The organism is Photobacterium sp. 53610, from assembly GCF_036409375.1.
Classification (GTDB): domain Bacteria; phylum Pseudomonadota; class Gammaproteobacteria; order Enterobacterales; family Vibrionaceae; genus Photobacterium.
In genome coordinates, this window is sequence record NZ_JAXOFS010000001.1 from 631,473 (window position 1) to 689,143 (window position 57,671).

Sequence of the window (57,671 nt, forward strand, 5' to 3'; positions counted from 1 at the left end):
TACCGCCTGCTGAAACTGTTACTCGGGGACGGCTGCCAGCTGGTGGCTGTAGGCGATGTGGATCAGTGTATTTACACCTGGCGGGGCAGTGCGCCTCAGTTTATGCTCAACTTTGAGCGAGACTTCGCACCTGCGACTGTCTATACCCTGTCTCAGACCTTTCGTTTCGGGCACAGTCTGGCCTTGGCTGCCAGTCATTTGATTGCGCATAACCAGGCCCGTTTTTCTGATTTTCTGACGGTTCCTTCGGAGGCCGTGTCAGATACGCAGGTCAGCCTGACTGGTTCGCCACGTCAGGTCGGAGAAATTGTGACCGCAATACAGACACACCTTGAGCAAGGCGGCAAGCCGGGCGATGTAGCGATTCTGGTCCGGCGCTGGTCCCAGACGTTGCTGTTTGAACTGGCGTTTCTCAGTAAACAAATTCCATACCAGATGCCAGTGCCGTCTGTCCTGGCCAACAGCAGGGAAGTCCGGTTGCTGATGGAAGTCATGCAGCTTGCTGTGGGACGTTTTGAACAGATGGCTGATCAGGATCGCTCGACGCTGATGTTCAGTCTGATGTCGTTTCCGCATTGTTATGTGCCGAATAAGGAACTGAAACCGCTGTGTGACCAGCTGGCGAAAATGAACAGCAAGGCCTGGACCGGGTTTGCAGAACGTCATGGTCAAGCGAACCCGAATCTCAAACTGGACAATCTGATTGAGCGGCTGGATTTACTGGGGCGTCTGCAACGCAAAGGTAGCCAGAAGGCGTTTGACGTTTTTGAGCAGTATCGCCGGGAAAGCGGGCTGGACAGCTGGATATGGAAAACAGAAGCAACAGCCAGTGAAATCGAAGAAGCGATTGACCGGCTGGATGCGGTTTCAACCGTACTGGAAACGATGGACCAACGGTGTGAAAAAGCGCTGCAATATTTCGAATTTTATTCGGCTCAGTCCAGACAGGTCAGTACGGAGCGAAGCGCACAGCCAGCGCAATCCGAAAGTATCCAGGTGACCACAATTTTCCGGGCAAAAGGATGTGAGTATGACCGGGTCTATCTGCCGTTTTGGGATAAAGATGCGTTCCCTTACCGTAACCCTGCGGCGACAGACATGAAAACAGATCAGGAAGAAGAGCGACGTCTCGCTTATGTGGCACTGACCCGTGCGAAAGATTTTGCCGCTGTGTATTACACAGATACAGAAAAAAAAGGGAAGCGCAATGCCAGCGCTTTTGTCCGGGAAGCGGCGATCGAACTGGCCGGAAGCATCGGTCCGTTGTTGTACCAAGCCGGTGAGTTGCCTGCAGCCGGGACGCCAGTGACAGAAAAATATTATGCGAGAGTGGGGCGGACAGAAGATGCGCCTGCTCCGAAACAGCCAGAGCAAGCCAGGAGTGATACCAGCCGGGTCGCGGTGAACCCGGGTATCGCCGGATACAGTTATCGCTGGGCGATTGAACAGCCGTTACCGGAGAATGCTGAAAAAGTGATTCGTTCACTGGTCAGAACGAAAAATGCCCGATATCTGGACACTGAAATCACCCGTTTGCTGCGAGAACTGGAAAAAGCACAGTCCGGTAAGCAATCTGTGCTTGAAAAACGCCTCATTGCTGTGGCGCATGCGCGTCGTCAGGCGCTTCGCTGAGCTGTAACACCTGCAGTTTTCGTTGTAACTGATGCAGCATGACGGATGCATCAGGCTCAGTTGCGTTCAGCCCGGAAACTAAAGTCATGAAGTAACAATCCATCATCACGGCAGCCATATCCGGGTTGTGGTTCTCTTCCTGAGCAAAAAGCTGATGACGAAAGGCATCCAGCTGCTGCTCAAATTCTTCCTGCTGCCAGATTAATTCTCTGAATAACTCCCGGCTGAAGTCGGCTTCACTGCAGTAAAAAGCGTACAGATGGCTTGCGTAGTGGATGAGCTTGCCTTGCGGGTGGGTATCGGGTTCTTCAGCTTTCGCATTTTTCAAAACCATATCGATTTGTTGCATCAGTCCTGCTTTGAGCAGCGAGAGCTTGGATGGAAAATGGCTGAATACAGTCCCGGCGGCAACGCCAGCCTGTTCCGCAATAAGACGAGTGGTCGTGTCCTGATACCCGGTTTGACGAAACAGCTGCCAGGCTGCCTGTAAAATTTTAAGGCGGGTTTGTTCTCTTTTATTCATCTGTGGCTGTGCCCGGTTAAGATCCTGCTTTTGCCACCATAATAACGCATCGGGAAAAAAGTATCAGTGATACCCTTGAAAATTGAGCGCGCTCAAATTAGCATAAATGAGCGCGCTCAATTTTATTTCAGAGGTACAGATGATGATGAACACAATCTTTTTCTTCAGAGCTATTTTGTTAACGGTACTTCGCTATACCGTATATCTGCCTTTTCTGGCGTTCTATTGTTTTGTTGTGGGGCCTGTCGTGGGGGGAGTCTTATTAGTCGGCGGTGTTGCGTTTGTATCTTTGATCCTTGGCCCGAGCACGGCAGTGACTGAGCTCAGAAAGGCTTATGGTGAATCGGAATCCCGTCCAGCCGCGGTACATCACTAACGAAGAGATGCGCAGCACCTCAGTTTAAAAGTCAGCCATGCGGAAGCATGGCTTTTTTACGGCCCCTGACATTTATGAACCATTCCTTAACGGTCGCTTTTTTATAGGGTTAAAGCGAAAGGAAGGGCTTGTTATGTGGATTCGGTGGTTGCTGATTTTGCAACTCTGCAGTTTTCTCTGTGCTTGTGCGTCATCCAAAATCCATTGGCGTGATATTTCACGCGAAGCAGTTTCAACAAATGAAGATCAGTTGTCGTTATGTTCTCAGCTCTATCAGGATGAGGAACAGATCCAACAGTGCAAGGTCGAAATGTCGGCTTTACTTCGTGCCAGACAGTTATGTCATGCCGACTCAAACCCTGCCTACTGTGTCCGGATGGCTGAATATACATGGCGGCATTATAAAGATCATGTGCTGACGGAAGTGCCTGATATCCGGCATGCGACTAGTTATCCGGTCATGTGCGGTTATCAGGAAAAGTTGGTTGTGCCTTGCGCAAAGGATAACTAATTCAATTAATTTCATCATAAAGTTTAATATCACCGTTCAGTGGGTCGTTACATCTAACTGATACATTCATCTGCCAGTGCAGATAGATGTTGAACGGTATAAGAATGGGCATAAAAGCCCAGTTAGTTGTGATGCTTGGCTGCCTTGTGCAGCCTTTTTTTGTTGCCCGGCCAGCATTGCCCAAACCCTGCACACCTGATATGTTTCTCGCTGCATATCATTTTCATCTGTCGTCAGATGAGATCCACAACTTCATGACTGCGCTTTCAGGGAGGAAGTATGCCGCTATCAGACTTGCTGCATGAGCTCGAAATTTTGGGTGAACAGAATGATGCGAGTGAAACGAACCGAGCCAAAAAACTGCTGAATATCACCCGTGACACAGGTGAGTTTCTGGCTGTCATGGTGAAGGCTTCCAAAGCGGAGCTGGTGCTGGAAATCGGCACTTCAAACGGATATTCCACGCTTTGGCTGGCATCAGCGCTTCCGGCATCCGGCAAAGTTGTGACGGTTGAAAAGCTTGCTGATAAAGCTCAGATGGCAGCCGAGAACTTTGCCCGCGCAGAACTGCAGGATCGCATTGTGCAGGTTCAGGCTGACGCCGGCGAATTTCTTCGTGGCAGCCAGCAGATGTTCGATCTGATTTTTCTGGATGCTGATCGTTCATCATATCTGGCGTATGCAGATGACCTTTTAAGCCGATTGTCTTCAGGCGGGGTACTGGTGTGTGACAATGCCATGTCACACCGGCATGAACTGGAAGACTTTATGGCCTATTTAAGTACCAAAGACACGTTGACGTCTTGCCTGTTACCGGTCGGAAAGGGTGAATTTGTCGTCCACAAAGCCTGATGCTGCTGTTGAATCAAGGAATGAAACATGAAGTCAAAAGATATCGCCACAGCGTTGCTGGTTGTTCTGATTTGGGGCGTGAATTTTTCTGCGATTAAAATCGGTCTGGAAACACTGCCACCCATTTTATTTTCTGCATTACGGTTTGCTGTGGTTGCGTTACCGGCTGTCTTTTTTGTGCCTTTTCCAAAGACATCGGTGTTCAACGTACTTGGCGTCGGGCTGTTTCTCGGTGTATTGAAATTCGGGCTGTTATTTATCGCAATGAAAGCGGATGCATCGGCAGGTTTATCTTCCCTGATTTTGCAGGCGCAGGTATTTTTTACGATTGGCCTGAGCGTGTTGCTCTACAAAGAAGCGATCGGCAAGCATCATGCCATAGGAATCTTGATTGCGAGCACAGGCTTCAGCTTATTTCTGATGGAAAGTGGCGGAAATATCACTGCCCTGGGTCTTGTGATGATCCTTGCGGCTGCCTTCTGCTGGGCAATTGCGAACAGCATTATGAAACGTATGAAAGGGGTGAACCTGTTACATTTTATGGTCTGGGTGAGTCTGGTTCCGCCGGCTCCGTTGCTCGTCATTTCTTACTTCACAGAAACATCTGACCCAATTTCGTTATTACTCGCAGCAAAAACAGAGACCTGGCTGGCAATATCCTATGTCAGTTATATTTCGACCCTCCTGGCGTTTGCTTTATGGGGACACTTACTGAAGAGTTATCCTGCTGCCACAGTCACTCCTTTTGCCTTGCTGATCCCTGTGGTCGGGATGATTACAGCGGCTTTGCTGCTTGGTGAGCGAATGGCAGAATCAGAAATTTTAGGTGCGGGGTTCATTTTTCTCGGTTTGGCTGTGTGTGTCTTGGGAGGCCGGTGGTTCAGGGCTAAGGCTGAAGTAATTCCTGGTGAATCTTAGTGGGGTAAAAGACGGTCAGAAGGGGATGTCGTGGCCTGGAAAATAAAGAGAGTCCGATGAATCTGATATTTGAACGTCAGTATATGTTGCCTGCCTGGATATTCATCTGGATTATTGCATTGATTGTGTTCGCCGATCTGTTTTTTCTTCGTGCGCCACCCAGTACGGTGATGGTTTATTCCGCAATATTGAAGGATTCAGGAAAAGGCATACCTGCGAGTTAGGCATCGTTCAGAATAAGGTCCTGGTAAGAAGAAATGTCGATGCGGGAAATTGTAAAACTGTCCAAAAACAGGATGCCATTCTTTTAGAGCGATCATTGCTTCTTGAACGATGGGTCGATATGCGTGACATGAATAATAAGAAATTGTCTGGTTTTATTCTGGAAAACAGGCTGCTGACAGATATCTTATTTTGTCTGATGGCATTCATATTACCTTTCATGATGAAGATGAAATGGTTTAAGTCTTACCTTCAGACGATGAATGTATGCTTCCTCATTGAAGGGTTTGCGGCGTTTTATTTTCTAATTATCTTTATCAGTTAAAGGAGTTTCAAATGGAAACCATGATTACTCGCGCTGTTTCACTGAGGCGGGAAGGGGAACATCTGGCATCCAGAGCATTACTTTTTACCTTAGTTGAGAACCAATCACCGTACGCTCCACAGGCACATTTGCATATCGCCTGGTCCTATGACAATGAGGGAAAAGAAAAAGAAGCGGTCCTGCATTATGAACTTGCACTGGCAGGAGAATTGAGTGGTTCGGATCGATTCGAAGCATTGTTTGGATTAGCCTGTACTCATCGTTGTTTGGGAAATTATGACGATGCACTGGATTATTTTAAGCAAGTTATTGCAGAGTATCCTGATGCGGATGAAATAAAACCATTCTATGCGATGTGTTTGTATCATTTAGGCAGACATAAAGAAGCGATGGAAATTGTACTGAGGTTACTTGTCGAAAAAACAAACAGTCCTTCCATTAAGAAATATGAGCAGACAATTCTGAGGTATGCGTCTGATCTGAATAGGAAATGGTAAGTTATTATTGAATGATATTCCTATTTGCATCATATGAATGGACAGAGAATAATTGCCAAAACTGATGAGAATCATGTATCCTTTTGCTTCCTGATGAAAGAGACATATAAACTGACGGATAAATCAGTTCAGTCAGCAGGAATTGGATGCAGTATATTTCATACAGATTGTGGTGTGCATTCAGAAGCTTTCAAGACGTATTTGTACTGTCATAAACCAATGCTAGGATGCTGCAATTCGTTTATGGCTGTCAGGAAAGCAAACAGGCTTTCATTGTGTTTTGGTGTGGTACAACTTATCGATACAACGGGTTGATGTCTGTCTGACAATGACCGGTTTCGTTAACTCTTCGTGCATTTTACGCCAATCTGAACAGAAGCCCTGTGTTTCATTCGTGATCGTGACGAAATTTTGACGTATTTTTGCGTTTATTTTTCGCCATATCGTGATCGATTGAATACGCTTAAGTTAATGGCTTGGTGACACCACGTCGCCAACCGCCGGAATTATAATAAGAAACTGAACTATGGTTCCTTGAGTGCGGGGCTGCAAAGCCCCGAATTTTTTTGGTTTCACCTCTCAGAACATCTTCTTTCTTCACGCCTTCCGAGCGAAAGTGGAAACACTTAGATAACCCTGTGATTGCCCCTGCCTGAAAAGCTGTTATGTTGTTTCAACAGAGACTGACATGACCCGGGAGGAATGGAATCATGATGTTCATCAAATTTAATGTCTTTGGTCATCTGATGTCGGTTCAGCGCAAGGATGGGGAATGGTTGCTCTTCATGGAATCCGAGACTTCTCTGAGAGCCCGGGTTTATGATGTGGTCATTCCTTCAGATTTGCAGGAGTCAGAGCTGGCAGGTTATCTGGCTGATATTTATCATGAACAGGTCTCAGCTCAATATCCGGATGTTCAAAAATACTGAGCGTCACACAGTTCCAGCTGATGCTCAGCGTCACAGCGCAAACTAAATTGTATTTACCGAAATAGACACGCTTTTCTTCAGGCAATCAAAAGGAATCAGAATGCTTTTCCGAGAAATGACCTCTTCAGACTTCCAGCAATTCTGGCCCACGTTTCAGACCATCATTCAGGAACAGGAAACTTACGCGTTTGAGCCGCAAATGAATGCATCTCAGGCTTATGCATTGTGGTGTGAACAACCGCTGAGAACTTTTGTCTGCGAACAGGATGGTATGCTGCTGGGCTCTTACTACCTGAAAGCGAACGCGATGGGGCCGGGTGATCATGTCTGTAATTGCGGTTATATGGTGACTTCAGAGGCGCGTGGTCGGGGTGTGGCAAAAGCCATGTGTGAACATTCTCAGCAAATAGCGGTTTCGCTTGGATTCCGGGCCATGCAGTTTAATTCCGTGGTGTCGACAAATGAAGCCGCGGTCGCTTTATGGCAGAAACTGGGATATCAGATTGTCGGGACGATTCCTGGTGCCTACCGGCACCGGACTTTGGGATATGTCGATACGTTTGTCATGTATAAATCACTGTAATCAAAAGATGAAATGGAGAGAAAAATGTCAGGGATGACGGATTTACAAGCCTTACTTCGTTCAATGTCGCCACAATTGCGCCCGGAAGCCTATGTGTTTTGCAGTGTGAAAGGGGGTGTGGCTGAATATCTGGCGCTTTCGCCGATTGCAACGTTCAGAGAGCAGGAAGGACTGACGCTGGTTGTCACAGAGTCAGCCGCCGAGGCTATCGGGGCAGTCTCTGATACGACGTTTCGCTGTATTACTTTAACGGTACATTCCAGCCTGGAAGCCGTCGGACTGACAGCTGCTGTGTCCACCGCTTTGGCTGAGCACGGAATCAGTGCGAATGTGATTGCAGCGTATTACCACGATCATATATTTGTCCCTGCCGACAAAGCAGACAAGGCCGTGGCGGTCCTCACGGCTCTGGCTAATCAATGTTGATCGCAGGATAAGCATTTGATTTTGTGCCTCGACACTTGCTGCTGAGGCACAGGAAGCTATGTTTTATCGGCTGGTCAGCGTGAAGTCGAACTTCGTATTATCCATTCGTTTTACTGTCAGATTCGATGGGAAGGTTTCTGCTGGTGTGATGATCTCAACAATGCCATTGTGCGGATTGTACTGGAAATACATCGAACCATTGGCAATATATTCTCCGGTTGTCATGTCCCGAATATAAATGGCGCAAGTGACGATATCGCTATTCTCAGTGACTGGCAATAAACTATATTCCTGATCACCAGACCAGATTTGTGCATCACCGATATCATGCGCATTAAATGTCATCAGGAACTGACGAGGCTCACCCCCGGTCACATCAATCAACCGCATACTGATTGCAAAATGAGTATCTACTTCAGTCACCTGGAACTTTGAAAGTCCGCCCATTTCTTTAAGGCTTGGGTAATTGCCATAGGTGTAGCTGTTGAAAAAGCCTGAACCATCAGAGTGCTGGTAGCAGTTGACTTTCACCGGGTTAATGACTTTTAAAGATAAATATTTATCATTGAAGTTGTCACCATCGTGAAACGTCACATCATCTCCGAGCGAATAGTATTCAGGGGTACCCCCAAAGTTTTCTTCGCGATAAAAAGCCAAATCCGTTGTTTTGTTCATTTGTCCACCATTTATTGTCATTGTTATAAATAAAAGCCAACCCCAAATGTCAGCAAAAATAAAAATAGACGGGCAATTTTATTATGCAAATCACGAGTAATGATTTCAGATTCAGGTTTTGCCAGCCGGTGTTCGCTGTATGTGTCACCCGGACAAGGTGAACGTTGTCTGTATCTTCATCTGAATTTTTGATCTGTGTTCAGTTTTCAGGCATTGCAAAGTAGACAGATTCCTCTTATTTTTTAGTTGATCACTTGATTAATGAATTGAAGGCTTATGTCCAGAGGAAGACCAAAGGATCCGGAAAAGCAGGCACAGATGATGGCGGCACTGCTTGATGCTGCCGAACGTTTGCTGAACAGAAAATCATATAAATCCATCACCATACGCGAACTGGCGGCTGAAGCCGGGACGCAATCTGCAATGATCAGTTATTACTTCGGCAACAAAGAAGGGCTGTTTCTTGCGTTACTGGATCGTACCGGCGATATGCGTCAACGCAGGCTTCAGCAGGTGGCTGGCTTACTCGGCACGGAGCCGGAACGGGTACTGCCTGTGCTGGTGTCGACGATATCAGACATCATGACGGAAGAGCCATGGCTCATCAATCTGGTGAAAGATGAAGTGCTGGCCAGTGAGGGGCGGCTGAGAGAGCATTTTGTAAAAACATTCCCTGTCCGTATCGGCCATGCGTTGCTGACCATGTTTTCGGTCTTGCAGCAAAAAGGCATTTTACGGGCAGAGATTAATCCTCGTTTTGCCACTGCTTCCATGATCAGCCTGATGGCGTTCCCCATGATTGCAGAACCTTTGATTCAAGGTGTTCTGGGTGTGGATCGTCAGGTGTTACGTTCAGATGCATGGAAACAGCATTTAACCCTGTTATTGACCCAGGGGCTTGGCTACTTCCCGGCGCAAGGAGACTCCGATGAAATCCGCTAAAATTCGTCAGTTACTGAAAACGAAAGCTGTTGCGCCGCTGTTTATCGGTTGTGCCGTGATTGTCATGGTGACGCTCGTGATTACCCGGCCCCCGGTGAAGCATCAGGCGGTCGAGGTTTCGCCAACCGCAGTGTCTTACATTGAAGCGACGCCGTCACTTGTGCGTCCTCGTCTGACCGGACACGGTTTTATCGAACCTTCTGTGAAAGTCAAAGCGATTGCTGAAGTCTCGGGTAGGGTCAGCAGGGTTTCACCTTTGCTGAAGCAGGGCAGTCTGGTGAATCAGGGCGAAGTCCTGGTTGAACTGGATCAGGCCGATTACCTGCTGGCGTTGAGCCAGGCAGAAGCTGAGTTTGCCATTGCGAAGGCCAACCTGGCTGAGCTGGCACAGACAGACAAGACTCTGAAACGCCGTCAGACACTGATTCTGGATACGATGAAAGTTGCCAGACGGGAACTGGACAGAAAGCAAACGCTGAACCAGCGTGGTGCTCAGTCGGCTTCTCAGGTCGATGGTGAGCGTCAGAAGCTAATTCAGCTGCAGCAGGAACAGGCGTTGCTGGAAAATGAGCTGGCTGTCCTGCCAGCTAATCGCGAGGTCTTGATCGCCAGACAGACGGTTGCGGAAACTCAGGTGGCGCAGGCACAGCGAAACCTGGCACGAACCCGGATTGTCATGCCGTTCACCGGCCGGGTGACAGCGGTACAGGCGGAGCAGGCGCAGTTCATGCAGACCGGACAAGTTTTATTTGAAGCCAGCGGTATTGACCGAATGGAAGTTACGGCACAGTTTCCTGTTGCGAAGCTGAAACCTTTTTTTCAAACCCTTTTTAGCGACAGAACACAATCGGTGAATGTGACGGATGCCCGTGTGTTCGGCACTTTGATTGCCCAGATGGGAATCGAGGCCGAGATTCGGGTACCCGGCTTTTCTGAATCGTCCTGGACCGGCCACATTGTCAGTCTGGGAGAATCTCTGGACCCACAGTCGCATACGCTGGGCATTCGGCTGGCAATTGATCAGCCTTATCAGGATCTGACGCCGGGCAGTAAGCCACCTTTGCTGGATGGGATGCCGGTTGTCGCCAGCCTGGTCGGGACAGAAATCCGCGCACTGATCATTCCGCGTCATGCGTTGCATGAGGGATATTTGCTGATTGCAGATCAAGACTCAAAGCTGCGCCGGTTACCGGCCTCGCCAGATTTGACCATGCAGGATCTGGCATTATTCAGCCCGGATGCGATTCCGGCTGGTACGCCAGTAATCACCAGTGATCTCTTGCCCGCGATGGCGGGAATGCCTCTGGTCCTGCAGCAGGACGTGGCGTTGCAGCAACGTCTGTCTTCATCCTCAACTGAGCTGGTGAAAACGGATGGGGAGGGCAGACCATGATCCGGTTTTTTGCTGGTCACCCGACGGCAGCCAACTTGCTGATGGCGCTGTTTATTCTGGCGGGCCTGTATTATTTACCAACCCTGCAGAGGGAAACTTTCCCGAAGATTGATACCGATACGGTTCGTGTGACGGTGCCTTATCCCGGTGCTGGTCCGCGAGAGGTGGAAAATGGCATCTGCCGTCCGCTGGAAGAGGCCACCGAAGCCATTGTTGCCATGGACGAAGTGCAGTGTGAATCCCGGAACAGTCTGGCGATGATGACACTGACGATGGCGGAAGGTGAAGATTTCAAAGCATTTCAGGATGATATTCGTTCGGCTGTGGATGGTATCGACAGTTTTCCGGACGAAGCAGACACACCTGTGATTGAAGAAATGGGCCGGACGAGTCCGGTCGTCACCGTGGCTGTGACAGCCGATCAGCTGACGCGGCCAGAACTCAAAGCATTGGCTGAGCAGCTGAAAGAGAAAATGCTGAGACAACCAGGGATTCCACTGGTTCGGATTGAAGGCTTTTCCACCCGGCAGTTGCGTGTGTCACTGGATCCTGAGCAACTGAGGTTTTACGGACTGTCACTGGAATCAATCAGCGCGAGCATTGCATCTCAGAATATCAATCTGCCGCTGGGGGATCTGGAGACCCGTCATCAGACGTATGATCTCAGTGTGGACGACCAGCGTGTGACGGTGGATGGTTTATCACGTTTGCAGATCCTCAGTGGGCAAACCGGCAGTCAGGTCCAGCTGGGAGACATCGCGACAATCGAAGAAACTTTCAGTCATCCGGAAGACTTTGCGCTGTTTAACGGGAATCCGGCCGCGTTGCTGAATGTCTCGAAAAATACCAGTGATGACAGTCTGGATGTGCTGGCTGCGGTTGAAGCATTTCTTGCCACTGAACGCCAGCAATTGCCGGACAGCGTGCAGCTGACGCTGACTAAGGACAACACTTCCATTGTGGTTGATCGTCTGACAATGCTGATCGATAACGCCTGGCAGGGGCTTGTGCTGGTGTTCTTCAGCCTGCTGCTGTTTTTCAACCTGCGGTATACCCTCTGGGTCGTCGCCGGGCTGCCGGTCAGCTTTCTGGCAAGCTTTTTCTTTTTGTCGGCGCTGGGGATCACGCTCAATATGATGAGCATCGTTGCACTGCTGCTGGCACTGGGCATTCTGATGGATGATGCCATTGTGATTGCCGAGAGTATTGCTGCGCAGTCCCGGCAGGGGAAATCGCCACTGGCTGCGGTCACCGAAGGCGTTTCCATGGTTGCCCGGGGCGTGCTGTCGTCTTTTTTAACCACGGTTCTGATTTTCGGAGCGCTGCTGTCGATTGAGGGTGATATCGGGCAGATCCTGCGGGTGGTCCCGTCTGTGTTACTGATTGTGATTACGGTCAGTCTGATTGAAGCATTTCTGATTTTGCCCAGTCATTTACATCATACGTTGACGCATGAAAAGCAGCAGACACACAACTGGTTCAGGCAAGCGGTCGATCGGGGTTTCAGCCGTTTGCAGCTTGCTACGGGTGAAGCTGTTCACAAGGCGATGCAGTATCGTTATGCAGTGATTGGCGGCAGTATTGCGTTATTCATTTTGTCCGTTGCAATGCTCGCCAGTGGTGACCTCAAGTTTCAGGCGCTGCCGGAGATGGATGGCGATGTGCTGGAAGCAAGGCTGATCCTGCCTGCCGGTTCGCGGCTGGAAGAGACGGAATCTGCCGTCGACACCGTGCTTGGTGCGTTGACTCAGGCCAGCGAGTCGTTGAATCAGCAGGAAGCTGCGCCTCTGGTACAGGCAGTGACCGTGAGTTTCAACAAGAATGTGGATGCTTTCGAAACCGGAGCTCATCTGGCAACCATCAGTGTCGATCTGCTTACCGCTGAGCGGCGCAAGACGGATGTCGATACCCTGACTGCCGAATGGATGGCAGCGTTACCGCCAATGCCTGAGGTGACGAAAGTCATTTTCACCGAACCTGCGATTGGTCCGGCAGGCCGGGCCATCGAACTGCGCCTGCAGGGACGCGATGCCGCTGTTTTATCGGAGGCTTCATTTGCTCTGCAGCAATGGCTTCAGGGGTATGACGGGGTTTATAACGTTTTTGATGATTTAAGGGCCGGACGTCCGGAGCTGCGTCTGACACTTAAACCGGAAGCCCTGGCGGCCGGGGTGAAGGCTGCGCAGGTCGCAAGACAGTTAAGGCAGGCCTTTCATGGTGAGGAAGTGGACCAGGTTTATCAGGGACTGGATGAGGTTGAAATCAATGTTCAACTGGATACCCGGCAATCGGCCAGTCTGGAAACGCTGGAATATTTCCCCATCATTCACCCGGTCACAGGCACACGGATACCGCTTGCAAGTATCGCAGACATCCATTTTGAACGGGATTATTCACGCATCAACCGAATTAATGGTCAGCAGACTGCCACAGTTTTCGGTGCCGTCCATACACAGCACACCAACGCACAAGCCGTTGTCACCGATACATTCGCAAGATTTCTGCCTGAATTGCAGGCCCGGTTTCCCGGGTTAACGATGACGGCGGAAGGTGAAATGAAAAACAGCAGGGTGACCCAGATATCATTACGTTCTGGTTTTCTGGCCGGATTGGTCGGGATATTTGTTTTGCTGAGCATACAGTTCAGAAGCTATGCCGAGCCTTTGATTGTCATGCTGGCGATTCCATTGTCACTGATTGGTGTGATCGGCGGACACATGCTGATGGGTTACCCGCTGACCATGCCAAGCATGGTGGGCTATGTGTCGCTGGCCGGGATTGTGGTGAACAATGCCATATTGCTTGTTGAATTCGTAAAAGCGAATGCCGGTGAGGGACTGACACTGCACGACGCCGCAAGAAAGGCCAGTGAGGAACGGCTCAGGGCAATGTTGCTGACCTCGACAACCACCATCGCAGGTATGCTGCCGTTGCTCTTTGAGACCAGCCTGCAGGCGCAGGTCATGATCCCGCTGGTGATCAGTATTACCTTTGGATTGCTGGCATCCAGTGTCCTGGTATTGTTTGTCGTTCCTTGTCTGTACGGCGTGCTGGAAGATATTCGGGAACATCAGGCAGCTCGTCGTCTTTCTTCCGGCATGATGGCGGCGTCATCTCACACAAACTGACCCAATTGCACCAGAAGTGGTACAGATAGCGGTATAACTCATTGATAAACTGTGTCTTCAGACACAGTTTTTTCCTTGGACTCAAGCAATGCGCATAGTTGAGTATATATTGTCTGGCTTCTGTATGATCCGGAGTCAGCTGTGCGCACGTTTATTTCCTTTTCTTTGTTTTGTTTGATGTCTGCTTCTGTTATGGCATCGCCCGAAAACCTGATTTTACCAAAATGTCAGCAGGAAGAAGTCGTCAAAACGCCGATTACATTTTTTCTGTCGAAAGAAGTGAAAGATGATTATTCCCCGTATGTGCGGGAGGGCATGATTCAAAGCTGGATCAACAGGGCCAACCTGATTCTGAAGAATTCTTGTGTGCCGATGCATCGCACCTTGCATCAGATTGTTGAGGTGGATGAATTGAATTTACAGGAATTTGAGAGCATCAATGTGGTTCATTCGATGCTGGAATATTATGACCCGGAATCCATCAAGGAAATGACCCGAAAACCGAATCATTATTATGGCGTTATATTCAGCAGTAAACGTTCTGAAGCCTTGCCGCCGGAGCATTGCGGGATGACAAATAACCGCGTCTTTCCGCAGTTTTTTACCCTGGATATGGCCTGCGATAAAGACACGCTGGAGCATGAACTGGGGCATCTGGCCTGGGCTCAGCATGATATAGATACATTTTCAGCGCAGACGGAAATGACTCTGGATGAGGTCATTGAAACGACCCCGTCGCATTTAAAGCAATTCTTCAAATTTTATGCTTTTGGTTATCAATGCGCTGGTAAGGGGACCATCATGTCATACGCTGACGAGGTGCTGCCTGTTTATTCCAGTCCGGAAATTTCTTATCGCGGGATTCCCTGCGGAAACAAAAAGTTTGCCAATAATGCGTTACGTTTGAGAGAGTATGCAAAACATTTGCGTGCACGATTGGCGGTCAATTCAGAAAGAGTCATATCGCAGCACTCTGAAGAAAAACCGCCCGTCACACAATAATGCATCCGGGAATTATCAATCAGGGAGAGAGGGGTATGGCAACAATTCGTCTTGCTTGTGAATGCGGGGAAGTTCAGGGGACTGCACTGGTGCCTGCGCCATCGTCTGGTAATCGTGTGGTGTGCTATTGCAAGGATTGTCAGGCATTTGCTGAGCAGTTGAAACCGGAAAGAATCTTAACCGCACATCGCGGCACCGCGATTTTTCAACTCAGCCCTTCCAGCGTCCAATGGACAAAAGGGGCGGAACAGATTCGCTGTCTGCGTTTGACGCCGGACGGACTTTATCGCTGGTATGCAGGCTGTTGTCAGACCCCGCTTGCAAATACCCTGAAACCCGGTTTTCCATTCGTGGGACTGATTGAAACCGCGATTGTCCCTGAAGACAGAACTGAAGCGCATCTCGGACCGGTTCGCGCACATGCTTATCCGCAACATGCTGATCCTGTTTTGCCGGAAGAAATTCTGCGGACAAACCGGGTCTGGCCAATGATGATCCGGGTGATGCTGAAAATTCTGGGCTGGAAACTGACGGGGAAAGGCAAACCGAATCCTTTTTTCAACCTGGATGGTCAGCCGAAGGTCCCGCCGGAAATCGTGAATAAATGAGTCAGATGTTGAAACAGGAAGCCGAACTGGCAGACAGACTGTCGCAGTGGCTGCGACAGGATGATCTGCGTATGTCGGTGTTAGCCGTTGTAGAATCGCTGAACTTACCGCAAGCATATGTCGGGGCCGGGTTTGTCCGAAATCTGGTGTGGGATCATTTACATGGTTACAACCCGCCGACACCGCTCAATGATGTCGATGTGGTTTATTTCGACCCGTCTGAGCAGACACAGGAAAAAGCCTGGCAAACAGAAGCACAGCTGAACCGTGAATATCCGTTTGTGGTTTGGCAGGTTCGCAATCAGGCACTGATGCACACACGAAATGGCGATCAGCCGTATACCAGCACGATGGATGCCATCAGTTATTGGGTTGAATGTGAGACGGCTGTCGCGGCCCGCAGTGTGGCAGGAGAACTGGATATTATTGCCTGCTTTGGCCTGACATCTTTGTTTGCCGGCTGCCTGACGCACAATCCACGTCGTCCGTTCACGGCTTTTCAGACAAGAGTGGCAGAAAAACAGTGGCTCGAACACTGGCCCGGACTGAAAGTCGTGGTGCCGCATCAGCCCGAAGCGCCAACGGTGTGAGCGCTGAAGGCTGACTTCAGGGCCAAATGTTCATCCCGTGTGTCCTTGCTTTCTGGTATCGCGTCTCTGAATCAATCCATCGACTGGGTGAAGTTTTGAAAAATTTTCCGGCTTATATCGAATTTTTTACCAAGATGGCCAGTGCCATTTTTACGCTGTTACTGGGCAAACTTTTATACGATCAGACGAATAGTTTGTGGGCATTTGCCACAGCTTATGGCGGCGAATTTTTAATTGTCACGCTCATCCAGCTTTATGCCGGATCTTTTGCGGACCGATATGCACCGGCCCGGATACTGATTGCCATTAATGCACTGAGTGTGTCTGTGTTTCTTTTTCTGGCGATGAGCTATGACGTGCTCTATTCGGTCAGTTTATTGATTGCTGCCGCGATGGTGTATGTGTTCCGGCCATTTTACCGGACGTCTCTGTTTGTTCTGGTCAGAGAAATTGCTGCAAAAGATGAATTGAAAGTGGTAAATGGGCGCATGACATCAGCGTCTCAGCTTGGTCAGATCATTGGTTTATCACTAACCGGGTTATTTTTATCCTGGTACTCTGAAATTGCCGTTTTTTATCTGATGACACTGATCTATGGGTTCTGCTTCGTGCTGAGCCTTTCCATCTATCGCCGCCGCCGTTTCAACACCACAGCGGAAGCACAGGAAAAGCCTCAGCAGCTAAACTGGCATGATTTTGTTGATTTCATCAAAAGCGACCGGGCTTTCAGTGTTCGTCTGGCCAGCAGTTTCTCCATTGCTGCTTCATTGGGAGGTTTTTATCTACTGCTGGCGCCGCTGGTGGCTGCAAAATTTTCTGATGATACCGTCTGGTTGTCGTGGCTGAGCGTCAGCTATGCATCGGGTGCGATTCTGTCCGGGATACTGATGAAGCAATTCCATCGGAGTTTCCAGTCTCTTTCTTCCGATTTTCTCCTGATGCTGAATCAGGGTATCTCTGCTGTTGCATTCCTGTGCTACGGGCTGTTTGAACAATTGCTGTGGCTGCCGGTAATGCTGTTTTGTTTTGGCGCTTCGACTACGTTTGCAGCGGTGAGTCTCGCTTCGTTTTTGCAATCAAGGACACTCAGCGGTATTGCTGGCCGAACAGCCGCGACCCAGAATATCCTGATTGCGGCGGGCAATACATTCGTTGCATTTTATTGTTCATACCTGTTTGACTGGTCGTTTAACGCTGCAGCATTAGGACTGGCATTGCTCATCCTGGTATTGATGTGCTTCTTCTTTGGTGTGTTCAGGTTATATCCGGAATCAGAAACAGAAGCGACCCGAACTCTGGTCACGGAATAAAGCTGAAGTCTGCCCGAAAAGGCTATCCGAGCCGTTGATGAGGGGGGATTGCTTCTTTCAGCAGACCTGTTGAACCTGAAAATAAGATCGTCAATTTAGTGCTGGTAACCTTTTGTTCGTTCAAGTTAATCTGTTCCCGGACACAATTCAGGCAGTGATGCCGCAATGACGATAAAAGAGAGCAAGGGACAATGCTATGAAGATCGCCATCCTCACGTTTGACGGGTTTAATGAGCTTGATTCACTGATAGCCTATTCCATTCTTCACCGGGTGAAAGGGGAGCACTGGCAGGTACAGATCACCAGCCCCACACCGACAGTCACTTCCATGAATGGACTGAAAATTTCCGCACAACAGCCGCTTGCGTATGCCAATCAGGCGGATGCGGTGATTCTGGGCAGCGGCAGTTGTACCCGTCAGCTGGTTACCGATGAAAATTTATTAAATGCACTTTCGCTGAACCCGGACAGACAGCTGCTGGCTGCCCAGTGTTCGGGCGTATTGTGGTTACCGGCATTAGGCATTCAGAACCATCAGCCGGTTTGTACGGATCTGACCACGCAGCCCTGGGCAATGGATGCCGGACTGAAGGTACTGGAGCAGCCATTTCATGCCAGCCAGTCGGTTGCCACTGCTGGCGGATGCATGGCATCTCAGTATCTTTCAATGTGGCTGATTGCAAAATCTGCGGGTATCTCGTTTGCCAGAAATGCGATCCATTATGTTGCCCCAGTGGGAGAGAAAGAAGCGACGGTCAATCACTGCCTGTCTGTTATTGAACCTTATTTAGAGTAAATCATGGAAATCTATCAGGTATTTGGCAAGAGTGCGGATCGGGGCGGGAACATCATGGCTGTGTCGGATGTGGCCGAAAATCCGATGGACTCAGGTATTCCTGTGGTTGTTGTGATATCTGACAGCCACTGTGCCGATGTGCGTTTTCGCTTTTTTTATCCGGACTCGAAAGAAGCCCCAATTTGCGGACATGCATTGCTGGGAGCCGCCAGTCATCTGAAGTTATCCGTATTCTCGGTGGAAACCGGGACGGGGATCAGCCAGGTGCGAAAACAGGGTGATCAGGTGAGCGTCAGCATGGCGCCTTCTGTAGCCGTTCCGCCGAATTTTTCGGATGTGGCGGAGGCAGGCTGGTTCGGGTTATCACCCGCTCAGATGCTGGCACAAGGCATATTCAGTGCCGGAAAACCGAAATGGTGTATTGAGTTGGATAGTCTGGAAAGCCTCAATGCCGTTCATTTTGAGCTTGAAGCATTAGCTGCATGGAATCAGGGTAAAAACTTCAGCGGATATATTCTCTATACCCGCACTGAAGAAGGCATTTATGCCCGAGCGTCGAACCCGCTGTATAACATCCCGGAAGATCCCGCGTGCGCAGTCTGCTGTGCAGCTTTACCCTTCACGGATTTTCCTCAGGGGGTTCATATGGGATATCCGGCATATGACAATCTGATCCATCTGCACACAGAAGACGAAACGTTGTGGGTGGGCGGATATGTGTATCGCCGCAAAGGCGAATGAGAGTTGAAAAAGAGAACAGGGACGGTCACATGGAAGTCGCACCATTCATATCATCGGATTCAGTGAGTTCGCGGGAGAGGGTCAGTCTGAGGGAGATGACGATGGATGATTATCAGGCCGTGATGAATATCTGGTCTGAATCTGAAGGGTTATCTTTGCGGGATGCGGATTCACCGGAAAGCATTGGAGCTTATCTGGCGCGGAATCCGGGGACCAGTTTTGTGGCAGAACACCAGGGCAAGGTCGTGGGGACCGTACTGGCGGGAACCGACGGGCGCAGGGGATATCTGCAGCACCTGGCCGTTTCTGAGTCGCATCGTTCACAAGGGATTGGTCAGATGCTGATTGAAAAAGCCGTGGAAGGGCTGGCGGCGGCTGGTATTGCAAAAACGCATCTTTTTGTCTTTTGCGAGAATGAGGCGGCGCAGCGTTTTTATGAACGTCTGGGCTGGTTCGCTCGTGATGAAGTCCGGATGTATTCTTTTAATGCTTCAGACAATCAGAATGTCTGAACTTTTTATCCAGAGAACGGAAGGCTGAAGGTATGAAACAAGCCATAGTTCACGTTGCATTGTTGGTGAAAGACTACGATGAAGCGATTGATTTTTATGTGAATAAGCTGAAATTCGAATTGATTGAAGACAGCTATCAGCCAGAGCAGGACAAGCGCTGGGTGGTGGTTTCTCCGCCGGGTTCTGACGGTGTTGCACTGTTGCTGGCCAGAGCTTCCAAACCCGAGCAGATGGATTTTATCGGTAATCAGTCCGGCGGGCGCGTCTTTCTGTTTCTGAACACGGATGATTTCTGGCGTGACTATGAACGTATGGCCGCTGAGGGCATCCGTTTTGTACGTCCGCCAAGCGAGCAGGAATACGGCACGGTTGCGGTGTTTGAGGATTTGTACGGTAACCAGTGGGATTTGTTGCAACTTAATCCTGATCATGCGATGGCAACACGAGGCAGAACGAAACCATGATGCAAGATATTCATGACTGCGTGTCCTTTATGCTGATTCGCGATGAAGAGATACTGCTGGAAAAACGTAAACTCACCAAAGCGGTCGACCCGGGTTTAATGGCGATACCGGGCGGACATGTCGAAGCCGGTGAAACGCTGGAAGAGGCCTTACACCGCGAAGTTGAAGAAGAACTTACCGTTACGCCCGTTCGTTATTTTCCGTTGTGTACGCTGTACCATCCAACGCTGGAATTGCAGCGGTTGCACTATTACGTGGTAACTGATTGGACCGGCGAGATTTCGGCCCAAGAAGCTGAAGCAGTGATCTGGACGTCTTTACAGGAAACCGCACCGGCAACCATTGCTGCGGATAACATCGCGCTGGCGGAATATCGCCGGGTCGTTTTGCCGATGCTGGCCAATGCCGGATAGAGTTCGGAGAGAGACCTGATAGAGAAAAGAAACCAAGTCAGCACAGGGTTTGAAACCGGATTTTCAATTGAGGGGGAGTATGCGGATGGCAATCAGGCAGATGACAGCTGATGATGTCGGACAGGTTGAAGCGTTGGTCAAAGTATCGTTTATGGCTTGTGTTGCGACCAGCTTGCGCCCGGCAGGGATTCAGACTTTTTTCAAAGTTGCATCGAAGGAAGCATTGTTGCTGCGTCTTCAGGAAGACAATCTCATGCTGGTGTATGAAGAACAGGATGTGATTACAGGCATGGCTGAACTGAAACAGGGCGCCCATTTGTCCATGCTTTTTGTTTTACCGGAGTGGCAGGGCAAGGGGATTGCCCGGTGTCTGTTGCAGTCACTGTTGCCATATTGTCGGCATCCGGAGCTGACGGTGCGTTCCTCACTGAATGCGGTCTCTTTTTATGAATCTCAGGGCTTTCAGAAAAATGGCGGGCCTGCTGAACTTGCAGGCCTGCGCTATCAGCCTTTGTCGTTTGCCGTGCCGGAGACTACAGCGCCTGAAGGTCGCTCTTCTTCAGCGCTTTCGCAAAAGTCACAATAGGTGAATCTGGGCGTTCATCCTTTCGGATCAGGGCCTGCCAATGGATGTAAAGGCCCTGTTTTGTCACTTTGGCGGTGCTTAAACCGCCGCCCTTCAGATAAGGTTTGACAACCCAGGTCGGCATAATGGTGATGCCTGTGCCCGTTCTGACAAATTCAACAACCGCCTCTGTCACCCCAGCACGAATCACTTTAGGGGGCAGCAGCTGGTTTGGGCTGAACAATTGCTCATACTCCCGGCCGGGTCCGGGGGTCGTATGGTAGGTAATGTAAGTATTTGAGGCGATATCCTGCGGTGTGAGCCAGGTTTTGCCGGCATCCGGGTGATGGTCGGGCATGACAGCTACCATTTCGTCCCGGAACAATTTGAAAGTGCGGAATCCGGTTTGGGTAATCGTGCCGGAAACAATCGCGAGATCAATCGTGCCATTGCGTAACGCGGTAAACGGGTCAAGGGAAACATCCGGAATGATTTCGACGGCATAGCTTGGATATGTTTCGCCAAACTGTTTGATAAAAGGGGGCAGCCAGTGATATCCCCCGAACACTTCATTGCCGACCCGAATGACATGTTCAATACCGACCGATAGCTTATCGATATCATTTTCAGCCCTTTCCAGCTCACTGAGCACGACGGATGCGGATAACAGCAGCCGCTGGCCCGCGCTAGTCGGAATCAGTTTTTTATGTTGCCGGTAAAACAGCTCGGTATTGAGCAATCTTTCTGCTTCCCGGATCCGGTGGCTGAGCGCCGACTGAGTGAGCCCGATTTCGCTGGCGGCTTCTGACACACTGCCTGCTTTTGCCACAGCCATAACCATTTGTAAGTGACGGGTACTGATTTTTGTCGCCATATCGTATGAAAAAAATGAATGGATTTTGATTATTTTATGAAATTTACAGGCAAAAAAGCGTTTCGTAAACTTGTTAATGAAAGGTTAAGTGACCTCTGATAATAAGGACATATGCTATGAGTGAAGTGGATAAGGCACAGGACGCGCCAAAGCTGAAAGTGGATCTGGCCAATGAGAAAGTGCATTGGGATCAGGACATGAGCTATGGCCAGTATCTTGCCCTGGAGCCGTTGTTATCCTGCCAGCACCCGGTCACGGAACAACATGATGAAATGCTGTTTGTCATCATCCATCAGGTTTCTGAATTATGGATGAAACTGTGTTTGCATGAAGCCTATGCGGCGGTTGAGAATATCCGTCAGGATAAACTTCGTCCGGCGTTCAAGATGATGAGTCGCCTCACACGAATTCAGTCTCAGATGCTGAATGCCTGGGAAGTACTGGCGACGATGACGCCGGCAGATTATGCCAGTTTCCGCGATGAGCTGGGGCAGAGCTCCGGGTTCCAGTCGTATCAGTACCGCGAACTGGAATTCTTGCTGGGGAACAAGAACGAAGCCATGATTCAGGCCCATCGCGCTCATCCGAAATATTATGATCATCTGAAAACTGTGCTGCATGCGCCAAGTATTTACGACGTTACCCTGCAGTTGTTGAAAGATCGCGGTTTTGACGTACCGGATTCCCATCTTAATCGTGACTTCGCACAGCCCTATCAGTCCAGTGAGGCCGTTGAGCGTATCTGGGCTCAGATTTATAACCACAGTAACGAATACTGGGATCTGTACGAGCTGGCAGAAAAGCTGGTGGACATGGAATTCAATTTTCAGAAATGGCGCTTCAGTCACATGAAAACCGTGGAGCGCATCATTGGCTATCGTCGCGGAACGGGCGGTACGTCCGGGGTGAAATACCTGACCAAAGCGCTGGATTTGCAATTCTTCCCAGAGTTGTGGTCGGTCCGTACGTCGATTGAAGGGCCGAAACATGATTAAGATTTGGGATATTTCGCAAACGTTGCGGAAAGGCTTACCAGTCTGGCCCGGAGATACCGAGTTTTCTTCGCATTTTCACTGGGAAATGAGTGCCGAGTGTCCGGTGAATGTCGGTCAGTTTACCCTGTCGACCCATTCGGGCACGCATGCGGATGCGCCGGTTCATTATGATGCCAAAGGGAAAACCATGGCAGCGGTCAGCCTGGAATATTACATCGGCCCCTGCGTGGTGGTGGATGCAACTCAGGCGGTTGGGTGGGTGAAACCGCAGGACATCATCAGCCAGTTGCCGGATCAGCTTGAGCGGGTCATTCTGAAAACCTACTCGCAATTTCCGCACAACCAATGGGTTACTGATTTTACGGCGGTGGCTGCGGAAACCATCGATTTACTGGCAGAACGGGGTGCGTGCCTGATTGGGATTGATAGCCCGTCACTGGATCCGCAGACGTCTAAATTCATGCGTGCGCACCATGCCGTCAGGCGCCATGGGATGGCGATTCTGGAGGGGCTGGTTTTAGATGATGTACCCCCGGGCGATTACGAGCTGATTGCACCGCCACTGAAGCTGGATGCGCTGGATGCGTCTCCGGTTCGGGCACTGCTGCGCAGTGTGGTGTAAGGCATCATTTCAAGGAGTAAAGTCACATGCAAACACTGGACAGAGCCTATTTTGAATCGCTGGATCAGGTTGATCCGCTGGCTGAATATCGCGGGCAGTTTGAGCTGCCGGCAGGCCATATTTACCTCAACGGGAACTCGCTGGGCGTCTTGCCGAAAGCCGCAAAAGAAAAAGCCCGGGAAGTGGTGGAAGAACAGTGGGGTCAAGGCTTAATCCGCAGCTGGAACATCCATGACTGGATTCATATTCCGCGCCGTGTCGGTGACAAGATCGCCGGTCTGATTGGGGCTGAACCGGGCGAAGTGATCGTGGCCGATTCGACATCGGTGAATCTGTTCAAACTGGCTGCCGCAGCGGTCAAACTGAATGCCGGTCGCAGCAAAATTTTGTCTGAGCCCGGTAACTTCCCGACAGATTTATATATTCTGCAGGGCCTGGAAAGTTTCATGGATGGCAAGGTACGCCTGGTCACAGAGTCGCGCGACCGCATCATGGACGCGATTGATGAAGAGACCGCCGTGGTGGTGCTGACTCATGTGCACTACAAAAGCGGTGCGATGTTCGATATGGCGGCAATCACGGCCAAGGCCCATGAAAAAGGCGCATTGATCATCTGGGATCTCAGCCACAGCACCGGCGCGGTGCCGGTGGCATTGAATCAGGTGGGTGCCGATTTTGCAGTGGGTTGCGGTTACAAGTATCTGAACGGCGGCCCGGGTGCGCCGGGTTTCCTGTTTGCCGCGAAACGTCATCTGGCACATCTGGAGCAACCGCTGAGCGGCTGGTTTGGTCACACGAATCCATTTGCCATGCGCGACGAATATGAGCCTGCACCAGGGATTGAAAGAACCTTGTGTGGTACCACCTCTGTGGTCTGCGCGAGTTTGCTGGAAGTGGGCGTCGACATCATGGCCTCTGCTGACATGAACCTGATCCGCGAAAAATCGCTGCGGATGGGGCAGTTGTTTATGGAGCTGATTGAATTGCGGTGCGGTCAGTTTGGTTTCGGGATTGTTTCTTCCAAAGATCCGGCAGTGCGCGGGAGTCAGGTCTCTCTGACCCATGAACAGGGGTTTGCCATCATGCAGGCGTTGATTGCCCGCAATATCATCGGTGATTTCCGGGCGCCAAATATTTTGCGTTTCGGATTTACGCCGCTTTATGTTCGCTATGTCGATTTGTGGGATTGTGTCGATGTGCTGGTGGACATCATGACTCATGGCCTGTGGGATAAGGCAGAATTTAAAAAACTGACCGCAGTGACCTGAGACGTCTTTTCATAACGCGATGATAAGAACGCTGATGAATCATCGGCCTGTAAATTGTTACGAGACTGGTAGTTGTGAACAGCCGGGTGCCGAGAGGCCCCGGCTTGTTTGTTGATGCCTGAAGAGTATCCTGAATGAGCGCAAGAATGGTCAGGCATACCGCGGGGAAGATTTGTATGATGGTGGCTCGGATGACCGGAGAAAATCATGACTGATTATCATCAAACGTTGAGCCGGGTGCTGGACGAGATCGACAGAAACCTGGAGCAGTCGCTGACACTGGCGCAGTTAAGCGAGGTTACCTGTTTATCGCCTTTTCATTTTCACCGTTTATTTTCATCAATGCTGGGCATGCCATTGAATGGGTATATCCGGCAGCTCCGCCTCAAACGTGCGGCTTATCAACTGGTATATCGGCCAGAACATCGCATCACGGACATCGCATTTGCGGCAGGTTATCAAAATGCGGAATCTTTCTCCCGGGCATTCCGGCAGGTATTTGGTCAGAGCCCCACGATATTTCAGGCAAATCCTGACTGGGAATACTGGCAGACATTGCAACAACCACTTTCGAATGTCAGGAAAAAGAACATGACCGATAAATTACCAGAAACAGAAATTGTCGAATTCCCCGAAATTCAGCTTGCTGTCTTTGAACACAAAGGTGACCCTGTCACTATTGGGTCAAGCATCCAGCGTTTTATTGCCTGGCGAAAGTCAGTTGGCCTGCGGCCCGATATCAGCCGGACGTTCAACCTGCTTTACGATGATCCGGAAGCAACACCGGCAGATGAATACCGGTTTGATCTAGCCGCTGAGGTCAAGCACTCAATGGCGGATGACGCTGCCGGAATCGTCAGTAAAACGATCCCGACCGGGCGGTATGCCAGAGTCAGACACATTGGCTCAGATGAGTGCCTGGCACCTGTCGTGCAGGCGTTGTATGGCCGGTGGTTTCCCGAAAGCGGAGAATCTTTGGCAGATTTTCCGTTGATCTTTGAACGTGTCCGCTTTTTTCCGGATGTTGCGGAGCATGAAGCGGTGACAGATATTTATCTGCCCCTGAAATAAAAATTGCTTGATAACACACCAGTTGTTGATCAATACTTGATTCATCAAGTATTGATTATATCGAGGTGTTTATGTCTGCAATGAGTCCGCAGGGTCAGCTATTTATGGAACTGACTTTAATCCAAACCAAACTGATGAAAAATATTGACCGGAAGCTCAGTGCTCACGGGATCAGTGTGTCTGAATTTTTTGTACTGCATCAGCTCAGTGAAACTGCAGGTCAGTCAATGAGCCGGGTAGTACTGGCGGAAGCGGTGGGTTTAACGGCATCTGGTGTGACACGGCTGCTGAATCCAATGGAGAAAAACCATTTGGTGGAGAAAGAGAAAAACAGCCGGGATGCCAGAGTCAGCTTGGTGAAACTCACACCAACCGGACAAGAGATTTACCGGGATGCTCTGGTCAGTTTTAACCATGGTGCTGAAGCGATGGCTGAAGGGATGACTACAAGCCAGCTGAACCAGATGACGGGCCTGCTCAGTAAATTGAAATGAATCCGCTGCCGGTGCTGAATGCTTTTCTGACGGATGAAATTCTATTGCCTATAGTTGAGTTTGTAACAGGCAGTTCAGCGCCGGAGGCGGAAAAAGTGAAAAAAGTGAAAGTCGGCTGGGTCGTTTTCAGTGTCATAGCCACTGGCGTGCTGGTGTATACGCAGGCGAAATCGGCTCAGCCTTCATTTGATTGCAGTGCTGTTCGAGCCGGCAGTATTGAAGCGATGATTTGTCAGGATGAAAGGTTGTCTGCGCTGGATAAACAATTGGCGGATGTGTATCAGCAAGCAACAGCAAAAGCGACGAATGAGCATCCCCCGGTGTTGAAAGCGGAGCAAAGAGGCTGGATCAAAGGCCGGAATGAATGCTGGAAAGCTGATGCTCAACATCGATGTGTCGAGCAGGAATACCAGCGCCGGATTGCAGAGCTGCAGGCGAAATACGCGCTGATTAAAGCAACACAGACCGTGTTTTATCGGTGCGAGGATCAGCCGGGCAGTGAAGTCATTGCAACTTACTATCCGACAGACCCGGCATCCTTGATTGCCGAACGCGGCGACCGCGTGTCACTGATGTTTCTGCAGGAAAGCGGCAGTGGGACAAAATATGTCGGACGCAATGAAAGCTTGTGGGAGCATCAGGGAGAGGTGAAGGTCACCTGGGGTTACGGCACCCATGCCCTGACATGTAAAGCCTATCAATAGCAGTGGGCTTGGAAATACAGATCTGCTGTGACTTATTTTCTCTGGCGGCCGATTCTCTCTGGCTGTTCTGTCCGGGTGTACTGTCTGATCTCTATTTACAGCGCGATATAGACCAGAATGGCGCCAAACAAAGCAGTGAACACACCGCCTGCTCGTCCTTGAATTTCACTCAGTTCTACCGCCCAGCTGATCAGCTTTTTAAAATTCGCTCTGCCCAGGGTCATTAAAAACAGTGCGGCAATAATGGCAATCCAGCCTAAAGCGGCCACCAGCAATGGATAATCACTCTGGTCTGCATATTCAATCAGGAGGTAGCCGATCAGTAAGCGTGCGACGACGGCGACAATCTGAAGCCAGAGCTGTTTTTTATGATGGGCCAGAAAATCGAGAATCAGCCTCGGTTCTGCGGCCAGAATTAGTCCCATCCCTGAAATGAATACACCGATCATTCCAATCAGAAGACGCATGTTGCTCTCCGTGTGTAAATAGGGCCGCAGGGATTCGGCCCCTGTAATTGCAATTTCATGTCAGAGCCTTGAGGGGTGACTGTCGGGATCGCCTTCGTCATGCGGTTTGTCGTCATGAGAAACCCCGTGTTCTTCCGGCGCTTCCTGATCCCAGGAGCCGTCTTCGGTCCAGGGGTCATCCTCGGGCAGCTCTTCGATATAGATTTCTTTATCTTCGAAGTCAGGCTGATAACGCAGATCAAAGTGCGCAGCACGGATGATGGAGACACATAAAAGCAATGCCACGATGAGCAGGGGCACGCCACCAATGACGCTGGCGGTTTGCAGGGTGTCCAGTCCGCCCAGGAACATCAGCGTAATCGGCATCACGGATAGTGCGAATGCCCAGAACAGCCGGTTCCAGCGAGCCGGTTCTTCATCAATTTCTTTTTGCACCACGGCGGCGAGAATATAAGAAATCGAGTCAAATGTGGTGGCTGTGAAGATCACGGCCAGAATGGTAAATGCCAGGATCACCAGCTTGCTCAATGCGAGCGTGTGCAGCATGGCAAAAATTGCCGTGGTGGCACCCTCCTGATTCAGAATGGTAATCACATCTAATTTTTCTGACAGCTGGAGGTAGATGCCGTAGTTACCCATGATCATGAAGAACAGGAAGCAGCCGAGTGTGCCGTAAAAAATAGAACCGACGACCATGGTTTTAATGGTGCGTCCCCGGGAAATACGTGCGATAAACAGGCCGACACTGGGTGCGAAGACCAGCCACCAGGCCCAGTAGAAAATGGTCCAGTCCTGAGGGAAGTGGGTATCCGGAAACTGCCGGAACTGGGCAAATGGCTCAGTCCAGGTTGCCATTTCAAACAGGTTATTGATCATCCTGCCGAGTGCATCCACCCCGGTATTCAGCATGAAGAGGGTTGGGCCAGTAATGAAAATAAACAGCAGAATGCCGACGGCCAGCCACATGTTGATGTTCGAGAGCATCTGAATCCCTTTTTTCAGCCCGGCATAGGCGCTGTAACCAAAAATGGCAGTACAGATGATGAGCACTACGATTTGGGTATACAGGTTATTGGGAACACCCAGCAGTTCATGAATCCCCTGATTAATCAGCGGTGCTGCGAGGCCCAGTGTTGTGGCGCCGCCGCCTAACATCCCGAAGATAAAGAACACATCGATCAGTTTCCCCAGCCAGCCTCGGGCCCGTTCATCACCCAGCACCGGCATCAGCGCTTCACTGATTTTCAGCACACTATGGTTCCGGACGTAGTAGAAGTAGGCGATTGGCAGGGCAGGGATCAGATAAATCGACCAGGCCAGGGGCCCCCAGTGAAAGATGCCGTAAGTGACAGCCCATTTGGCGGCTTCGTGGGTTTCTCCCGGAATATCAAAAGGGGGCGTTTGGTAGTAATAGGCCCACTCGATCATCGACCAGTACAAAATTGAAGCGCCAATCCCGGAACAGAACAGCATCGCGGCCCAGGAAAGGGTGGAAAATTCCGGATCCTCTTCCGGTGTACCCAGCTTGATTTGCCCGATGTCGCTGAAAATCACGTAAACCATGAAGATGAAAGCGCCAAGGCCGAGGATCAGGTAGAGCACACCGAGTTGATCGGTCACGAAATCTTTTGCATTTCGGACCCAGGCGGCACCGGTATCCGGGAAAAAGATTAAAGGAAGAGTGACGGCGAAAAGTAAAAATAAAGAACCAAAAAAAGTTGGCTTATCAATGATGTCATTGAATTTGGTCGAGGACATCTGAACCTCCGCATTTTTTTGGGGGGAATCTCCGTTGCGGCCACTTTTCGGCACATTCCTGATGATGTTTGATGCAGGTTCTGAGCCGATGAAAAGAAAAGTACCCGTCAGAAAAAGCTTTAGTTGAGTGCTGATTATAGTTGAGTGCCAAGGGATTGATGCTTCAAAGGTGAGTTTGGCCGGAGATGAGCAGCGAGAAGCCAGCGAGGGCTGGCTTCTTGAGAGACGTGTAATTTCTGAGGTTATCCTTGATGTCGTCTGACTCGCCTCGCGGTGAAGCCGAGCAGAGCAAACAGGGCAAATCCGTTCAGGCTGCCGCCGCTGCCCGAAGAATAACTGGGCGCAGACTGATGAAACATCGGTTGAGCGTGATCCGCCTGGGTTGGGGCGGCATTGGCCTGCCCGCGTTGCTGACGTGCCAGCTGCTCTTTTTCAACCCGCTGTTTGTTCTGGCGCTTGATGCCCAATTGTTCGAAGACTTCATCTTCAACCACCAGCAGAGACGTGTAGTCGGTCAGCAGGCCATATTCGACCGCCAGGGATTCAATCGCCTGCTCCATATCGCTGTCTTTCTGTTCCAGATAGTTCATCTGATCTTCCAGATCGCGAATGGCAGAGAAAGCCCACAGCCGTTCAATTTCAGGGTTCATCAGAGCGCTTTCAGGCAAATTGATCTCGGTTTTGTATTCACGTTTCTGACCGTTCACTGTGGCGGAAAGCGTGATGCGGGTTTGACCGGGCTTAAAATAATGGCCGAACACTGTCAACTGTTCACCCCGATATAAGCTGTTGATCTGTGCCGGGGTCAGGTCTTTGATTTTTACGCCATCAATGTCAAGCTGCACATTGCGATAGGCCTGATGTGTCAGCTTGCTGGTGACGTTCATCAGATGACCTAACATGTCATCGGCGGTAGACACTGAAATCGCAAATCCGTTTGAGACTTTGGTCATCGGCTCCAGCAGCGGCGTATTGGCACTGTTCCCCATGATGAAGGTGTACAGGCGCACATCGTATTTTTGCATCAGTTTCAGGAATTCACGCTTCGCAGTCGTCCCGACATTGGCCACGCCATCAGTGACGAGCACGATGCCGGACGGGCGATCAGCGTCGAGATGGCTGACGGCGCTTTCAATGCCTTCATATAAGTTGGTACCGCCGTCTGGCTGATACCGGTTCACTGAGGCGATGGCGTTTTGGATGTTCTCTGCCGTGACTGGTAAAAAGCCCTTGGTTGCCATATGGGCACTGTCGTCAAACATGATGATCCGGAAACGATCGTCGGCTGGCAGTTTATCCAGGCCACGCTCAACCCCGTTGACCAGTGTGCTGTAGTCACCGGTCATGGAGCCGGATTTGTCCAGCACGAATGTCCAGTCGCGACCCTGCGAAATGACGCCTAAGTCATCACCCGGCGTGAATGTGAGTTTGACCGTGCCGCGCGAACTGCGTTGCGGGTCGCGATAGGCAATCATATCCAGACGACCGGGCAATCCGTCTTTCAGCCGCCAGTAAACCACGATGTCCTGATCCAGTCTGAAAGGACGGTTGACCGCCTGAGCTTCGTTTGCTTCAGTTGTTTGCTGTTGCGACTGATTGGTGATTTCACTGTACCAGACCGTTTGCCCGTCTTGCTGGGACTGACTGATCAGCGCCTGAGGGTGGGCAGGCAAACGCAGGCCATCGACCGGATAAGCCGACTTGACGGTGACATTGAACGTGAATGCTTCTTCGACCCGATCATTGCGTGTCCAGAAAGACGCTGCCTGTTCATCCACACCACCTTCTTCCATCGGATAAACGTAACGTCCGACACCGTGATCCAGCAGGGCATCCTGCACGTACACCAGCTTCACTTTGACCTGCTGCTGCGGCTGAACCGGGAAAACTCGCATTTCAAAGGTCTTGAAGCTGTTCTTTTCTGTCAGAGCGGTTGCGTTCCCCTGATCTTTCTGTTCGTTGTAGATTGCCCTGGCTTTGTCTTTCGCGACTGCTTCGGCAATGACAGGCTTGCCGTTGATCCAGTACACGAATTCACCGACAACGGCTTTTTGCGGAACGGGAAAAGTGTAGAGGGCTTCCAGTTCGGTATCATTCGGGTTGAAGAATTCCTGCTCAATACTGGTGGTTGCGTAGCCGTCTTCAATCACGACACTGACGTGATGGGACTGAATCTTTAAATCCTGATACTGGCTTTGCACCGGTTTCAGCAGGCCGCTGGCCAAAGCTGCCGGACAGACAAAAACGACAGCAATGAAGAGAAATACGGACAGCATGTTCTTTGCAATGTTTGCGAGTGATCGATGGTGTGACATGAGTGCCTCCTATGCAGTTCGCGGTCAGACCACAATGTGTACGCAGGGAAGCTTGGCGGAACTTGATAGAATCGAACAGCGTTAAATTACAGGTTACTTCTCATGAGACCTGAGGTGCCACAGGTTATGACTTTGGTGCCGGATGGAATTCATCGAACAGAGGAAACTGCCAGCGACGAATCGCAAGAATCATGGACGTCCCGTGTCGGGCATCCATACTCAGGTTCTCATCATCCCGGCAGGTCGCATAAAATTCGCTGACCAGTTTCTGTAGGCGTTGCTGCATTCTCTGATTGCTCGGGAGCGACATGAGCCCGGTTGTCATCACCAGTTTTTCGCCGTCGTCGTTGAAGTGACTGGCAAAAAACTCTTTCTGGACCTGCTGCTGGAAAAAACACTGAATCGGGCCGCCGGCAAGCCAGGAAAAGGACGGGGAGATTTTCAGCCGGATGCGGTTATTTGCCTGTAATTCAATAATCCTGAGCCGGTCCAATTGTGCCAGCTTTTGAATCAGTTCCGGGGCTGAAAAATGATACTGTTCCAGAATGTCGGCAAAGCGGTAGCCGTTCAGCACACAGACGGCCACCAGCAGTAACGCTTTATCTTCAACCAGCTGTTTTTCCTGCTCATGGGTCAGCGATTGCAACCCGGACTCACTTGACGCAGTTAGCTGAAAAAGTTCAGCCATGTCCATACCCATGAGCTGGCAGATTTTTTCCAGCCGCTCCAGACTGATACTGCTGCCATCTGCCAGTAACCGCTTCACCGAGCCTTCGCTCAGTGCCAGAGTACGGGCGATGTCCTGATATTGAACGCCATGTAATTTGAGTTGCTTTTTGAGTTCAGAGACCAGCTGGTAGCATTCGGACATGTAATTTTCTCTTTTGGGGCGAAATGTAATTCAACAATGCTAACCGATTGTATGCAAACAGAGTTTGGCGCGGTTGTGTCTTGAGTCACAGGCCACAGGTCATCAGCCAGCCGGGATGACTGGCTGATGCCTGGAAACTGTTCCCTGAAAAAGAGAGGGAATCAGTAACGGTTGATTGTGATGTCCGAGATATAACCATGGTTGGCATGATGCAGAGATTTTTTCAGCATGTTTGCTGTTTCATCTGCTGTCATGAAGCCGCTGAGATCCATGGTTTTCCCGCTGGTGGCCCAGAAATCGGTTGCCATGCCGCCCGGGTAGACGCCCACCAGATTCATGGGTTTATCTTTCAGTTCCAGCCGGACGGATTCCATCAATCCTCTGACGCCCCATTTCACGGCGCAATAGGTCGATTCACCGGCTTTTGCGGTTTGCGCTGCTGTAGACATCACCATCACCATGGTCAGCGGAGTATTGCGATAGCGGATCACGGCTTCACGCAGGAAATAGGCTGCAGACAGCAGGTTGTTGTGTATCAGCCGGGCAATTGCTTCGGGATCCTGTTTTTCAATCGTGCCAAAGTGGCCGCTGCCGGTGCAGAAAATGATGGTTTCCGGTGTCGCGGGGAGCTGGTCAAAAAGCCGGGTGACTGCTTTGGGATCAGAAAGATCTGCAGTCAGCGTACAAATATTGGCAGGTTGGCAAGCCTGAGCCACCTCATGCAGTCGTTCATCATGACGGCCTGTCAGCGTTAACGTGTGCTTATCCTGAGCATAAGTTTTTGCCAGCGCAGCGCCCAGTCCACTGCTGGCTCCGGTAATGAGGATCATTGCTTACCTTCTGTTTCTTATGGGGTTATAGGGCCAAGTATAGTGATCATTCTGCATGGTCACACCGTGAAAATCGCCGCCGGGCTTCGCAAGACAGCCTGAATTTCAAACAGTGATGTGTGTGGATATTTCTACTGAGATATTTTTAAACATTTTTCGTGTTGGCTAGAATGAAACCAATTGACTATTGCCTGACGTGCAATTGCTGGTGTGATTGGTCACAAACAGGGGCTGAACGGTGGGTTTTTCTGCTGCTCAGCGCGTTGTAGATTCCTTAAACTGCATATCACTGAGAGAAAGCCAATGAAGAACTACGGTGTTTTGAAAGGCTCGGTTATCAACTATGTACGCGATAATGACAATTCCCCTCATTCAGAATTGTTATTACAAGCGAATGGTGTGGATTACCGGATTGCGATTAACGTTCGATCCAGCAGAGGGCCGGTTCATCGCCGCCTGATTGAGCACTTGATTGTCCATGATTTTCAGCATCCGACCTTGGATCACGCAAGGGAGTTACCGATCGGCTGGAATGATTTACGCGATGGTGTCGATGATGAAGCCGCCTTGGATTACATCCGAAGCAACATGTTCCGTGCCACTGACATGAAGCCGGTTGTTCACATGGAACCCGGCCCGAATAACGACTTATTCGAATACATCGAAGGGTTAATTGACAGGGCTATCCGGGAAGATGACGCAACAGTGTATGCCTTTGGCGAACGTTGGGGACCGGAAGATGACAAAGAAGATAAGTACTTTGATTTTCTGCCCGGGAATGGCGTGCATATGATTCACATGAATCAGGGCGACCCCAGTGATAATCACGGAACTTACCGCGATGGTGCCTTGTTTATTGACTTTCCGTCTTCAAATCAGTCAGTTGCCTTGTTCCTGAAATTCCAGAATCAGGTCTGGCATACAGATGATCAGGATGCAACGCCTATGTCCGGCGCGCCATCGGTTGTTCATGTTGAAATTCCGTCTCACGGTGATGCACCATCGTGGCCGGTCGTTTCACCTGACTCACCGTATCATTTAGCCCGGATTGTGGCGGCCATGGTCAATCCGTTTGCTGAAGATGAAGGCAACGAGTTTGTCACCGTGCTCAACATCTCAGAGGAACCATTGGATCTGAGCGGCTGGAAAGTACTCGACCGTAATGACAACTTTGATGATGTGCCGGATGCTGTCGTTCAGCCCGGTGAAACGGCTGTGATCAGACTTTCAGGGGAAGGTGCCCAGCTGTCGAATAAAGGCGGAACCATCACCTTATTGGATGCCCGCGGATTTAAAGTTGACGGTGTTGCCTACACCAAGAAAGACGCTTCCCGCAGAGGACGCCCCGTCGTGTTTGTTTAATGGTGTTTGCCTGAAAGTATTGTTGGTTCAAAGCTTCATGGATAACCACAGCCCTTGCCAGCGCAGGGGCTGTTTTAATTTCTTGTCACGCTGGTTCACAGTTCAATATGTATCTCACCACGGCTGAGAACAAACGGACCGGTGACCACAGTCATTGCCCTCTGCGACTCAGCATGATCCCGAATGTTTTACCCATAATCATCAGGTCAGTTCTGAACCATGGCCAGAACGACCCCAGTATCAGCGCGTAGCTGTGGTCAAAAGCCACTTTGCTGCGAACATCTTCGATACTGGTGTCATAGCCCTGGTTGATCTGAGCCAGACCTGTAATCCCGGGCAGAATTCCGTACGTCCGTTCAGTGAAAAAGGGAATGGCAGATTCGAGCTGCTGATAAAATTCCGGCCTTTCCGGTCGGGGACCGACGATTGACATGTCACCCCGGAGCACATTAATCAGCTGGGGGAGTTCATCCAGACGGGTTTTTCTGAGGAACGAACCGACGCGGGTAATGCGTGGATCTGCCTTGGACGCGAATACGGCACCAGTCACGGATTCCGCGTTCACGACCATGGTCCGGAATTTCAGGATATTAAAGATTCGGGTCTGCTCAGGCAGCATTTGTCCGATCCGGCGCTGCTGGAAAAAAACAGGGCCGGGGGAGTCCAGTTTGATGGCCAGTGCGATGACCGGGAAGACGGGAAGCGTGAGCGCCAGCCCCAGTCCGGCAATGATGATATCCATCACGCGTTTTGTTTTGGCGGTGATCGGATTCATGGCGCTGCTCTGGCGTTGGTTGGAGTGGATAATGAACGGGCGTCTGTCAGATGCGGAGAGAGCTGTGACCCGCTGCCAGCGACCTTTTTCCAGACCCAGGGCATACCTCAGACTGCCGATCAGACTGGCGGCATGACCGCTGACCAGATAAGCGAGGGTGTGTCCCAGTTTGCCTGTCGGTGCGGCCGGGAAAATCAGCGTCGTGACGGCAATCAGATACAGAAAGCTCTGGATTAGCGCAAGGCAGAGAAATACGCTGGATTCACCGGCGAGCAGCAGACTGCCGACCAGCGCAAATACCATCAGATAACCACTCAGAACTCGCAGGACTTTGCCGGAAGTAAAAAGAAAGGCGACGCCCCGGTATCTGGGGCTGAGCAGCTGTTTCAACAGGACGACTTGTTGCAGGTTGCCCGCGCCGATTCGCTGGCGACGTTTGAAATCCATGGCGACAGACGAAGCTTCCAGTTCCAGCGCAATAATCTGGTTTTCATGGGCTGCCCGGTAGCCCTTGGCCACGATCCGCATCGGCAGAACAAAGTCATCATTGATTGTGTCAGCCGGGAGCGGTTCAAACAGCTCACGCCGGAACAGATAAAAGGCGCCATGGGCACCCAGCGTCGCCCCCAGCGCCGCTTCCTGAGTCTTGAGCAGCCCCTGATATTGCCAGTAGGTTTCTTCGCCGCCGGTGCCCGGCTGGTAGATCTGATAATGGCTGTTGAGCACTCCCACCGCGGGATCAGCAAAACTTGCCGCGGCCTGTAGTAATGCATCGCAGGAAATGATGGCGGAAACATCGCTCAGCGCCACGAGATCACATGCCAGCAAGGGGATGACTTCATTCATCGTTGCGACTTTTCCGCGGTTCTCTGCAAATTCCATCACGGTAATATTCAGATGCCGGCAGGCCATTTCATCGGCTGTCTGCCTTGCCAGCGCGGCCGTTTCATCCTGACAGCCATCGCAGGCAATGACGATACTGAGTTTGCTGCCGGGATAGTCCAGCGCAGCGAGATTCCGGATTTTTTCAGCGATCCAGGCCGCTTCGTTATAGGCTGGAACCATAATGGCAATCCGGGGTAAGTCTGCATCAGATGCGCTGTCCTGAAATGCCCGGCTGATGGCCTGCGGTTTGACGGTCTGTGGTTTGATTGATGACGTTTTTTTGCTCAGCCAGCGTAAAAGCAATGGATAGCCAAGGTGATGATAAATGATCAGAACAATCGCAATCAGGGTGAGAGAGCTGATGAGTTGCTGCCACATATCGGTCACCTTTTTCTATGCCGGTTCTCTGTCGGTTTTAGGCCGGGAGCTTCCCCAGACGGCCAAGTTCATCGTATGCAAACGCCATTTTTCGGGCATCGTTGTGTTGCAGGATATGATGTCGCGGGTTCTGTCTCGGCTTCGTCATTAACGCTGTTGTCAGTTGATAGGTCAGGGTTCGCGGGTCTTCCGGACTGAGGATCATGCCGCTGAACGGGCACAGTGTTTCCCGGCTGGCACCAACATCCGTAACCGCTGCCGGGATCCCGCAGGCTTGGGCCTCAAGCGGGGTCAGCGGGTAGCCTTCCGCCGCAGAAACCAGACAAAATAAATCCAGAGCCTGATAAAACTGGGGCATATCCTCAACCAGCCCCATAAAATGCACGCGTTCCGTGACATTCAGGCTGATGGCGTGGTTGAACAGTTTATCGGCCATACTGCCGTGTCCTGCGATGACAAGATGGACATGATGGGGTAATTCCGGCAGGACTTCGATCAGCAGGAATTGCCGCTTGACGGGCTCAAGCCTTCCGGCAGTCCCGATAAGCAACGCATCCTGCGGCAGTCCCAGAGACTGGCGGGCTTTTTCCTGACTGCCCGGTTGAAAGCGTTCTGTATCTATGCCGTTCAGTATGGTCATGACGTTTCGGCGCTTCAGACGCTGATACAACTGGTATGCGACCTGAGCACCGTCTGCAACCAGAAGCGGGCGACTGAAAGTGAGTGCAAGTTTTTGCAGCCGGCACCGTTTTTCATTCGCCAGATGCCATGCATCATGCTCGGTATGAATCAGCGTGGGAACTCTTGCGAGCCTTGCAGCCAGACCGGCATACAGTAATGGCCCGATATGGTGTGTATGGACAATCTCGGCGTTCATCCGGCGGAAAATGCGGGTGAGCGTCAGGATGAGTTCAGGGGAAAAGCCCGGCTCTTTGTCCAGGAAGATCAGTTTATCCGCGACGGCTTCGAGTCTCGGCCATTGGTCCAGCGCTGAGGCTTTGGTGCCCTCAAGGCTGAGGATATACATGCTGTCTTTATTGGCAGAAAACCGGAGAATATCCAGAGCGAGTGCTTCCAGACCGCCCGGTTTCAAGTGTTGTACAACTTGGATGACTGTCTTCATTCGCTTCACCTTACCTGGCTGGATGCTCATTTCCTGATTCAGCAATTGCTGTGCCATGATTGAACCCATCCTGAGTTCCTGATAAATCACGAAGTCCTGCTGGCGGATGTCCGTTTTTTTTGCATTTTGAGACTCAAGATGAAAACGGTGCAGTTTTATGGCAACGGGATGCTGTTTTCTGTGCGTCTTTCTGCAAACGAGGCACTGAGATCCAAACTGACTGCTGCCTGGGGTTGTGGCGGCAGGCGGGTCAGCACAGGCACACCGGTCAGGCTGTACAGGCGATCTTTGCGCCGGACTGATGTATCGGTCAGTTCAAGCACCAGTGCCGCACCACTGCCAATCAAAATGCCCCCAAACACGCCAGACAGAATGAAAACAATCACAGGCAGGTTCGATGGTCCGCTCGGCGTAAAGGGCTGATCAATCACTTTGATGCGTTTGTCCTGCTCGAAAATACCCAGAGAACTGGTGAGCCGGGCCATTTCATATCGCTTGAGCAGTTCGTCATACAGCTGGCTTTTGACGGCCAGATCCCGCTCCAGTCGCTTCAGTTCCTGTTCTTTATTACTGAAGGCGTGTGCTTTTGCTTCCAGTTCATGCACCATGTTTTTCAGGCTGGCAGTTTCTTCCTGCAGCGCATCGACTTTGCTGCGTGCTAACTGCAGCTGTTCGAGCTGCGAAATCAGTAACGGCTGGGTGTGTCCGTTGTCATAGACCGTGTTGTGTGAGGCGATGTCCCAGAGCTGTTCGGGGTTCACCGGGGTGGGTGTGGCCGACAGGACTTTTTGTCTTTCATCTTCCAGTCTTCTGAGTTCACGCAGCGCGCCCTGAACCGCGGAATGCTGATCGGTATATCTGGCCCGGAGAAGGGTGATTTCACTGCGGGTTTTGATGATTTGTTCTTCAATGCGCCCAATCACCGGATTGGTTCTGGACAGCTGCTGGTCCAGACCGCCGAGACTGCGCACGGCGCCTGCCAATTCAGATTTTTTTTCCGCCAAACGCTGTTTGAGCTGACCCAGCTGCGTCATGGTCGACACCTGTAACTCGGGCAGTACGGTGATGTGCTCACTTTTATAACTGGCGAGTGCCTGTTCGGCTTTTTCCAGTTCTTCCCGGCGGTACTGAATATGCTCAGACAGAAAGTAGCTGGAATCTTTCATGGAAGACCGTTCAGGGGCGAGCACTTGCTCAATGAAATGCCGGCTCACAATATCCAGCGTTTCCTTCATACCCTCCCGGGCACCGGAACGGTAGTCAATCCGGATCAGATCCTTGCCCATCATACTGACTGTAAGACCGGCAGAAAGGCGGGCAATGACCGCATCTGCTTCGGCATCGCTGGTTTGATCGTGAATGAGCCCGCGGTCGCGTGCGACAGCGCCCAGAATGTGGCGGCTGTGCAGCAGGGTTTTTAAGGCGTCCATGCGGTCTTTCAGCATGGCTGAAACCGCGAGATCCTCCAGAAACGGATTCATTTTCGAGGTTTCCTGAATCAGCATACTGGTATGGGAACGGTAGGTTTTCGGGCTGAAGGTTCCGATGATACCGCCGAACACCGGGAGAATGAGAATCGGCAACACAATCAGATAACGCCGCCGCCAGGCCGCTTCCAGAATGATCAGAAACCGATGAGACAGTCGCATCACAGTCCCTCCAGCCACTGGCTCACCTGAGCCGCTCTTTGCTGCCAGGTATGGTCCGCCGCAACATTTGCCTGATGGGGTGCCGGAGATTGCTGACCGGCCCGCAGAATGGCGTTGACCATCTCATCGGCGCTCCGGGCAACGTGAATCAGTTCCCGGTACGGCTTCAGCGCAGGAAAAGGGGTTGCAACCACAGGCTGACCGGCAGCCAGATATTCAAGCAGCTTGAGCGGGTTACAGGCTCGTATCTGTGCATTATCAACAAAAGGCAATAAAGAGACTTGCCAGTGCTGACTGTAAGACGGTAGCTGGTGATGCGCTCGGGGACCCAGAAGATGGACCTGAGGCAATTTGGCGATCGGACTGATGTCTGTGTGAATCTGACCGATAAAGACAAAATGCCAGTCCGGTAAGCGTTTGATCACCTCAGCCAGCATCGGATAATCCAGCCAATCAGACAGACTGCCGTAGAATCCGGCGACTGGCCGGCCGTCATCCGGTAAGTCTGCGGCCCGCGGTACGGGTGAATTGAAGCGCAAGAAATCAACCCCGTGGGGGAGATGCCGGGTTTTCGAAGCCGGAAACTGTTCAGCCAGCACCGGGCTGGCCGCCATGATCAGGTCGGCACGATGGACCAGTGATTGCTCATGTTGGGAGACGGTCTGGTGGTCGACGCCCGCCAGGGCAGAAAAATCATCGCCGCAGTAGTAAACCACCGCAGACTCGCCCAGTTGTCCGCATAAATCGGCGGCGGTCGGCAGCGATGTCCACAAAATGGGAGCGTGCAGTTTGGATTGCCGCATTATCGGAAGCAATTGGCGACGCATCAGCCAGGCGGCCAGTTTTCGTTCCCAACGGGTGCGAGGTGCTGGAATCGTCTTCAGATTGATGACCTGCATTTGGTCTGGCACTGATATTCCGGATTGAGGTTGCTGGCCGGACTGTCGTGCAGCGAACAGTTTTCGCCAGGCGCGCTGAAGATCCCGGCCTGTCAGTGCCGGGCGACGCAGGCTAATTGAATTGATCCAAAGCACCTGCCGATCCTGTGCCAGATACCGGATCAGATGCTGGGTACTGGACGGCAGACCTCCCCAGTCTTCGCCGAAGACGATCAGATCATGCGGCATCTGTTTTCTCCTCATCCGGCCGGGTCAGAGGGCTTGGGTGGATCAAGGTACGGAGTACCTTCGCCGGGTTTCCGGCAGCCAGCACACCCGGTGGCAGACTTTTAGTCACAATGCTCCCGGCAGCGACGATCGTGCCCTGACCAATACGGACACCGGGCATGATATACACACCCGTGCCCAGCCAGACATCGTCTTCCAGAATAATATCGCCGGTTTGTGAGTCGGCATCCGGCTGTCCGGCTGCCCGGGCGACAGGGTCAACCGGATGACCCGGATAGCCGCACAAGAAGCTGCGCCCTGCAATTCGGACGTTATTGCCCAGAATCACCTGAGTGCCCACTGCAATGGTAGTTTGCCAGCCAATTCCGACGTTATCGCCCACCTGTAACTCCGGCTGACAGGTTCCGTGAGCTCGGCCACTGAAAGTTGTGTGTCCGGAGATCCGGCAGCGATGTCCTACGGTGATTTTCAGCGGACCGGAGATAAATGGCAGGCCGCCATACAGGTTTAAGCCGCGGCCGCACGCTGTCAGACGGCCTTTGAACAGCGGGGTCCACCAGCATATCCGGACCAGGGTCTGTACTGAGGTGAGAGCGACTTTCCAGCCGTGATAAAGCGGCAGACTCAGCAGGCGCGGCGCAGGAACTTCCAAACGGCGCAGCCACAGACTGAGGTGAAATAACCGCTTTGCCAGAGGATTCTGGCTATGTTTGAGCCACTGTTTTACATGATGGACCGACACAACTGACATGAGACCTCCTGTGCTGGAACACTTGCTGAAACAATCAATGTTTTCAATCAGGTTTGTATCTGGCTTATGCATAGGTAGTGCCAGTTTGTCAGTCAGGCAGTGTCTTCTGAGAAGAGTCATGAATGTTCTCAGCGTGAGGACATTTCGCTTCGCAAAATGCAACGGACGAATCGCCGGATGCAGTCTCCTGTTGCGGATGTGGTTATTGCGGATGTGGTTGAGGCTGTCGTCGTGGTTCCGGGCTGGATTGCGACGCCTGGGTTTTCACATAGTTTCCGACCGCAATCACCAGTGCCGCCAGAATATAGATTGGCCAGGTAAACCCCTGGGTCAGAAAGGTGCCGGACACAACAGTGCCCAGCAACCCGGCAAGGACAGCCTGCGCCGTTGTATAGACGGCAGGATCGTAGTGGGCGAGGTTCGTTTCAATCCGGCCGAGAGTGACAAAAGCGGTGCGGATCAGACAAATAATCATGGTGACAAAAACCGTGAGACCCAGGAATCCGGTTTCAGCCAGTACACCGAACCAGGTGCTGTGAACCGCATGGTTCAGGCCGTCCCAGTGCGGACTGTAGAAAAAGTAATTGGCATAGAAATTATCCAGCCCGACGCCGGTAAATGGATGCGCAACCGCCATTTTTGTGGCTGCTTCCCAGGCATACAAACGGCCCATGGCAGAGGCATCGATGCCTTCTTCTGCGGCACCGCCTGAAGCCCGGTCTGAAATACCGGCGGCCAGAAAGAGCAACGCAGCTGCCAGTGCGCCAAGTGAGAAGAACAGGGTTTTGGACTTCATCCGGCGGTAGCCGAATAATCCGAAGACGGTCAGGATCCCCAGCAGACCACCACGGCTTTGGGTGGCAAGCACTGCGCTGAACAGAATGGGAGTCGATAACAATCCGATGAGACGGCTGTACAGCGGCATGGATTTGGTCAGCAGCAGTGCGACCGCGAATGAGGTCGGGAACATCAGGACCAGTGCCAGATCATTGGGATCGCCCAGCATCGAACCGATTGCACGCCCGATGGTGACACGGGTGCCTTCTACCAGCCCGATCCCGTTGGCTTTGTTGTATAGAGCGACAAGGCCGACCACCATGCCTGAAAACGCAATCACGTTGGAGGACAGGGCAAAATCCTTTGCGGCCCGGGACAACCAGGCGATCGCAAAGACCATGATCAGGATTTTCCAGTAAGTGGCTTTGAAGTAAGCCAGCGCAATACCGCGGTTTTCAGCCATGATGACACCAATCAGAACCAGAATGGCGAAGGTGGTCAGCACGGTCAGATCCCGGTGCCAGTAAGCGCGATACCGCTGTGAGATCCCAATATGCCAGCACAGTGCTCCCAGAGAAGCCAGCGACAGCAGCAGCGGGATTTTCAGCGAATAAAGTTGCGGGAAGACTTCATGGATGCGGAAAAAAGAAAAAACCACAAACAGCAGTACCATGAGGAAGGGGCGGGTCAGCACAAATAAAATCGCAAATGGTATCAGGCCAAATACCGGCAGCAGCAGGGGATGCGGAATCAGCCGCCAGATTGCGCCGAAGACGACACAAAGTGCCAGCCCGAGCATGCACTGATTTCTGGATGACCTGAGACGCGCATCGGTCATCGTGACAGAGCCCTGTGCCGGATGAAATCCGGTAGAAGCTGCAGGTGGTGAAAACACCAGGCCAGCATGAGGGTGGCGACACCGGCAACCAGAATCTGGGTTATCGCGTTCCAGGAAATCACGCTCAGGCTCATGACGATGGCGGTCAGGGCAGCGCCTGCGGCCAGGGCTTTCCGGCGAAATGGCAGCGGATGCCGGGCCTGACTTAAACGCCAGATCAGCAGGACACGAATGAGCTGGGCGGCAAGCAGCGCAGCCAGAATTCCCCAGACAGACCAGGCTGGTGTGAGCAGAACCATCAGGCAGACACCGACGACGGCACTCAGCCCCTGAATCATCATCAGCGAGCGGGTGCTTTTGGTCGCCAAAGCGCCGAGATTCAGTAACTCGCAGATTTCACGCAGTGCGGCGATGAGGATGAGGACAAACGCATAGAGGCTGGCCTGTGCGTAGCTGGGCGGCATGAGCCAGTGAATAAATACAGGGGCGACAAGACTGACGCTGACGGTAATCAGTCCGAGCAGAGCAAGGCCGTGGGTAGTCATCCGGGCGGCCTGATACCGGCCATTTTCGCCAAACAGTATCCCGAAACGTTTGGGCATCCACCACATTCCAAAGGGCTGCATCATCAGCACCACGGCGAGCGCAAATTTGCTGGCGACGGCATACTGAGCCACATCCTGCAGGCTGGCGAAATGGGCCAGCACCCACCGGTCGAATCCGTTCAGAGTAAATGCCAGTAAGCCGCTGCCCATGATCGGCCAGGAATAGCTGAGAATCTCGCGTCCTTTGCCCCGCTGGATGCGGATGCCGGTGTCCCGGTACTGGATGATGAGCAGGAGCGCGGCCTGCGTCATGGCGACCATAAACCCGGCTTCAAGAATGCCGGTCACCCCCTTACCGGCATGGAGCATCAGAAGAATCAAGCCCGCGTGACTGATGGCTCTGCCTGTGGTCAGCAAGAAGAACGTCCAGACTTTATCTCGCATTCTCAGCCATGCCAGCGGGACAGCGATGCAGCTTTCGAAGGCCAGCACGGTGAACATCAGACTTAACTCGTAACGGGAAAATAAGGCCGGGCTGAGATCACCAATCAGCGCAGCGGCTGTCCAGAGGAAAGGCAAGGTCAGGATTGCAATGCAGAGGGTGATCCCCATGACCTGACTGGCATGGAATTTCTGCGCCTGTTCATTTTGCGCGGCACCGGCGAAGCGGTACAGCGCTTCGCTTAACCCCATTCCCAGAATAATGCTGGCGAACATCGCAATACTGGTCAGCACTTCCAGCCGACCGAATTCATCCGGCGGCAACTGATGGGTGATAAGTGGCAGCATAAACAGGGAAACGCCTTTCATCAGCACAATGCTGATGCCATACAACACCATGTATTGCATGGCTTTGGGAACCGGGAGTTTAACCATGTCTGGCACCTCCGATGCGGGCTTTCACGCGCTGGATAAACGGCAGCCTGACGGATACGTCGGCTGCAGGCGGAGAGCAGAGTTCGGTGATGACATCGACCACAGGCTGATAGCATGTTTCCGCCCGGTAATTTTCGGCCAGCTGGCGTGCTCTGGTTCCAATTCGCTGAACTGATTTCATATCCCGGCTCAGCCATAAAATGGTGCTGGCCAGGGCATCGTGGTCACCAGGCGGGTACTTGATGCAGTGGACGCCGTCCATTAACACCGAATCCCAGTAAGCGCCGTCGGCCGGGATCACCAAACAATGTCCCGCAGCCATGGCTTCCAGAACGGAAAGACCAAAGGGTTCCCTGACACTGGTAGAGATAAACAGGTTACAGCGGGCCCGGATGGCATCGAAGTTGACCGGATTTTCATGCCAGTGAATCCGGGCAATCGGCTGCCCGGATTCAGAAACGGGCAGCTGGGTTTGTTTGGGTCTGAGATAGCAGATCTCCGAATCCGGACGGTGCTCAACCGGCAGCGACTCAAGGGCCAGCAGTAGCCGGTCCAGCCCTTTCCATTTCAGCAAAGAAGCGGCCCATAGCAAACGGGGCTGTTCATACTGACATGCACCAGGCCACTGGTCGGGGCAAAGCCCGTTGATGAAAGACTGAAATCTGGCTTTGACGGGAGTAAATCTGTAGCCTGCCTTGCGAAGCGCCGCAGTCATGCTGTCCTGACAACTGTCAAGAAAGCAGACTTTGTCGGCCGCGGCCAGGCTTCGTCCGAGCATACGGGAATGTCCGACGGGCCCATGAACAAGTTGCAGCAGCGGCCATCCGGTCAGTTTTTTCAGCAGGAAAAGAGAAAAATCGACGCCGGGGCCGGACGCCCCGAGTAAGAGTGCTGGCCGGCCATGCTTCAGGCAGGCTTTCAATCCCGTTGCTGCAGTCAGCAGGTGACGAATCAGATAACCGAGACCGTGATTTCCTCCGGGGAGCCACCGGGGGCGCCACAGCGGGAGATGTTCACAGTCTGGCAGGGGCCAGCTCTCCGGGTCATTGGTCAGGACCCGGATATGAAATTGTCCGGCGGGCAGCTGTTTTAACAGAGAAACGGTCGCATTTTTGCTGCCCCCGCCAAAGGCGATGGGATCGATGATGAAGAGGGTGTTACTTTTCGCCATGGCAGGGTTCCTCTAACCAGCGCTGCGCCTGAAACCGGGTCAGTCTGTTTGGCCGAAAGCTCAGGATGCCCCGGTACATTGCGTGCAGGTGCCAGTCTTTATGCAGGCGCGGGATGCTGTCCGCGTCGCTGGCGATGGCGTGATAGAGTGTTTCAAACGACTGACAGTATTTCTCAATGGTCAGGTTGTTACGGATGAAGTCTCGTCCGGAGGCGCCTAACCGTTGCCGTAAGTCCGGATCGGTCAGCAGGGTTTCGATTTTGGCGAGCAAATCGACTTCATTGTTTGTGGCGGCGAGAAGCCCGGTGACCTGATCTTTGATTACGCTGCCGACACCGCCGATATAATTGACGACCACGGGCAGTCCGGCCAGACTTGCTTCCGCCAGTGCCAGACCAAAAGATTCGGAGTGTGCACTGGAGATATAGATATCCATGCCGCCTTTCATCCAGGCAATGACATCGGCCTGCTGACCTGCAAAATGAACGCGATCATGGATATTCAGTTTCTCAGCCATTGCTTCAAATGTTGGTTGATCCCGCCCGTTTCCGAGTAGCACTAAATGAACCGGATACCCTTTTGCAATCAGTCTGTGGGTAACATTCAGTAAGTGATCAATGCCTTTTTCCATCAGCATGGCCCCGGCATAGCCCAGAACAATGGCATCATAGGGAATGCCCATGGTGTTTCGGAAAGAGAATGCTTCCACTGCGTCCAAAGCCTCGATATCAATGCCGTTGGGAATGATTTGGCACTTCTCCGGAGAAAATCCTTCCTGCATAAAAGGGGAAAGCACATAGTCGCTGACGCCGACCAGCAAAGGGGCCTGATAGAGCCCCAGTGTCAGGCGATCCCGAAGTGAGTAGTGGGCATGCAGGTGAACAAGCATCGGCGTCCGGCACCATCTCGCGGCCCAGTGCATCCACTGGCACGGGGCACCGCTGTTGCAGTGAACCACATCGGCCCGGTAAGCATGAATCAGGCGCTGACCGGCGCGAACCAGCTGCCACCAACCGAACAGCCGGAGTTTGGGTTTTTCCCAGCCAAGCAACAGCGAAAAGGGGGTGGCATGGCAGGCGACGCCCATGGCTCTGGCCGCCATGGCCAGCTCCTGGCTGTTACACCACAGCACCGGCGTAAAGGCTTTTCTGTCCAGATGTGCGAACAGATTCAGCAAACACCGTTCACTTCCCCGGATACCATCGTCGCCATAGTGAACAAACAATATGGTTTTGGCAGTGGTTGATTCTCTGTTCATCAGTGCCTCCGAACCGATGTCGATCGGTGTTCGTGTGTTTCGGTGTGTCTTCGTGCGAATAGGCTGAGCAATTCAGACGCCGCGCAGCACATTCGGGTTGCGCCCTCAGGCCAGCTTTGCCGGTGTCAGATTCACAACAAGCGAATATTGTGCCAGCAGTGCGGGCAGAACCGCTTCGGCTGAAAAATTCTTCCGGACGGAACGAATCGCTTGCTGACGCATGTTCATGCGTTGTTCGGCGGGGAGGGCAAACCAGTGTTTCAGCCAGTGATACAGGTGTTCGGGCTCATCCGGGGATATCAGCCAGCCGTTGTGGTCATGGATGATCGCGCGGCTCATAGCGCCCACCTCTGTTGCAATGACAGGGATGCCGAATGAGAGTGCTTCCAGCGCGGCCATTGGCAGCCCTTCGTGCCGGGAAGGCATGATGAGCAGGCCAATGTTCTGCCAGATGTCAGTCATGTCCTGCTGCATGCCGTGAAAGTGCAGATTCGCCGGGCTGTCTTGTTCTAATGCTGTTCTGAGCGGGCCGTCGCCGTAGCAGTCAAACTGAAGTGCCGGACATTGGCGGGCTAGTTCGGCAAAGCGATCCGGGCCTTTTTCATGGCTGAGTCGGCCGACAAAAGCAATTTGGTGTCCTTGAGAAGCCGTCTGGCTCAGATGATTGGTGAAGTTATCCAGTACGACCGATGGCCGGGAAAGGCGGCTGGCAATGCTGTGACTGACGGCAAAAGTAGCGTTGGCGAGACAGGCCGTAGCTCTGTCGGCTATATCATAGAGCGCCAGCCTGCCGCGGCAGGTTTCTCCGGCATGATAGGTCGACACAACCGGGCAGGACAAAAAGGGTTTGAGCAGACGGCACAGGATCCCGGCTTTATACCCGTGGGTATGCACCAGTAAAGGACGCATCTGTCTGGCAAGGCGGAGCAGGGAACGGAGTTTACCGTCCAGCACAAACACGGGGACGGGCTGGGTCCGGGGCGCAGCCTGGGCCGACAGTCTGGCGATCAGCGGGTGAGTATGGCCATAATCCTGCCACAGGATGACCTGCACATCATAACGGCTGGTCTTTAATGCGGTCGCCAGCTCCTGAATATGAGTTTCAATCCCGCCCAGGGTCCGGCTGTCAGCAATCAGCCAGATCGGGCGGCTCGCTGGTCTCGCAGTGAAGGTGTTCTTGCTCATGTGAGTTCCCGCAGACAAAAAGAGAATACGGAAACCCGGCAAATTTGATGCCACCCTATCAGGCAGCAGATAGGCAGGCTGCCTATAGGGAGGCGGCATATGGGCAGACCGGACACGCATGCTTTCGTGCCATGTCCGGCCTTGTACTCACCTGAGTTGCATTCTGCAACTCAAAGTGCGTCTTCATCCGGCAGATCAACTGCCTGTTTTCAGGACAATATTATGGATATCCAAGGCTTTCAGTTGCAGGAATGACTTTTCCGCGACCGTCAGCAACTGCTCACCCAGTTCAATCGCATGCGCTTTGCAATTTTGAATACACAAATGTTCAATGCGTCTGGCCAGCATCGACAGCCGGATATTGCCGTAACTGCCAGCGCTGCTGGCGAGCGCGTGGGTTTCAAACTGCAGCTGATCCGGGTTGTTGTCCTCAATGGCTTTGCGGATAGTGGCGATTCGGTTTTGGCTGTCTTCAAGATACAGCTCGACCAGCATGTCGGTATCTTCGAAGGAGGTGTCCTCGATCAACTGATGGATGGTTGTCGGATCAACCAGCGGATACAGCGATAAAGGAATTTCGTCTTTATTCGCACAGAAGGTTTCTGCTTCATCAATGGACTGACACGGTACAGTGCACCGCCTTTCGTTGCTGTGGGAGACAGGTTTGACCCATTTGCTCAGGCAGTCCAGTAATTGTGCTTTGTGAATGGGCTTGCTCAGGTAGTCGGTCATCCCGGCGGACAGGAAACGTTCTCTGTCCCCTGTCAGGGTATGAGCGGTCAAAGCAATGATCGGCAGTGACTGGTTCTCCGGCGACAGGGCTCGGATCCGCTGTGTTGCTTCCATGCCGTCCATACCGGGCATCGAGATGTCCATAAAAATCAGGTCGTAGTGGCGTTGCTGAACAGCAAGAATCGCCTGCTCGCCGCTGGTGACCATATCGGTTTCGATACCCGCGGTTTTCAGCATATGGCCAATCACCAGACGGTTTGCCGCGTTGTCCTCGGTGACCAGAATCTTCATCCCGGCCCGGAGAATCGGCAGTTGTTTCTGGCTCAGTGGATGCGTCGCATCTTGCGATGCAATTGCCAACGGAATGGAAAAGTAGAAATCACTCCCGGTCTGAAGGGTACTGGAAAGACCCAATTCACCTCCCATCAGCTGTATCAGGCGATTGCAAATTGCCAGCCCCAGCCCGGTGCCTTCCGTGGCCCGTGTATAACCCTGATCAGACATGGTAAATTCGTCAAACAGGCTTTCCTGTGCCTCTGGAGCAATACCAATCCCGCTGTCGATCACATGACAATTCAGCAGCCAGCCTGCTTTCGTGTTGAGAGCGGTTTTCGTGAGCGACACTTCGACGCGAATCCCGCCCTGCGGTGTGAATTTGATGGCGTTATGGATCAGATTCAGCAGAATCTGACGGATACGGCCTGCATCCCCCTGAGCGAAGTTGTTGGCTTCCGGGGGCAAGGTTAATGACAGGGTCAGATGATGCTTCTCTGCCAGCGGCGTCATCAGTTCAATGACCTGGTGAAAAACCTGCTGAATATGAAAAGGCTCATGGTTCAGCACCAGATTGTTGGCCTCCATTTTGGAGAAATCCAGAATGTCATTGATGATCGCAACCAGGTGTTTACCGGATTCATGTGCCGTTTGAACCAGGCTTTTCTGATGCGCGGAGAGGGTTTCACCCTGCAGGATATCCAGGATACCGAGCACACCATTCATGGGGGTGCGTATTTCATGGCTCATGGAAGCCAGAAAACGGCTTTTGGCCTCATTGGCTTTTTCTGCTTCCCGGCGAGCGCGTTGCAGTGTAGCCTCGTGTGCCTTTTGTTCTGAAATATCAATGAAGTGGCAAACGTAGAGTACGGCGTGTTCGTCGGGGAACACCGGGGAGGCACTGAAATAAATAGGGAGTGCTTCACCGCGGATGGGTTGTAATACCAGCTCGCCAGACCATTTCCCGCCCTGATGAATGGTTTGCCACATTGTCTGATGCACGGACACGAGGCTGCTAAGGCAGGGCAATGGTGAACAGGATGCCGGATCATAACCGGTCAGCTGCTGAAATGTCGGGTTGTAGCGAAGAATTTGACCAGACTCATCCGCAAAAAAGATGGCTTCCTGAGCGTCAAAGGCCTGAGCCGCCAGTAGCTGTTCTTTTTCGGCGACTTTCCGGGCCGTAATATCCCTGATGTACGATACAAACAGGTAGTCCCCGTCAACTTCAACCGGAGAGACGGCCAGTTCAACCGGAAATGTATGCCCGTTTTTATGCAGGGCAAGGGTCTCGATGCGTTGTCCGAGCACCGGTCCTTCACCGGTTCTGATGAAATGCGCCATGCCCTGATAGTGCTGCGAACGCAGGTGTTGCGGGATCAGGTATTTCGCCATGTCCTGATGCAGAATTTCATGTTTCTGCCAGCCGAAGATGTGTTCGGCATTGGTATTGTAATCGACGATGTAGCCGGACTGATTGATCGTAATGATGGCATCCAGAGATGCGGTCAGGATGGTTTGCTGGATCTTTTCGTGACGATGCAGCTCATGCAGGGTCCGGCTTTTGTCCGCCAGCAAATCCTGGATTTCCTGCTGATTTTTCGCCAGCGTCAGTGACATGGTGTTAAATGAGCGGACGACTGCTCCCAGCTCATTGTTGGTGTGGCTGGGCAGTGTCATTCCCGGACCGTTGTGCGTGATCTCATCAACCGCCATTTTGAGCCGGCTTAACTGCCGGGTGAGGGCCGTCCCCAGAACAAAGGAACAGACGGCGACCAGAATGACCTCCAGTCCCGCAATGGACGTAAACATCTTCCCGGCGTCGGTGAGCAGGGTCTCCAGCTTGGAGGTTGAAAAACCAATTTCAATGCTGCCGTAGACGGTTCCGGCTTCAACGATCGGATAGTGGATGTCATAAATGCCGTCATCGACGTCACTGATCCCCTGATCTTTGTCTGTGTGCGGCGAGGTCGCAGGCACGTCACCTCCTTCAGCCAGCACTTGAACCTGATTACAGATCCGGACGTATTTGATGTCTGAAATCGCCATGATCTCGTCAACCAGACTGTTTAATGTTGCCAGGTCGTAAGACAGCACCGCATCTTTGGTGGCCCGGGCAAACAGCGTTGTGGCTGCCTGTGCGCGTTGTTCCAGTTGGGACTGGTTTGACTGACTGAGATAGGTCAGTGCGTTGCTGACTAAGAGCACCAGTACAAGCACTTCAATGAAGGCAATGCCCAGAATGGTTTTCAGACGAATACTCATCATGGCCTCCTTCAGTGCAGTAAATTTTGTAATAGATCGATTTGCAGGGCGCGAATATCATCCCAGGTGCTGTCTTCGGCAGCCTCAAACCCCGAAATCGCTAATTTAGCCAGGGCTTTCCTGCCGTCTTCCTTTGCTGCGAGGGTGATCAGGGCCTGCTGAATGCTGGTGGCGGTTTGACTGTCGATTCCCGGATGAACAGCGATGGCATGTGAGGTATATCCCCGGGTTGTCCAGATGGGGGTCAGCTGGTTTCGCAGCGCCGGGTCAATGCTGTTGAACGTGCGCATCACACCGCCACCGGCAGGAAAGATGCCCTGAGCCACCGCCAGATAGACGGAGTCGTGGGACGACACGTATTTGGGCGTGAACCGGACATGGGCGGCAGACAGATCGGTGCGGGTTAAAATGCTGGCAGCAAATGCGGCCGGGGAGGGAAATGCCAGTGTCTGCTGATCCAACTGAGACAGGGCGGTGATCCCGCTGTCTTTCCGGACCACAATAATGCCTTTGATTTGCTTATTGGCTGCCTTGGCGATGGCCCGGTAACCCGGCTCCTGATGGAACACGACATAATGATACGGGTTCATGTAGGCAATATCGTATTCCCCGTTTTTTAAACGTTTTTCGAAGGTGGGGATATCTGGTGCGGTGGCAAAGTGAATGGTATGGCCGCTCAGTTCGGACACCTGCGTGAGGATAGGTGTCCAGACACGGGCGAGTTTACTGGCGGCCTGCTGAGGCACGATCCCAAAAATAATCTCTCTGGCATGCGCCGGCATGGCAGCCAGAATGGCAAGGAACAGGGCAATCAGAATTCTCATCTTGACTCCTTAGGGCTTGCTTGCGCTGTTGCATCTGAAGAAATTGACTCATTGGCAATCCCGTTCAATCAGAAGCAGCAGGGCATCATCGTTCGGCTTTCCCTCAGTGCAGTCATCAAAGACTTGCATGACCTGCTCAATGGCTTCCTCGAGCGGTTGGGAAAGTGTCTTCCTGAGTGCATCAAGCATTTTTCGTTCCAGTTCCTGCCGGCCATCCGGCGTCATTGCCGATTCAAACAGCCCGTCGCTGATCACCGCCAGACGTTGTCCGGGTTCCAGCAGCTGAGTGACGGCGGGGTAATGCGGGTCTTCCAGCAGCCCGGGCAAAATACCGCTGATGTCGACTGCCTCAATGCGCTGCTTTGTGATGAGCAGAGGCGGTGGATGCCCGGCAGAGGCCAGAACGACCTGTCCGTCCGGATGCAGACAAAGTGCGCTGCAGGTCAGGGTCACCTGAGACAAGAAATGATCGGTGCGCGCGCCCATAGACAGACGCCGCAACACTTCATCCGGCGGGCAGTCAATCTCTGCGAGATTCAGCAACATTCCCCGCAGATAACCGGCGTAGGCATAAGAGAAAAATTTGGCGGTATCGTTGTGGCCCATGATGTCTGTAACCGCGATAAAAAAGCCGTTCTCGCACGGCTGAGCCATCACAAAATCACCGCCGCCGATCCCTGTATTTCGCTGCCTGACAGCAAGCCGCCAGCCCGGACAACCCGCAGGAATCTGCGGCGATAAGGCATTGGCAATCTGCCGGTTCACCTGACCGGTCAGATGCCGGTAAACTTGTCTGGAACGTTCAAGTACACGGTGCACCGTTTGCAACAGCAGCTGCTTGCTGACGGGTTTGGTCAGGTAGTCATCAATGCCCATGGTGGCAGCCTGCTGAAAGATTTCACTGGCATTGGCTGTTGTCAGAAAAATGAAGGGAACGGCAGCGCCGGGAGACAGTGAGTTCAGCTGTTCACGGAACTCCAGACCGTTCATACCGGGCATCTGAATATCTGACAGCACTAAATCAATGTGCTGATGATCGATCGTCGCAAGTGCCTGCTGGCCGTTGTCGGCGGTCAGAACATGAAAGTCGTCTGAGAGATAGGTTTGATAAAGGCGCCGTTGTGACGGCTCGTCATCGACAATAAAAATGGTTGGCTTGTCATCTTGCTGGCAATGCGGCCAGGTGACCGTCAGGCAATTGAACGCACCGGTATCCGTGCCAGCGGCCTGATAAGCGAGTTCATCACTGAGCGATCTCAGCAGCGCAATTCCACGGCCGGATTCGGCATCCAGCGCCAGAGCATCCAGCATCAGCGTATCCAGGGTCAGGGCGTCCGGCGCGGCCGGGTTTAACAGAGTCGGATCCCAGCTCCCGCCATCGTCCTCAAGCGTCAGCAGCCAGTTCTGAGAGGACATGCTGAATCTGACTTTCAGTATCCGGGCCGACGGGGAACTGTGCTGGACAATATTGGTTGCAGCTTCGGCAAAACACAGAGCGATTTGATTGGCGGTCTGACTGTCGGCTTTACTCAGGCTCAGTGCCTGCTGAAGCAGTCGCCGGATTTTCGTGACACTGGCGAGCGTGGCGGGTTGTTCGATGTCCAGTAAAACAGTTTTTATGTTCATATCCATGTTCTTATCCGTGTCCATATCCAGGTCCATTGCATGTTCGCACCTGTCCGGCGGCTGACTTGTCAACCATGTTACAGCTCTATGGAGAGTAGTTTGTTTTCAGACACTTTTTTACGTAATGCTTTGACCAACCGGCGGCAGCATTGCGGCAGTCGGCCGAGTTCACGCTGTATTTCAGAATGGAGTGCCGGATTACATTGATCGTTGATAATCGTGCCGGTCAGTCGGGCACCGGCGAAGCGCAGAGACTGGGCGCAGGACTCTGCCAGACTTTCGGTTGTTTTGCCTGCCATCACGACCATCAGGCAGCCATCACATGCGGCTGCAACGCTTTCCGGTGGAATACAGTCATGGCTTGTCTGTGAGATCGGGGATGTATCAAAGATGATGAGGTCATAAGTCGCCTGCCATTCTTTGATCCAGGTTGAAATGGCATGGGGGCGGCGCAGCATCATTCTGTCGGCTCTGCCTGAGGGGGCAATGATGCCGTTGAGAATTACAGGTGCAGCATCAATACAAACCGTGCAGGGAGTGCCAAATTCAGGTTCTGCGGTGGTTTCGGGGTGAAGCTGAACCGGCAGCAGGGTGGGATGGTTCAGATTGAGATCGACCAGCAGTGTATTGCGGCCTGAAAGCAAATGCCGCTGGGCGAGTGCCAGAGCCAGAGAGGTGACACCTTCCTCAGCATTGACAGAGGTAATTGCCACACTTTTCAGTTCCTCCTGAACAATGTGACGATAGATCTGCTCAATCTGGGGCGAGTCGGGAGAAAAAATAGTCATAGTAAGCCCACCAGTGCGGCTGTGGCGGCCAGCTGGAACAAATCGTTCATGCCGCGCCGAAAGGCTTCCATCGTGCTCTCACTGCGATCCGGAATATAGACGGTATCCCCGGCACGAATCACAGGAAGCAGGCTGAAATTACCAGTCCGGCCAAACTCGGTGAGGTCAAACGTTCTGGCCTGATCCCGGCAACAGGACAGATTGACCACGGTAATTTTTTCGACATAGGCGTTGTTACTCGGTCCGCCAGCCTGTGCGAGTAAATCGAGTAGAGTCATGTTGTCATCAAAGCGGTATCGTCCCGGCTTATTGACCGCACCCAGCACCCGGATGGTGGATTCTTTGCTTTCTTCCAGCCAGTTGCGGTCTTTTTCCGGAATGTAGATGGCATCCCCCGTGGTGACTTTAGGCAACAGATTTTCATCGCCGGTTTCGAAATATAACGCGAGATTCAGTTTGGTCACTCTGGCGTAATCGCCGTTGCGGTGGGTAATCCGGATATTGTGGATATCCGCTTTGGAGGTCGGGCCATCAGCTGCTGACAGAATATCGAGAAAGTGCATGCGGTTTGTAAACCGATACCGACCAGGTGCACCGACCTGCCCGAACACATAGATAGACAATTCAGAACTCTGTCGGACCCATTGCGATTTGTTGTCGGTCGGATCCTGCGGTAGATCATGCACCCGGACGGTTGTCCCCGCACGGACCGGCGGTAAATCACTGCTGTGGGAACCGTTTTTCAAGTATTGGTCCAGATTGAACACATAGGTCCGGTTCACACCGGCAGCATTCGGGGTCATCACTTCAATTCTGGCTGTATCTGCCCGTGACGTCGGGCCGCCGACATGGGCCAGCAAATCAAGCAGATTCATTTCACTGGACCATTCAATCCGTCCGGGGCGCACGACTTCCCCCATGATTCTGACCGCGCGCTGCGGCGACACTTTCAGCCATGACTTTTCGTTCATGTCGGTTTTTTCGGGAATGAAAATCGCGTCCCCCGGGGAAACCTGCGGGAGCGCTCTGCGGGATGTGCCTTCTGTGAAACCTGACAAGTCGAAGGACTTTATGTCTCCTTGTGCCGTGATAATGCGGATCTGGCGGGATTCAGCAAAGCGGGTCGGGCCACCGGCATTGGCGAGAATATCCATAAAGGATGTGCCCTGTTTGGTCTCGTAAGCGCCGGGCTTGGCGACTTCACCCATGATATAAATGGTGTTCGCACCGCGCTTCACTTCTTCTTCCTGGCGGGGAACAAAGACGGTCGCACCCGGCTCGATTGGTGGTAACAGCGTGTCCTGACCGGTATCCAGATACTGCTTCAGATTGAAGATGACGGGCTCATTGTTTGAAATGACCCGGATTTGCTCGACACCGGCGTAACGGGTGACGCCACCGGCCCGCATCAGCAGGTCGACCAGATTCGCCGTGTCTTTGTGAGAAAAGCTGCCGGGGTGATTGACCTCACCAAACACTTTAACTGCACCTCTGTCGCTGGCTGCATCCCCGGCATCTGCCAGATTCTGGGGGTCAAAATCCTGCTCGATATTCCCGATCATGGGCGAGGCCGGAACGAAAATGACATCCAGAGATTGCAGAACAGGCAGTAAAGACTGATCGCCGGAGTCGAGAAAGGCTTTGTAGTTAAATGTGCGGGTCTGGCCGGCGCGCTTGATCTGCATGACATTCAGCTGCGCCCCCGGCCGCATTCCACCGGCTGCAACAATCGCGGCCTGTACCGACGCGCTGGCAGGTAAGGTGTATTCGCCGGGTGTGTTGACATAGCCCTGGATGCTGATCAGTAACTGTCGTTTGCTGACATAAACGCTGAGATTATCCAGATCGCGAATCACACTCTCCAGTTTGTCGCGAATGAAAGCGGTCACGGAAGCTTCGGTCTGTCCGGCGACTTTCACAGGGCCGATTTCCGGTAACTGAATCTGGCCCTGACGGTCAATCTGAAAGGTCCGGTTCAGAGACTGCTCCCCCGGCAGGCTGATGGTCAGCTGGTCACCATGCTGAATGGAATACGCGGATGCGGTTGCAGACATCACAATGACCAGAACCACCGAGAGGAATAGACGTAAGCCTGACATTATGGTGACTCCTTACCTTGCATGGGGCGGGTGATCTCGACGAGCTCGATGCTGACTCGGCGGTTCGTCAGACGAACCTCCGGGCCGTGGCCGTCAAATAAAGGGTCTTCACTGCCGACGGAAGCGATAGTGATCCGGGTTGAAGGAAGCCCGAAAATCTCGAGGTATCTCTGAACCTGCTTTGCCCGGTTCAGTGCGAGCCGCTGATTGAATTCAGGCGTGCCGACCCGGTCGGCATGGCCGGTAATGTGCAGGCGGTAAGTGGGGATGTCCCGCAGCAGAATGGCGGCCTCTGCAAGGTGTCCCATGTACTTGGGGTTCACTTCCGGTGAGTTGAACGCAAACTGATTGTCGCTGTTGAGCAACTGGTACAGCTTGCTGGCGAGCGCCGCCGGTGCCTGCATATTCGCCGTCTGAGGATGACATGCCCCTTTGTTTTTCACATCATCAAGCTGGTTTTCCAGTCTTTTCAGCAGATTGCGCTGAACGATTAAATCGTTGGCTGCATCGTAACTCAGCCCGCCTTCAAGCTCTCTGGTAATGCGCTGCTGATTTTGTTTTGCCTGTACGACGGTTGCCGGAAAGCACTGCTCAGCGCCTTCCAGCACCAGAATGTCCAGATGCTGGCTGACCATGTCCAGTTCAAACCGCAGACCATGCTCCGGCTCCAGCGGCTTATCGGGCATTACAGGCGCCAGAGTGACCGGATAATGTTCTGCCATGCCCCCGTTTCCTTTTTCCGGCCAGACTGAGCAGCCGTTCAGCAGAAACAGGGGGAAGATGAGCAGCAAAGCGATGCTGCATGTGCTGTCCGTACGCATGGGCACTTCCCTGAGCTTATTTTTCTGTCACCGGGACAAACGGATTGATGGAAATCGCCTGATCGATTCTGAGCAGCTTCAGCAGTTCCAGCGGCTGGCCGTGAACCTGACTCAGCGACAGTGTGCAATTCTGTTCGCGAAGACGCTTGTAGAGATAAACAATGGCGCCAATGCCGGATGAATCAATAAAGGGGACCTGATTTAAATCGATGAGGACCTTCGGCCCTTTTTCCTGCGCAATGATCTGGTCCAGATAAGGCTGGATGTCCCGGCAGCCATCTGCATCCATCTCGCCCTGAATGACCAAAGTAATCTGACTGTCTTTTCCCTGAATATATTCC

General features: G+C 52.2%; 54 protein-coding genes (2 of these 54 cut by a window edge). 29 read left to right on the plus strand and 25 right to left on the minus strand.

Translation table 11 applies throughout. The features are described 5' to 3' along the window. Positions 1-1,632 carry the 3' portion of an ATP-dependent helicase gene (locus SPK40_RS03000; RefSeq protein ID WP_330959380.1) on the plus strand. 690 nt of this gene lie to the left of the window's left edge, so only the last 1,632 of its 2,322 coding nucleotides appear in the window; its start codon lies off the left edge, out of view; the stop codon is at positions 1,630-1,632. Here the strand turns inward: SPK40_RS03000 and SPK40_RS03005 are convergent. Next, complete coding sequence (locus tag SPK40_RS03005; RefSeq protein ID WP_330959381.1) at positions 1,592-2,155, minus strand: TetR/AcrR family transcriptional regulator; 564 nt, start codon at positions 2,153-2,155, stop codon at positions 1,592-1,594. The two genes, SPK40_RS03000 and SPK40_RS03005, sit on opposite strands and share 41 nt — an antisense overlap. 139 nt (positions 2,156-2,294) lie before the next feature. Between SPK40_RS03005 and SPK40_RS03010 the strand changes: the two genes are divergently transcribed. The 8 genes from SPK40_RS03010 to SPK40_RS03045 all read left to right on the plus strand — a co-directional run bounded on the left by SPK40_RS03010 (position 2,295) and on the right by SPK40_RS03045 (position 7,794). Beyond that, positions 2,295-2,531, plus strand: coding sequence for a hypothetical protein (locus SPK40_RS03010; protein WP_248140473.1), 237 nt, complete (start codon positions 2,295-2,297; stop codon positions 2,529-2,531). A gap of 250 nt (positions 2,532-2,781) precedes the next feature. After that, entirely contained in the window at positions 2,782-3,042 is a 261-nt protein-coding gene (locus SPK40_RS03015) for a hypothetical protein (RefSeq protein ID WP_330959382.1), read from the plus strand. 279 nt (positions 3,043-3,321) lie between these two features. Then, positions 3,322-3,894: an O-methyltransferase gene (locus SPK40_RS03020; protein WP_330959383.1), complete on the plus strand. Its 573-nt coding sequence runs from the start codon at positions 3,322-3,324 to the stop codon at positions 3,892-3,894. A 27-nt stretch (positions 3,895-3,921) separates the two neighbouring features. After that, positions 3,922-4,812 carry an EamA family transporter gene (locus tag SPK40_RS03025; protein WP_330959384.1) on the plus strand — a complete coding sequence of 297 codons (891 nt, stop codon included), beginning with the start codon at positions 3,922-3,924 and terminating at the stop codon, positions 4,810-4,812. Positions 4,813-5,370: 558 nt separating this feature from the next. Further along, positions 5,371-5,856, plus strand: coding sequence for a tetratricopeptide repeat protein (locus SPK40_RS03030; protein WP_330959385.1), 486 nt, complete (start codon positions 5,371-5,373; stop codon positions 5,854-5,856). Positions 5,857-6,566: 710 nt separating this feature from the next. Further along, positions 6,567-6,785, plus strand: coding sequence for a DUF7661 family protein (locus SPK40_RS03035; protein ID WP_330959386.1), 219 nt, complete (start codon positions 6,567-6,569; stop codon positions 6,783-6,785). Between the two features lie 100 nt (positions 6,786-6,885). After that, the gene (locus SPK40_RS03040; RefSeq protein ID WP_330959387.1) at positions 6,886-7,368 is read left to right on the plus strand and encodes a GNAT family N-acetyltransferase; all 483 of its coding nucleotides are present in this window, start codon (positions 6,886-6,888) and stop codon (positions 7,366-7,368) included. A gap of 24 nt (positions 7,369-7,392) precedes the next feature. Beyond that, a complete protein-coding gene (locus tag SPK40_RS03045; RefSeq protein WP_330959388.1) occupies positions 7,393-7,794 on the plus strand; it encodes an ACT domain-containing protein in 402 nt (133 codons plus the stop codon). Between the two features lie 63 nt (positions 7,795-7,857). Here SPK40_RS03045 and SPK40_RS03050 read toward each other — a convergent pair whose 3' ends face one another. Then, positions 7,858-8,469: a beta/gamma crystallin domain-containing protein gene (locus SPK40_RS03050; protein ID WP_248140466.1), complete on the minus strand. Its 612-nt coding sequence runs from the start codon at positions 8,467-8,469 to the stop codon at positions 7,858-7,860. Positions 8,470-8,745: 276 nt separating this feature from the next. Here SPK40_RS03050 and SPK40_RS03055 point away from each other — a divergent pair, with 276 nt between their 5' ends. From SPK40_RS03055 to SPK40_RS03115, 13 genes are all read left to right on the plus strand, one after another. Beyond that, positions 8,746-9,411 (plus strand): TetR/AcrR family transcriptional regulator, encoded by a 666-nt coding sequence (locus tag SPK40_RS03055; protein WP_330959389.1) that lies wholly within the window; start codon positions 8,746-8,748, stop codon positions 9,409-9,411. Then, positions 9,398-10,804, plus strand: coding sequence for an efflux RND transporter periplasmic adaptor subunit (locus SPK40_RS03060; RefSeq protein ID WP_330959390.1), 1,407 nt, complete (start codon positions 9,398-9,400; stop codon positions 10,802-10,804). Before SPK40_RS03055 ends, SPK40_RS03060 begins: the two co-directional genes overlap by 14 nt. Further along, a complete protein-coding gene (locus SPK40_RS03065; RefSeq protein WP_330959391.1) occupies positions 10,801-13,932 on the plus strand; it encodes an efflux RND transporter permease subunit in 3,132 nt (1,043 codons plus the stop codon). Before SPK40_RS03060 ends, SPK40_RS03065 begins: the two co-directional genes overlap by 4 nt. Before the next feature lie 177 nt (positions 13,933-14,109). Beyond that, positions 14,110-14,934: a hypothetical protein gene (locus SPK40_RS03070; RefSeq protein WP_330959392.1), complete on the plus strand. Its 825-nt coding sequence runs from the start codon at positions 14,110-14,112 to the stop codon at positions 14,932-14,934. Between the two features lie 35 nt (positions 14,935-14,969). Beyond that, the gene (locus SPK40_RS03075; protein ID WP_330959393.1) at positions 14,970-15,542 is read left to right on the plus strand and encodes a DUF6151 family protein; all 573 of its coding nucleotides are present in this window, start codon (positions 14,970-14,972) and stop codon (positions 15,540-15,542) included. Next, positions 15,539-16,132, plus strand: a complete 594-nt coding sequence (locus SPK40_RS03080; protein ID WP_330959394.1) for a nucleotidyltransferase family protein — start codon at positions 15,539-15,541, stop codon at positions 16,130-16,132. The genes SPK40_RS03075 and SPK40_RS03080 overlap by 4 nt, the downstream gene beginning before the upstream one ends. A gap of 95 nt (positions 16,133-16,227) precedes the next feature. After that, complete coding sequence (locus tag SPK40_RS03085; RefSeq protein WP_330959395.1) at positions 16,228-17,442, plus strand: MFS transporter; 1,215 nt, start codon at positions 16,228-16,230, stop codon at positions 17,440-17,442. A gap of 196 nt (positions 17,443-17,638) precedes the next feature. Further along, a complete protein-coding gene (locus SPK40_RS03090; RefSeq protein WP_330959396.1) occupies positions 17,639-18,238 on the plus strand; it encodes a DJ-1/PfpI family protein in 600 nt (199 codons plus the stop codon). Between the two features lie 3 nt (positions 18,239-18,241). Then, entirely contained in the window at positions 18,242-18,979 is a 738-nt protein-coding gene (locus SPK40_RS03095) for a PhzF family phenazine biosynthesis protein (RefSeq protein ID WP_330959397.1), read from the plus strand. A gap of 95 nt (positions 18,980-19,074) precedes the next feature. Then, on the plus strand, positions 19,075-19,491 hold the full coding sequence (locus tag SPK40_RS03100; RefSeq protein ID WP_248141659.1) for a GNAT family N-acetyltransferase: 417 nt from the start codon (positions 19,075-19,077) through the stop codon (positions 19,489-19,491). 32 nt (positions 19,492-19,523) lie between these two features. Beyond that, a complete protein-coding gene (locus SPK40_RS03105) occupies positions 19,524-19,955 on the plus strand; it encodes a VOC family protein (RefSeq protein ID WP_330959398.1) in 432 nt (143 codons plus the stop codon). After that, complete coding sequence (locus tag SPK40_RS03110; protein ID WP_330959847.1) at positions 19,955-20,368, plus strand: NUDIX domain-containing protein; 414 nt, start codon at positions 19,955-19,957, stop codon at positions 20,366-20,368. The genes SPK40_RS03105 and SPK40_RS03110 overlap by 1 nt, the downstream gene beginning before the upstream one ends. 85 nt (positions 20,369-20,453) lie before the next feature. Beyond that, the gene (locus SPK40_RS03115; RefSeq protein ID WP_330959399.1) at positions 20,454-20,954 is read left to right on the plus strand and encodes a GNAT family N-acetyltransferase; all 501 of its coding nucleotides are present in this window, start codon (positions 20,454-20,456) and stop codon (positions 20,952-20,954) included. On the opposite strand, the gene SPK40_RS03120 is transcribed toward SPK40_RS03115, so the two are convergent. Further along, on the minus strand, positions 20,902-21,807 hold the full coding sequence (locus tag SPK40_RS03120) for a LysR family transcriptional regulator (RefSeq protein ID WP_330959400.1): 906 nt from the start codon (positions 21,805-21,807) through the stop codon (positions 20,902-20,904). The two genes, SPK40_RS03115 and SPK40_RS03120, sit on opposite strands and share 53 nt — an antisense overlap. A 116-nt stretch (positions 21,808-21,923) precedes the next feature. On the opposite strand from SPK40_RS03120, the gene kynA reads away from it, so the two are divergent. From kynA to SPK40_RS03150, 6 genes are all read left to right on the plus strand, one after another. Beyond that, positions 21,924-22,802: a tryptophan 2,3-dioxygenase gene (gene kynA, locus SPK40_RS03125; RefSeq protein WP_248140447.1), complete on the plus strand. Its 879-nt coding sequence runs from the start codon at positions 21,924-21,926 to the stop codon at positions 22,800-22,802. After that, positions 22,795-23,424 (plus strand): arylformamidase, encoded by a 630-nt coding sequence (gene kynB, locus SPK40_RS03130; protein WP_330959401.1) that lies wholly within the window; start codon positions 22,795-22,797, stop codon positions 23,422-23,424. The genes kynA and kynB overlap by 8 nt, the downstream gene beginning before the upstream one ends. A gap of 26 nt (positions 23,425-23,450) precedes the next feature. Next, the gene (gene kynU / locus SPK40_RS03135; RefSeq protein WP_330959402.1) at positions 23,451-24,692 is read left to right on the plus strand and encodes a kynureninase; all 1,242 of its coding nucleotides are present in this window, start codon (positions 23,451-23,453) and stop codon (positions 24,690-24,692) included. Positions 24,693-24,899: 207 nt separating this feature from the next. Further along, complete coding sequence (locus SPK40_RS03140) at positions 24,900-25,763, plus strand: AraC family transcriptional regulator (RefSeq protein WP_330959404.1); 864 nt, start codon at positions 24,900-24,902, stop codon at positions 25,761-25,763. Between the two features lie 104 nt (positions 25,764-25,867). Beyond that, complete coding sequence (locus tag SPK40_RS03145) at positions 25,868-26,257, plus strand: MarR family winged helix-turn-helix transcriptional regulator (RefSeq protein WP_330959405.1); 390 nt, start codon at positions 25,868-25,870, stop codon at positions 26,255-26,257. Continuing rightward, positions 26,254-26,961, plus strand: a complete 708-nt coding sequence (locus SPK40_RS03150; RefSeq protein WP_330959406.1) for an MliC family protein — start codon at positions 26,254-26,256, stop codon at positions 26,959-26,961. The genes SPK40_RS03145 and SPK40_RS03150 overlap by 4 nt, the downstream gene beginning before the upstream one ends. Positions 26,962-27,056: 95 nt before the next feature. Here SPK40_RS03150 and SPK40_RS03155 read toward each other — a convergent pair whose 3' ends face one another. From SPK40_RS03155 to SPK40_RS03175, 5 genes are all read right to left on the minus strand, one after another. Then, positions 27,057-27,428 (minus strand): hypothetical protein, encoded by a 372-nt coding sequence (locus tag SPK40_RS03155; RefSeq protein WP_248140441.1) that lies wholly within the window; start codon positions 27,426-27,428, stop codon positions 27,057-27,059. Between the two features lie 60 nt (positions 27,429-27,488). Further along, positions 27,489-29,186 (minus strand): BCCT family transporter, encoded by a 1,698-nt coding sequence (locus tag SPK40_RS03160; RefSeq protein ID WP_248140440.1) that lies wholly within the window; start codon positions 29,184-29,186, stop codon positions 27,489-27,491. A gap of 242 nt (positions 29,187-29,428) precedes the next feature. Further along, entirely contained in the window at positions 29,429-31,462 is a 2,034-nt protein-coding gene (locus SPK40_RS03165; protein WP_330959848.1) for a VIT and vWA domain-containing protein, read from the minus strand. Between the two features lie 163 nt (positions 31,463-31,625). Further along, on the minus strand, positions 31,626-32,372 hold the full coding sequence (locus SPK40_RS03170; RefSeq protein ID WP_248140439.1) for a helix-turn-helix domain-containing protein: 747 nt from the start codon (positions 32,370-32,372) through the stop codon (positions 31,626-31,628). A 161-nt stretch (positions 32,373-32,533) separates the two neighbouring features. Then, complete coding sequence (locus tag SPK40_RS03175) at positions 32,534-33,202, minus strand: SDR family NAD(P)-dependent oxidoreductase (protein WP_248140438.1); 669 nt, start codon at positions 33,200-33,202, stop codon at positions 32,534-32,536. 303 nt (positions 33,203-33,505) lie between these two features. Between SPK40_RS03175 and SPK40_RS03180 the strand changes: the two genes are divergently transcribed. Further along, entirely contained in the window at positions 33,506-34,564 is a 1,059-nt protein-coding gene (locus SPK40_RS03180) for a DUF2278 family protein (protein ID WP_330959407.1), read from the plus strand. A gap of 151 nt (positions 34,565-34,715) precedes the next feature. On the opposite strand, the gene SPK40_RS03185 is transcribed toward SPK40_RS03180, so the two are convergent. From SPK40_RS03185 to SPK40_RS03265, 17 genes are all read right to left on the minus strand, one after another. Further along, positions 34,716-36,602: a sugar transferase gene (locus SPK40_RS03185; protein WP_330959408.1), complete on the minus strand. Its 1,887-nt coding sequence runs from the start codon at positions 36,600-36,602 to the stop codon at positions 34,716-34,718. Between the two features lie 37 nt (positions 36,603-36,639). Next, a complete protein-coding gene (locus SPK40_RS03190; RefSeq protein ID WP_248140433.1) occupies positions 36,640-37,794 on the minus strand; it encodes a glycosyltransferase in 1,155 nt (384 codons plus the stop codon). An 86-nt stretch (positions 37,795-37,880) separates the two neighbouring features. After that, positions 37,881-39,377 (minus strand): GumC family protein, encoded by a 1,497-nt coding sequence (locus SPK40_RS03195; protein ID WP_330959409.1) that lies wholly within the window; start codon positions 39,375-39,377, stop codon positions 37,881-37,883. Beyond that, positions 39,374-40,501 carry a glycosyltransferase gene (locus SPK40_RS03200; protein WP_330959410.1) on the minus strand — a complete coding sequence of 376 codons (1,128 nt, stop codon included), beginning with the start codon at positions 40,499-40,501 and terminating at the stop codon, positions 39,374-39,376. The genes SPK40_RS03195 and SPK40_RS03200 overlap by 4 nt, the downstream gene beginning before the upstream one ends. Beyond that, complete coding sequence (locus tag SPK40_RS03205; RefSeq protein WP_330959411.1) at positions 40,491-41,252, minus strand: acyltransferase; 762 nt, start codon at positions 41,250-41,252, stop codon at positions 40,491-40,493. The genes SPK40_RS03200 and SPK40_RS03205 overlap by 11 nt, the downstream gene beginning before the upstream one ends. Before the next feature lie 202 nt (positions 41,253-41,454). Further along, on the minus strand, positions 41,455-42,867 hold the full coding sequence (locus tag SPK40_RS03210; protein WP_442957551.1) for an O-antigen ligase family protein: 1,413 nt from the start codon (positions 42,865-42,867) through the stop codon (positions 41,455-41,457). Continuing rightward, a complete protein-coding gene (locus SPK40_RS03215) occupies positions 42,864-44,288 on the minus strand; it encodes a lipopolysaccharide biosynthesis protein (RefSeq protein WP_330959412.1) in 1,425 nt (474 codons plus the stop codon). Before SPK40_RS03215 ends, SPK40_RS03210 begins: the two co-directional genes overlap by 4 nt. Next, on the minus strand, positions 44,281-45,459 hold the full coding sequence (locus tag SPK40_RS03220) for a glycosyltransferase family 4 protein (RefSeq protein WP_330959413.1): 1,179 nt from the start codon (positions 45,457-45,459) through the stop codon (positions 44,281-44,283). Before SPK40_RS03220 ends, SPK40_RS03215 begins: the two co-directional genes overlap by 8 nt. Beyond that, positions 45,446-46,717 (minus strand): glycosyltransferase, encoded by a 1,272-nt coding sequence (locus SPK40_RS03225; protein WP_330959414.1) that lies wholly within the window; start codon positions 46,715-46,717, stop codon positions 45,446-45,448. Before SPK40_RS03225 ends, SPK40_RS03220 begins: the two co-directional genes overlap by 14 nt. Positions 46,718-46,822: 105 nt before the next feature. Beyond that, entirely contained in the window at positions 46,823-47,902 is a 1,080-nt protein-coding gene (locus SPK40_RS03230; RefSeq protein ID WP_330959415.1) for a glycosyltransferase family 4 protein, read from the minus strand. 195 nt (positions 47,903-48,097) lie between these two features. Next, positions 48,098-51,175: a PAS domain S-box protein gene (locus tag SPK40_RS03235; protein ID WP_330959416.1), complete on the minus strand. Its 3,078-nt coding sequence runs from the start codon at positions 51,173-51,175 to the stop codon at positions 48,098-48,100. Positions 51,176-51,183: 8 nt separating this feature from the next. Next, entirely contained in the window at positions 51,184-51,996 is an 813-nt protein-coding gene (locus SPK40_RS03240) for a phosphate/phosphite/phosphonate ABC transporter substrate-binding protein (protein WP_330959417.1), read from the minus strand. A 48-nt stretch (positions 51,997-52,044) separates the two neighbouring features. Further along, positions 52,045-53,628 carry a SpoIIE family protein phosphatase gene (locus tag SPK40_RS03245; RefSeq protein WP_330959418.1) on the minus strand — a complete coding sequence of 528 codons (1,584 nt, stop codon included), beginning with the start codon at positions 53,626-53,628 and terminating at the stop codon, positions 52,045-52,047. A gap of 71 nt (positions 53,629-53,699) precedes the next feature. After that, positions 53,700-54,410, minus strand: a complete 711-nt coding sequence (locus SPK40_RS03250; protein ID WP_330959419.1) for a protein SypD — start codon at positions 54,408-54,410, stop codon at positions 53,700-53,702. After that, the gene (locus SPK40_RS03255; protein WP_330959420.1) at positions 54,407-56,509 is read right to left on the minus strand and encodes an SLBB domain-containing protein; all 2,103 of its coding nucleotides are present in this window, start codon (positions 56,507-56,509) and stop codon (positions 54,407-54,409) included. Before SPK40_RS03255 ends, SPK40_RS03250 begins: the two co-directional genes overlap by 4 nt. Next, positions 56,509-57,330 (minus strand): OmpA family protein, encoded by an 822-nt coding sequence (locus SPK40_RS03260; RefSeq protein WP_330959421.1) that lies wholly within the window; start codon positions 57,328-57,330, stop codon positions 56,509-56,511. Before SPK40_RS03260 ends, SPK40_RS03255 begins: the two co-directional genes overlap by 1 nt. 16 nt (positions 57,331-57,346) lie before the next feature. Continuing rightward, positions 57,347-57,671 carry the 3' portion of an STAS domain-containing protein gene (locus tag SPK40_RS03265; protein ID WP_330959422.1) on the minus strand. Its footprint extends 8 nt past the window's final position, so 325 of the gene's 333 nt are visible here — the last part of the coding sequence; its start codon lies off the right edge, out of view — the gene reads right to left on this strand; it ends in the stop codon at positions 57,347-57,349.

Coding starts and splice junctions, on each gene's coding strand:
- SPK40_RS03005 (WP_330959381.1), bottom strand. CDS start 2,155: ATGAATAAAAGAGAACAAACCCGCCTTAAAATTTTACAGGCAGCCTGG.
- SPK40_RS03010 (WP_248140473.1), top strand. CDS start 2,295: ATGATGATGAACACAATCTTTTTCTTCAGAGCTATTTTGTTAACGGTA.
- SPK40_RS03020 (WP_330959383.1), top strand. CDS start 3,322: ATGCCGCTATCAGACTTGCTGCATGAGCTCGAAATTTTGGGTGAACAG.
- SPK40_RS03025 (WP_330959384.1), top strand. CDS start 3,922: ATGAAGTCAAAAGATATCGCCACAGCGTTGCTGGTTGTTCTGATTTGG.
- SPK40_RS03030 (WP_330959385.1), top strand. CDS start 5,371: ATGGAAACCATGATTACTCGCGCTGTTTCACTGAGGCGGGAAGGGGAA.
- SPK40_RS03035 (WP_330959386.1), top strand. CDS start 6,567: ATGATGTTCATCAAATTTAATGTCTTTGGTCATCTGATGTCGGTTCAG.
- SPK40_RS03040 (WP_330959387.1), top strand. CDS start 6,886: ATGCTTTTCCGAGAAATGACCTCTTCAGACTTCCAGCAATTCTGGCCC.
- SPK40_RS03045 (WP_330959388.1), top strand. CDS start 7,393: ATGTCAGGGATGACGGATTTACAAGCCTTACTTCGTTCAATGTCGCCA.
- SPK40_RS03050 (WP_248140466.1), bottom strand. CDS start 8,469: ATGAACAAAACAACGGATTTGGCTTTTTATCGCGAAGAAAACTTTGGG.
- SPK40_RS03055 (WP_330959389.1), top strand. CDS start 8,746: ATGTCCAGAGGAAGACCAAAGGATCCGGAAAAGCAGGCACAGATGATG.
- SPK40_RS03060 (WP_330959390.1), top strand. CDS start 9,398: ATGAAATCCGCTAAAATTCGTCAGTTACTGAAAACGAAAGCTGTTGCG.
- SPK40_RS03065 (WP_330959391.1), top strand. CDS start 10,801: ATGATCCGGTTTTTTGCTGGTCACCCGACGGCAGCCAACTTGCTGATG.
- SPK40_RS03070 (WP_330959392.1), top strand. CDS start 14,110: ATGTCTGCTTCTGTTATGGCATCGCCCGAAAACCTGATTTTACCAAAA.
- SPK40_RS03075 (WP_330959393.1), top strand. CDS start 14,970: ATGGCAACAATTCGTCTTGCTTGTGAATGCGGGGAAGTTCAGGGGACT.
- SPK40_RS03080 (WP_330959394.1), top strand. CDS start 15,539: ATGAGTCAGATGTTGAAACAGGAAGCCGAACTGGCAGACAGACTGTCG.
- SPK40_RS03090 (WP_330959396.1), top strand. CDS start 17,639: ATGAAGATCGCCATCCTCACGTTTGACGGGTTTAATGAGCTTGATTCA.
- SPK40_RS03095 (WP_330959397.1), top strand. CDS start 18,242: ATGGAAATCTATCAGGTATTTGGCAAGAGTGCGGATCGGGGCGGGAAC.
- SPK40_RS03100 (WP_248141659.1), top strand. CDS start 19,075: ATGACGATGGATGATTATCAGGCCGTGATGAATATCTGGTCTGAATCT.
- SPK40_RS03105 (WP_330959398.1), top strand. CDS start 19,524: ATGAAACAAGCCATAGTTCACGTTGCATTGTTGGTGAAAGACTACGAT.
- SPK40_RS03110 (WP_330959847.1), top strand. CDS start 19,955: ATGCAAGATATTCATGACTGCGTGTCCTTTATGCTGATTCGCGATGAA.
- SPK40_RS03115 (WP_330959399.1), top strand. CDS start 20,454: ATGGCAATCAGGCAGATGACAGCTGATGATGTCGGACAGGTTGAAGCG.
- SPK40_RS03120 (WP_330959400.1), bottom strand. CDS start 21,807: ATGGCGACAAAAATCAGTACCCGTCACTTACAAATGGTTATGGCTGTG.
- kynA (WP_248140447.1), top strand. CDS start 21,924: ATGAGTGAAGTGGATAAGGCACAGGACGCGCCAAAGCTGAAAGTGGAT.
- kynB (WP_330959401.1), top strand. CDS start 22,795: ATGATTAAGATTTGGGATATTTCGCAAACGTTGCGGAAAGGCTTACCA.
- kynU (WP_330959402.1), top strand. CDS start 23,451: ATGCAAACACTGGACAGAGCCTATTTTGAATCGCTGGATCAGGTTGAT.
- SPK40_RS03140 (WP_330959404.1), top strand. CDS start 24,900: ATGACTGATTATCATCAAACGTTGAGCCGGGTGCTGGACGAGATCGAC.
- SPK40_RS03145 (WP_330959405.1), top strand. CDS start 25,868: ATGGAACTGACTTTAATCCAAACCAAACTGATGAAAAATATTGACCGG.
- SPK40_RS03150 (WP_330959406.1), top strand. CDS start 26,254: ATGAATCCGCTGCCGGTGCTGAATGCTTTTCTGACGGATGAAATTCTA.
- SPK40_RS03155 (WP_248140441.1), bottom strand. CDS start 27,428: ATGCGTCTTCTGATTGGAATGATCGGTGTATTCATTTCAGGGATGGGA.
- SPK40_RS03160 (WP_248140440.1), bottom strand. CDS start 29,186: ATGTCCTCGACCAAATTCAATGACATCATTGATAAGCCAACTTTTTTT.
- SPK40_RS03165 (WP_330959848.1), bottom strand. CDS start 31,462: ATGCTGTCCGTATTTCTCTTCATTGCTGTCGTTTTTGTCTGTCCGGCA.
- SPK40_RS03170 (WP_248140439.1), bottom strand. CDS start 32,372: ATGTCCGAATGCTACCAGCTGGTCTCTGAACTCAAAAAGCAACTCAAA.
- SPK40_RS03175 (WP_248140438.1), bottom strand. CDS start 33,202: ATGATCCTCATTACCGGAGCCAGCAGTGGACTGGGCGCTGCGCTGGCA.
- SPK40_RS03180 (WP_330959407.1), top strand. CDS start 33,506: ATGAAGAACTACGGTGTTTTGAAAGGCTCGGTTATCAACTATGTACGC.
- SPK40_RS03185 (WP_330959408.1), bottom strand. CDS start 36,602: ATGTGGCAGCAACTCATCAGCTCTCTCACCCTGATTGCGATTGTTCTG.
- SPK40_RS03190 (WP_248140433.1), bottom strand. CDS start 37,794: ATGGGTTCAATCATGGCACAGCAATTGCTGAATCAGGAAATGAGCATC.
- SPK40_RS03200 (WP_330959410.1), bottom strand. CDS start 40,501: ATGCCGCATGATCTGATCGTCTTCGGCGAAGACTGGGGAGGTCTGCCG.
- SPK40_RS03205 (WP_330959411.1), bottom strand. CDS start 41,252: ATGTCAGTTGTGTCGGTCCATCATGTAAAACAGTGGCTCAAACATAGC.
- SPK40_RS03210 (WP_442957551.1), bottom strand. CDS start 42,867: ATGACCGATGCGCGTCTCAGGTCATCCAGAAATCAGTGCATGCTCGGG.
- SPK40_RS03215 (WP_330959412.1), bottom strand. CDS start 44,288: ATGGTTAAACTCCCGGTTCCCAAAGCCATGCAATACATGGTGTTGTAT.
- SPK40_RS03220 (WP_330959413.1), bottom strand. CDS start 45,459: ATGGCGAAAAGTAACACCCTCTTCATCATCGATCCCATCGCCTTTGGC.
- SPK40_RS03225 (WP_330959414.1), bottom strand. CDS start 46,717: ATGAACAGAGAATCAACCACTGCCAAAACCATATTGTTTGTTCACTAT.
- SPK40_RS03230 (WP_330959415.1), bottom strand. CDS start 47,902: ATGAGCAAGAACACCTTCACTGCGAGACCAGCGAGCCGCCCGATCTGG.
- SPK40_RS03235 (WP_330959416.1), bottom strand. CDS start 51,175: ATGATGAGTATTCGTCTGAAAACCATTCTGGGCATTGCCTTCATTGAA.
- SPK40_RS03240 (WP_330959417.1), bottom strand. CDS start 51,996: ATGAGAATTCTGATTGCCCTGTTCCTTGCCATTCTGGCTGCCATGCCG.
- SPK40_RS03245 (WP_330959418.1), bottom strand. CDS start 53,628: ATGGATATGAACATAAAAACTGTTTTACTGGACATCGAACAACCCGCC.
- SPK40_RS03250 (WP_330959419.1), bottom strand. CDS start 54,410: ATGACTATTTTTTCTCCCGACTCGCCCCAGATTGAGCAGATCTATCGT.
- SPK40_RS03255 (WP_330959420.1), bottom strand. CDS start 56,509: ATGTCAGGCTTACGTCTATTCCTCTCGGTGGTTCTGGTCATTGTGATG.
- SPK40_RS03260 (WP_330959421.1), bottom strand. CDS start 57,330: ATGCGTACGGACAGCACATGCAGCATCGCTTTGCTGCTCATCTTCCCC.